Source organism: Candidatus Protochlamydia amoebophila UWE25 (assembly GCF_000011565.2).
Lineage (GTDB): Bacteria > Chlamydiota > Chlamydiia > Chlamydiales > Parachlamydiaceae > Protochlamydia > Protochlamydia amoebophila.
Genome location: NC_005861.2, coordinates 980414 through 1038084, shown reverse-complemented (window position 1 = coordinate 1038084; position 57671 = coordinate 980414). Strand labels below are relative to the sequence as shown.

Annotated in this window: 49 protein-coding genes, 2 tRNA genes and 3 pseudogenes (2 of these 54 running past the window's edge); 26 read left to right on the top strand and 28 right to left on the bottom strand. The window is 34.0% G+C overall.

Annotated features, from left to right (window positions below):
- Positions 1-128: the 5' portion of an ATP-binding cassette domain-containing protein gene (locus tag PC_RS10340; RefSeq protein WP_079890400.1), read on the bottom strand. Its footprint begins 85 nt before the window's first position; the window shows 128 of its 213 coding nt (coding positions 1-128); it begins with the start codon at positions 126-128; its stop codon lies beyond the left edge, outside the window.
- Positions 129-351: 223 nt separating this feature from the next.
- The gene (locus PC_RS04000; RefSeq protein WP_011175380.1) at positions 352-1047 is read right to left on the bottom strand and encodes a hypothetical protein; all 696 of its coding nucleotides are present in this window, start codon (positions 1045-1047) and stop codon (positions 352-354) included.
- Positions 1048-1560: 513 nt separating this feature from the next.
- Between PC_RS04000 and PC_RS03995 the strand changes: the two genes are divergently transcribed.
- Positions 1561-2871, top strand: coding sequence for a hypothetical protein (locus PC_RS03995; protein WP_011175379.1), 1311 nt, complete (start codon positions 1561-1563; stop codon positions 2869-2871).
- A 263-nt stretch (positions 2872-3134) separates the two neighbouring features.
- On the opposite strand, the gene PC_RS03990 is transcribed toward PC_RS03995, so the two are convergent.
- The 4 genes from PC_RS03990 to PC_RS03975 all read right to left on the bottom strand — a co-directional run bounded on the left by PC_RS03990 (position 3135) and on the right by PC_RS03975 (position 5690).
- A tRNA-Met gene (locus PC_RS03990) sits at positions 3135-3207 on the bottom strand.
- A 12-nt stretch (positions 3208-3219) separates the two neighbouring features.
- A tRNA-Met gene (locus PC_RS03985) sits at positions 3220-3292 on the bottom strand.
- Positions 3293-3395: 103 nt separating this feature from the next.
- Positions 3396-4718, bottom strand: coding sequence for a 3-deoxy-D-manno-octulosonic acid transferase (locus PC_RS03980; RefSeq protein ID WP_181679047.1), 1323 nt, complete (start codon positions 4716-4718; stop codon positions 3396-3398).
- Between the two features lie 21 nt (positions 4719-4739).
- A complete protein-coding gene (locus tag PC_RS03975) occupies positions 4740-5690 on the bottom strand; it encodes an MBL fold metallo-hydrolase (RefSeq protein ID WP_011175376.1) in 951 nt (316 codons plus the stop codon).
- A gap of 240 nt (positions 5691-5930) precedes the next feature.
- Between PC_RS03975 and kdsB the strand changes: the two genes are divergently transcribed.
- From kdsB to ruvX, 3 genes are read left to right on the top strand one after another with little or no spacing between them, the layout of a single operon-like run.
- Positions 5931-6695, top strand: a complete 765-nt coding sequence (gene kdsB / locus PC_RS03970) for a 3-deoxy-manno-octulosonate cytidylyltransferase (RefSeq protein ID WP_044044912.1) — start codon at positions 5931-5933, stop codon at positions 6693-6695.
- Positions 6671-8299, top strand: a complete 1629-nt coding sequence (locus PC_RS03965) for a CTP synthase (protein WP_044044911.1) — start codon at positions 6671-6673, stop codon at positions 8297-8299. The genes kdsB and PC_RS03965 overlap by 25 nt, the downstream gene beginning before the upstream one ends.
- On the top strand, positions 8289-8741 hold the full coding sequence (gene ruvX / locus PC_RS03960) for a Holliday junction resolvase RuvX (protein ID WP_039357864.1): 453 nt from the start codon (positions 8289-8291) through the stop codon (positions 8739-8741). Before PC_RS03965 ends, ruvX begins: the two co-directional genes overlap by 11 nt.
- 27 nt (positions 8742-8768) lie before the next feature.
- Here the strand turns inward: ruvX and PC_RS03955 are convergent, their stop codons facing one another.
- Positions 8769-11063, bottom strand: coding sequence for an amino acid permease (locus PC_RS03955; protein WP_011175372.1), 2295 nt, complete (start codon positions 11061-11063; stop codon positions 8769-8771).
- 1258 nt (positions 11064-12321) lie between these two features.
- On the opposite strand from PC_RS03955, the gene zwf reads away from it, so the two are divergent.
- The 7 genes from zwf (at position 12322) to PC_RS03915 (ending at position 20160) form a co-directional block, all read left to right on the top strand.
- Positions 12322-13872, top strand: coding sequence for a glucose-6-phosphate dehydrogenase (gene zwf, locus PC_RS03945; RefSeq protein WP_011175371.1), 1551 nt, complete (start codon positions 12322-12324; stop codon positions 13870-13872).
- Positions 13873-14104: 232 nt separating this feature from the next.
- Positions 14105-15181 carry a glucose-6-phosphate dehydrogenase assembly protein OpcA gene (locus tag PC_RS03940; protein ID WP_011175370.1) on the top strand — a complete coding sequence of 359 codons (1077 nt, stop codon included), beginning with the start codon at positions 14105-14107 and terminating at the stop codon, positions 15179-15181.
- Between the two features lies 1 nt (position 15182).
- A complete protein-coding gene (gene pgl, locus PC_RS03935) occupies positions 15183-15965 on the top strand; it encodes a 6-phosphogluconolactonase (protein ID WP_044044908.1) in 783 nt (260 codons plus the stop codon).
- Positions 15966-16009: 44 nt separating this feature from the next.
- Positions 16010-17041, top strand: coding sequence for a tRNA (adenosine(37)-N6)-threonylcarbamoyltransferase complex transferase subunit TsaD (gene tsaD, locus PC_RS03930; RefSeq protein WP_011175368.1), 1032 nt, complete (start codon positions 16010-16012; stop codon positions 17039-17041).
- Positions 17042-17159: 118 nt separating this feature from the next.
- Positions 17160-17315, top strand: a complete 156-nt coding sequence (rpmG, locus tag PC_RS03925; protein ID WP_011175367.1) for a 50S ribosomal protein L33 — start codon at positions 17160-17162, stop codon at positions 17313-17315.
- 25 nt (positions 17316-17340) lie between these two features.
- Entirely contained in the window at positions 17341-19473 is a 2133-nt protein-coding gene (locus PC_RS03920) for an ABC transporter permease (protein WP_011175366.1), read from the top strand.
- Positions 19474-20160, top strand: coding sequence for an ABC transporter ATP-binding protein (locus tag PC_RS03915; RefSeq protein WP_011175365.1), 687 nt, complete (start codon positions 19474-19476; stop codon positions 20158-20160).
- Here PC_RS03915 and PC_RS03910 read toward each other — a convergent pair.
- Positions 20146-20841, bottom strand: coding sequence for a hypothetical protein (locus PC_RS03910; protein WP_011175364.1), 696 nt, complete (start codon positions 20839-20841; stop codon positions 20146-20148). The genes PC_RS03915 and PC_RS03910 overlap by 15 nt on opposite strands.
- A gap of 178 nt (positions 20842-21019) precedes the next feature.
- Positions 21020-21850: a hypothetical protein gene (locus PC_RS03905; protein WP_011175363.1), complete on the bottom strand. Its 831-nt coding sequence runs from the start codon at positions 21848-21850 to the stop codon at positions 21020-21022.
- A 256-nt stretch (positions 21851-22106) separates the two neighbouring features.
- Here PC_RS03905 and PC_RS03900 point away from each other — a divergent pair, with 256 nt between their 5' ends.
- From PC_RS03900 to tdh, 3 genes are all read left to right on the top strand, one after another.
- Complete coding sequence (locus PC_RS03900) at positions 22107-23189, top strand: thioredoxin domain-containing protein (protein ID WP_011175362.1); 1083 nt, start codon at positions 22107-22109, stop codon at positions 23187-23189.
- 45 nt (positions 23190-23234) lie between these two features.
- Positions 23235-24425: a glycine C-acetyltransferase gene (locus PC_RS03895; RefSeq protein ID WP_011175361.1), complete on the top strand. Its 1191-nt coding sequence runs from the start codon at positions 23235-23237 to the stop codon at positions 24423-24425.
- A gap of 237 nt (positions 24426-24662) precedes the next feature.
- On the top strand, positions 24663-25691 hold the full coding sequence (gene tdh / locus PC_RS03890) for an L-threonine 3-dehydrogenase (RefSeq protein WP_011175360.1): 1029 nt from the start codon (positions 24663-24665) through the stop codon (positions 25689-25691).
- Between the two features lie 451 nt (positions 25692-26142).
- Here the strand turns inward: tdh and PC_RS03885 are convergent, their stop codons facing one another.
- Positions 26143-28530, bottom strand: coding sequence for a heavy metal translocating P-type ATPase (locus PC_RS03885; protein ID WP_044044905.1), 2388 nt, complete (start codon positions 28528-28530; stop codon positions 26143-26145).
- A 571-nt stretch (positions 28531-29101) separates the two neighbouring features.
- On the opposite strand from PC_RS03885, the pseudogene PC_RS11115 reads away from it, so the two are divergent.
- Positions 29102-29831: pseudogene (locus tag PC_RS11115) on the top strand (IS1 family transposase).
- Between the two features lie 275 nt (positions 29832-30106).
- Here the strand turns inward: PC_RS11115 and PC_RS09875 are convergent.
- From PC_RS09875 to PC_RS10320, 5 genes and pseudogenes are all read right to left on the bottom strand, one after another.
- A complete protein-coding gene (locus PC_RS09875) occupies positions 30107-30514 on the bottom strand; it encodes a hypothetical protein (protein ID WP_011175356.1) in 408 nt (135 codons plus the stop codon).
- Positions 30515-30559: 45 nt separating this feature from the next.
- Complete coding sequence (locus PC_RS03870; RefSeq protein WP_011175355.1) at positions 30560-32416, bottom strand: protein kinase family protein; 1857 nt, start codon at positions 32414-32416, stop codon at positions 30560-30562.
- 199 nt (positions 32417-32615) lie between these two features.
- Positions 32616-33326: pseudogene (locus tag PC_RS11110) on the bottom strand (IS1 family transposase).
- A 289-nt stretch (positions 33327-33615) separates the two neighbouring features.
- Positions 33616-33786 (bottom strand): transposase, encoded by a 171-nt coding sequence (locus tag PC_RS10325; RefSeq protein ID WP_079890399.1) that lies wholly within the window; start codon positions 33784-33786, stop codon positions 33616-33618.
- A gap of 9 nt (positions 33787-33795) precedes the next feature.
- Positions 33796-33921: an IS630 transposase-related protein gene (locus PC_RS10320; protein ID WP_079890398.1), complete on the bottom strand. Its 126-nt coding sequence runs from the start codon at positions 33919-33921 to the stop codon at positions 33796-33798.
- A gap of 318 nt (positions 33922-34239) precedes the next feature.
- On the opposite strand from PC_RS10320, the gene def reads away from it, so the two are divergent.
- On the top strand, positions 34240-34770 hold the full coding sequence (gene def, locus PC_RS03865) for a peptide deformylase (RefSeq protein ID WP_011175353.1): 531 nt from the start codon (positions 34240-34242) through the stop codon (positions 34768-34770).
- Between the two features lie 508 nt (positions 34771-35278).
- On the opposite strand, the gene secG is transcribed toward def, so the two are convergent.
- Positions 35279-35572: a preprotein translocase subunit SecG gene (gene secG, locus PC_RS03860; protein ID WP_011175352.1), complete on the bottom strand. Its 294-nt coding sequence runs from the start codon at positions 35570-35572 to the stop codon at positions 35279-35281.
- Positions 35569-36363 (bottom strand): triose-phosphate isomerase, encoded by a 795-nt coding sequence (gene tpiA, locus PC_RS03855; RefSeq protein ID WP_011175351.1) that lies wholly within the window; start codon positions 36361-36363, stop codon positions 35569-35571. Before tpiA ends, secG begins: the two co-directional genes overlap by 4 nt.
- Before the next feature lie 161 nt (positions 36364-36524).
- On the opposite strand from tpiA, the gene PC_RS03850 reads away from it, so the two are divergent.
- On the top strand, positions 36525-37466 hold the full coding sequence (locus PC_RS03850) for a C39 family peptidase (RefSeq protein ID WP_011175350.1): 942 nt from the start codon (positions 36525-36527) through the stop codon (positions 37464-37466).
- A 195-nt stretch (positions 37467-37661) separates the two neighbouring features.
- Here the strand turns inward: PC_RS03850 and PC_RS03845 are convergent, their stop codons facing one another.
- The 4 genes from PC_RS03845 to PC_RS03830 form a co-directional block, all read right to left on the bottom strand.
- Positions 37662-37904 (bottom strand): hypothetical protein, encoded by a 243-nt coding sequence (locus PC_RS03845; RefSeq protein WP_011175349.1) that lies wholly within the window; start codon positions 37902-37904, stop codon positions 37662-37664.
- Between the two features lie 598 nt (positions 37905-38502).
- On the bottom strand, positions 38503-38724 hold the full coding sequence (locus PC_RS03840; RefSeq protein WP_011175348.1) for an F-box-like domain-containing protein: 222 nt from the start codon (positions 38722-38724) through the stop codon (positions 38503-38505).
- 74 nt (positions 38725-38798) lie between these two features.
- A protein-coding gene (locus PC_RS11105) for an IS1-like element ISCpr1 family transposase (protein ID WP_181679045.1) occupies positions 38799-39529 on the bottom strand; the annotation gives its coding sequence in 2 pieces (ribosomal slippage) (positions 38799-39055 and positions 39055-39529; 732 coding nt in all).
- A 206-nt stretch (positions 39530-39735) separates the two neighbouring features.
- A complete protein-coding gene (locus tag PC_RS03830) occupies positions 39736-40434 on the bottom strand; it encodes an MIP/aquaporin family protein (RefSeq protein WP_011175346.1) in 699 nt (232 codons plus the stop codon).
- A 264-nt stretch (positions 40435-40698) separates the two neighbouring features.
- On the opposite strand from PC_RS03830, the gene PC_RS03825 reads away from it, so the two are divergent.
- From PC_RS03825 to PC_RS03800, 6 genes and pseudogenes are all read left to right on the top strand, one after another.
- A complete protein-coding gene (locus tag PC_RS03825) occupies positions 40699-41346 on the top strand; it encodes a queuosine precursor transporter (RefSeq protein WP_052236338.1) in 648 nt (215 codons plus the stop codon).
- Positions 41343-42473, top strand: a complete 1131-nt coding sequence (gene tgt, locus PC_RS03820; protein WP_039357799.1) for a tRNA guanosine(34) transglycosylase Tgt — start codon at positions 41343-41345, stop codon at positions 42471-42473. The genes PC_RS03825 and tgt overlap by 4 nt, the downstream gene beginning before the upstream one ends.
- Positions 42474-42893: 420 nt before the next feature.
- A pseudogene (mscL, locus tag PC_RS11100) lies at positions 42894-43339 on the top strand (large conductance mechanosensitive channel protein MscL).
- Positions 43326-44624: a DegT/DnrJ/EryC1/StrS family aminotransferase gene (locus tag PC_RS03810; protein ID WP_011175342.1), complete on the top strand. Its 1299-nt coding sequence runs from the start codon at positions 43326-43328 to the stop codon at positions 44622-44624. Before mscL ends, PC_RS03810 begins: the two are co-directional and overlap by 14 nt.
- Positions 44621-46072: a GMC oxidoreductase gene (locus PC_RS03805; RefSeq protein WP_011175341.1), complete on the top strand. Its 1452-nt coding sequence runs from the start codon at positions 44621-44623 to the stop codon at positions 46070-46072. The genes PC_RS03810 and PC_RS03805 overlap by 4 nt, the downstream gene beginning before the upstream one ends.
- Before the next feature lie 51 nt (positions 46073-46123).
- A complete protein-coding gene (locus PC_RS03800; protein WP_011175340.1) occupies positions 46124-46861 on the top strand; it encodes a hypothetical protein in 738 nt (245 codons plus the stop codon).
- Positions 46862-46912: 51 nt separating this feature from the next.
- Here PC_RS03800 and PC_RS03795 read toward each other — a convergent pair whose 3' ends face one another.
- Both PC_RS03795 and PC_RS03785 read right to left on the bottom strand, forming a co-directional pair.
- Positions 46913-47974, bottom strand: a complete 1062-nt coding sequence (locus PC_RS03795; protein ID WP_044044902.1) for an NAD(P)-dependent alcohol dehydrogenase — start codon at positions 47972-47974, stop codon at positions 46913-46915.
- 836 nt (positions 47975-48810) lie between these two features.
- Positions 48811-49311: a SycD/LcrH family type III secretion system chaperone gene (locus tag PC_RS03785; protein ID WP_011175337.1), complete on the bottom strand. Its 501-nt coding sequence runs from the start codon at positions 49309-49311 to the stop codon at positions 48811-48813.
- A gap of 466 nt (positions 49312-49777) precedes the next feature.
- Between PC_RS03785 and PC_RS03780 the strand changes: the two genes are divergently transcribed.
- Together PC_RS03780 and PC_RS03775 are read left to right on the top strand one after the other, a co-directional pair.
- Positions 49778-50095: a hypothetical protein gene (locus PC_RS03780; protein ID WP_011175336.1), complete on the top strand. Its 318-nt coding sequence runs from the start codon at positions 49778-49780 to the stop codon at positions 50093-50095.
- Between the two features lie 282 nt (positions 50096-50377).
- A complete protein-coding gene (locus PC_RS03775; protein WP_011175334.1) occupies positions 50378-50809 on the top strand; it encodes a hypothetical protein in 432 nt (143 codons plus the stop codon).
- A gap of 18 nt (positions 50810-50827) precedes the next feature.
- On the opposite strand, the gene xerD is transcribed toward PC_RS03775, so the two are convergent.
- The 3 genes from xerD to PC_RS03760 all read right to left on the bottom strand — a co-directional run bounded on the left by xerD (position 50828) and on the right by PC_RS03760 (position 53931).
- Positions 50828-51703 (bottom strand): site-specific tyrosine recombinase XerD, encoded by an 876-nt coding sequence (xerD, locus tag PC_RS03770; protein WP_011175333.1) that lies wholly within the window; start codon positions 51701-51703, stop codon positions 50828-50830.
- Positions 51700-52230 carry a hypothetical protein gene (locus PC_RS03765; RefSeq protein ID WP_044044898.1) on the bottom strand — a complete coding sequence of 177 codons (531 nt, stop codon included), beginning with the start codon at positions 52228-52230 and terminating at the stop codon, positions 51700-51702. The genes xerD and PC_RS03765 overlap by 4 nt, the downstream gene beginning before the upstream one ends.
- 99 nt (positions 52231-52329) lie before the next feature.
- Positions 52330-53931, bottom strand: a complete 1602-nt coding sequence (locus PC_RS03760) for a glucose-6-phosphate isomerase (protein ID WP_044044896.1) — start codon at positions 53929-53931, stop codon at positions 52330-52332.
- Positions 53932-54194: 263 nt separating this feature from the next.
- On the opposite strand from PC_RS03760, the gene PC_RS03755 reads away from it, so the two are divergent.
- A complete protein-coding gene (locus PC_RS03755) occupies positions 54195-55082 on the top strand; it encodes a methionyl aminopeptidase (RefSeq protein ID WP_011175330.1) in 888 nt (295 codons plus the stop codon).
- A gap of 157 nt (positions 55083-55239) precedes the next feature.
- Here the strand turns inward: PC_RS03755 and PC_RS03750 are convergent, their stop codons facing one another.
- Positions 55240-57207, bottom strand: a complete 1968-nt coding sequence (locus PC_RS03750; protein WP_011175329.1) for a coiled-coil domain-containing protein — start codon at positions 57205-57207, stop codon at positions 55240-55242.
- Between the two features lie 306 nt (positions 57208-57513).
- A protein-coding gene (locus PC_RS03745) for an exopolysaccharide biosynthesis protein (RefSeq protein WP_011175328.1) crosses the window boundary here: on the bottom strand, positions 57514-57671 show its 3' end. 469 nt of this gene lie beyond the right edge of the window; 158 of the gene's 627 nt are visible here — the last part of the coding sequence; its start codon lies off the right edge, out of view; the stop codon is at positions 57514-57516.

Genomic DNA, 57671 nt, shown 5'->3' with positions numbered 1-57671 from the left:
ACATCTATATATCCTGAAGAAGGATGCAAAATACCTGTCAGCATTTTAATTGTAGTAGATTTCCCTACACCATTTATTCCAATAAAGGCCACACACTCGCCTCGATTGAATTCAAATGATAGTTTTATTTGATGGCAGGAACGTCTTGTTTCTTAGCAAAAAAAGCCCTTTCAGGCTGCCTAAAATTCCTAGAAATGATTTTTCTATGATAAAATCTCTAGAATTTCTCTATTTTTGTGGCATGGCTCATAACTTTTTCTTTGAAAAAATATTTCTAATCTTTCAGCATCAGCTGATTTTGTCCTGCCAAATATAATAAAAATTTACCTTTTAATAAAAATAACAACCTTATTAACTAGGTAAAGTTTTTAAACTAAGGACTGAGGATTTTAAAAGGTCATAAATTGAATTACCTTGAGATTTATCCGTAATTTCAATTTCATAACTAACAAAAAAGTAGTTTCTAAGAGAATCTGGAGAGACTTTTTTACTAATAAATACTTCTTTATTTTTCTTTTGAACTTGGTCTTTAATGGTCAACGTATAAACACTTTCCAATAAATAAGGATATTTTACTTGTAAATCTTGGCAGTTAACTTTTGATAGTCGGCCTGTAAGGCTATGAGTAATTTGATCTTCTTGTTTTAATAGACATTCACCGCATAAGTGCCACCTAAAAACACTCAGGACTAGTGTTCGAATAACGCGTCCAATTAATTCAAACCGAGGCATTTTGAGTTGCTTAACATGTGAAGCTAATTCTTTAAGGGGCCTCGTTAAAATGATTTTGTCTTGAATTTGTAGTAGCCGTTGTGTTTCGAAACCACACATATTCAATTCGCTTAATTCTAATCGATCAATAACCACTCGATCAATAATAGGAATAAGAACTGAATCGCTTCTATTTAACCCAAAAAGTCTTTGTAAATTTGTAAACTTCTTAAAAGATAGACTATCCTTAATCTTAAAAGATAGACTATCCTTAATTTGGTTTAAATGATCATAAGGTGATCTAGTCTGAACAGTTTGATAAACAGTAGGAAACATCTTTCGGCCTTTTTTTTAAAGTTTTAGCTGATTATATATAAATAAAAATTATTAATAAATAAAACCTTTCCCTAAAATAACATGCATGCTAATAAAAGTAAATCTATCTAAATAAGGTTAAGTTGGAAATAAAAATTAAATTTAAAAAATGAATGAATTTTATAAAATAATTATTTTATCTATATAAACAAGGTAATTATTTAAATTTTAATATTACTCCCTGTAAATAAATTTAGTTTATTACTCAATTGGTTTAAATTTTAATAAATGTACTAAAAACACTAATTTATCAAGATTATTCATTGATGAGAATTGAATAGCTTTGTTACCTACAATGTATGAAAACTTCAAGATGTGCTAAAAATTCTGCAAATAATTGAAGGAATTAATTTAATTGATACTATAGCTGATTATGGATTAAAAAATTTATTTAATTTTCTATATATTGCAAAATAACTTATATTTATATACAATTTTTTCAACTAAATTAATATAATATATTAGATTAATATTATGAATGAATTACCTTTTTTTACAACTATTTGTTATGATAAAAATCCAGAATTTATTGGAAAGCGTCTGCTCGAAAAGGTCGACGCATATTTCTATCTAGGAGGCAAAAAAGCGTCAGTTATTCCAGGACATACTAAAGGTAATGTCGAAGGGGTAAAATTTATAAATAGTTCTTCTTCCTACTTAATTACTAGTCTAAAAGTGGCTTCGTACTGCACCATTCTAATTCCAGCAATCATGCTAGCCGCCAAAATGTTTTTGAGGTCTATTTATAAATTTTACCTTGTCAATCCAGAAACACCAATTGACAATCAAGAATTATTATCGGTCAATCAAAAGCAAATTATCGAATCATTCTGGAAAGAACATATTGCCTCCTTTAAAGTCTGCCATGGAACAACTTCCCTACTTCTTAAACATTTCACAGAATATGGAATAAGTTCAACCTATCCCCCAGCTCTCCATGACATGATCACTAAAGTTAGAGCGGTTTGGAAAAATCATGAATACGATATTCTACCACGTTCAGGCTATTTCAAAAACTTCGAAAGAAGATATGATGACGCACATCTAAAACAACAAATTGCTGTTTCGTTTACTGCGGATCCTTTTAGGCAAAAGGAATACACAGTAGGAGCAAGAGGATATGGCGGAGAATGGATTAGAGAATTAAATCAATTTATCTATGAAGCTAAGCAGGCAAATAGAAAAGATCTCCTTACCTCTGAAGAGAAACAAATCGTCATGGAAATGCAGTCTTTAATAGAAGTTATGCAGCGTATTGCACCTATGAAGGTTAAAGTGCCATATTATATGATATCTAGACAGAAAGAATTTTGTTCATTTCAAGAATTTGAAAGCAGAGTGAAAAGTGAGTGTTTAGAATGGCAAAGCCCGGAAAAACTCTCTGCATATCTACATACTGTGTCACTTCCTCAACTAAATGACCAAAAGAAGATAATAGAAAATAAATATGAGATAACTGTGTATAAAACAATACACCCGAAACATCTGGAATTTGAACTCATTGATTCTACAACCGCTTTCAATTATCCAATGCTAGATTTTAATAAGCCTGAAGAACTATCATCATCGCAAACCGGTAAACTTCGCATTCGGCTCGATACATTATGTAGTGAATTAGAAGAATACCAAGACTCAATATTTGAATGTACGCCGACAGACCGTCAAACATACATTGTTACAAGAAAAGAAAGATGGTTAAACGAAAAAGAGAAAAAATCTGTCGAATTATCTAAGAAAAAATTTGCTGCACATAAATTATGGTTACAAAAATTTAATTTGAGTTAACTTTAAAAGAATTTTTATCATCCTTACTAAACCTTCTGAACCAGTTAATCTAGCAAATATTTTTCCTAAAATAATACCTTTTGGTAGAATATAGAATTATTTATCTCTTCTTTAATAATTTGAATAATAATACTATATTGTTAGCATAAGCTTGTAAAAGGTGCTTAAAAGCCTGCGCCCGATTAGTGCTTCCACATTACAAGCAAAATCATTTTTAATCAGATTATAAATACTAAAAATATCAAAGAATAAGAGAACTGATGTAGCGGCAGCCGGACTTGAACCGACGACACACGGATTATGATTCCGTTGCTCTACCAACTGAGCTATACCGCCGTAAAGAAAAATTAGCGGGGGAAGGATTCGAACCTCCGACCTTTGGGTTATGAGCCCAACGAGCTAACCCCTGCTCCACCCCGCGTCAGATGCAAACTGGGTTTTAGTTTGCTAAAGAAACATTGACTATAGCAAATGCGTTATTTTCAAACAACTATAATTTCTATTATTTACAAAAATAAGCTTTACTAAGCCTTTAATGTATCTGTCGAAGGGAATTTAAATTTTTGGAAAAGATTTGTGATAGTTTGCAGTGTTCGTTTTGTTGACCCTCTCAAACTTTGGACAAGTGCTAATCCGTTCTGACCAATTTCTTCTCGGATAGAACTGTCAATTAATAAAATTTCTAAAACTTTTTGTAATTCTTGCTCTGAAACTTGAATCCCAGCTTCAGCTTGTTTAATAAGGTCAACAAGTTCTAATTGCGAATACATAGAAAGTCCAAAAATAACAGGTTTACCATACCAACAAGGCTCTAGGATGTTATGTCCACCTACCTTTAATGTAAAACTCCCCCCAACAATTGCAATATCCGAAAGTTGGTAACACATGCGAAGCATTCCCATCGCATCAATAAGAATAACTTGCTCTTTTCCAGTTCTCCTATTGATATCTGTAAAATTAATCCACTTGAGTCGTTCCTTTTCTAAAAAAGCAACCACTTCCTTAAATCTTTCAGGATGACGAGGCACTAAAATAGCTTTTAAATCAGGAATTTGATTCCAGAGTTCTTTAAGCATGCGAATAAGCATTTGTTCTTCTGGATAATGTGAAGAACCAATTGTTAAGACGGGTTGCTCCGGAGAAATTCCCAATTTTTCTCTCCATGCATACACCCCTTCTTTTGTCAGTTGTGGATACTCATCATCTAATTTAAGGTTTCCAGTCACATGTAATTTTTCTTCCTGTACACCAATATCAACAAAACGTTCTTTATATAAAGAATTTTGAACGCATAGAAGATCGAACAAACTAAAAAGTTTTTTAGAGAAAAAATTAAATACTTTAAAACGTGCCGCAGATTTTTGAGATAACTTACCATTAACTAAAACAAGTGCAGCTCCCTCTTGCTTAGTTAGTCTCATAAAATTCAACCAAAAGTCGGATTCACAAATAATCACGAGCTGGGGGGCCGTTTTTCGGACGATTTTTTTTATAATGAAATAAAAATCGAAGGGTAAATAAACATGATAATTGGCAAAAGGCAAACTCCTTTTTGCTTCAGCATGACCAGTTTCTGTCACCGAAGAAATAAGTAAGCGATGATGAGGATAAGTAAGTTTTAATTCTCGCGCTAAAGCGATAACGGCTTTCGTCTCTCCAAGAGATACAGCATGAATCCAAATCAAAGGGTGTTCTTGACTGATTTCAAACCCTTTAAATCCTAATCGATACCACAAGCTGTGTCGGTATTTCCCGTGAATAAAAAAATAATAAAGCATTTTGGGAGATGCTAAAATAGCTAATAGCCATAATGACATTTCATATAGGAGAAAGAAAAGACGCTTCACTCTGATCTCAAAAGTTTAAAATTAATAAATTTGCTTACATTCCCCAGGATTTAATACCCAAAATTGTTCGAATGGGATTTGCTTCGTTTGCATCTCTTGGCGAAGTATTTTAACGGGCTCTTTAATCCCTTCGTCTGTTAACTGAAAGGTTCCAAAGTGAATCGCTAAACTTTGCTTGGCGTTTAAATCTAGATGAGCTTGAAGAGCTTCGGCTGGAGATAGATGAATTGATTGCATTATCCACCTTGGTTCATAAGCCCCAATAGGTAAACAAGCTAATGTCGGAGCTCCTAACCGTGATCTTATTGCCTTAAAATGTGGCCCATAGCCAGAATCTCCGGCAAAGTAAACACTTTGATTAGATGTTTTAATCATAAAACCACCCCAGAGAGTTCGATTACGATCAAATAGGCCCCGTGCCGAAAAATGTTGAGCAGGAACAAAAATGAGCTGATTAGACGAATAGAGAGAAACTTCATCCCACCAATCCATTTCTAAAACTTTTTTTAACCCCTTACTACGCAAAAACCTTTGATTTCCCATGGGGACATAAAAAACAGGAGAATAATCTACCTGCAACTTTTGAAGTGTAGGCATGTCCATATGGTCATAATGGTTATGGCTGATAAGCACAAAGTCTATTGGAGGAAGATCCTTAAATTGAATACCTGGTAAAGAAACTCTTTTAGGCCCAATATAAGAGAAAGGACTCGCTCTTTCAGACCAAATCGGGTCTGTTAAAATATTTTTCCCATCAATCTGAATAAGAACTGTTGAATGGGTAACATAAGTGACCTCTAGCTCATCAGAGGAAACGCGTTCTTTTAACTTTTTTTGCTGATTAACAGAAACTGATTCTGGCCACTTAACAGGTTTTCTTGTTATCATCCATTTGAGGACTTGCCAAAATGAATGGGTAGAAAAATTGAAAGGATTAAAATAATAATTCCCATCAAAATGATTTGAAGACATGATTTTTCCTAATTTAATAGATTCCTTTTAAGGGATTAGAAATCAAATAAACGAAATGAAAAAGAAATCTACAAAATAGAATAACGGTCTAAAATTTATTGCGCAACCCAGAGCACATGTTTCTCTTTATTACTTCCGTAGAAAAACTCTAAAATCAATTTGTATATACAATCACTTGTTATTAATAATTAAATCTTCTAGTATCTTTGCGATATTAATTTACTTTTGAAACATGCAGAGATGACTGGACAAATTATCGGAATTATACCAGCCCGTTATGGTAGCACTCGTTTTCCAGGTAAACCCCTCGCCTCAATTCTCGGTAAAACTCTTCTTCAAAGAACTTATGAAAATAGCTTAAGGGCTAGCGCTCTCAGCGATCTTATTGTTGCCACAGATGATGAACGTATTTTTGAACATGTTCGCTCCTTTAATGGTAAAGTCGTAATGACTTCTGAACAATGCCCCACTGGAACGGATCGCTTAGCAGAAGTCCTTTCACTCTACCCAGAATGGATGCATGCAACTGCTATTGTTAACATTCAAGGAGATGAACCTTGTTTAAACCCTTTGACCATCAATTTAGCTGTTCAGGCACTTGTTAATGACCCTCAAGGACAAGTATCTACTATTGTGACTCCCTTATTGGATGAAGAAGAAGCTAAAAATTCTTCTATTGTCAAATGTGTGATGGATCAACAGGGAAACGCACTTTATTTTAGCCGTGCTTTAATCCCTTCCAACAAAACCAACTCTTTTAAAAATGGAGCTATTTATTTTCGTCATTTAGGGCTCTATGTCTATAGACCATCATTTATCATAAACTATCAGAAATTACCTTCTACACCCCTGCAGTTAGAAGAAGATTTAGAACAATTAAAAGTTTTAGAACACGGATATCGAATCAAAGTTGCGATCGTTGATCAGGCAAATATTGGAGTTGACACTCCTGAGGATATCCACAAAGTTGAGGAATGGCTATGCAAACAAAATACATTTTTATAACAGGCGGTGTCTGTTCCTCTTTGGGAAAAGGACTCACTTCTGCAGCAATTGGGTTATTACTCGAAAAAAAAGGGTTAAGAGTGTCAATGCTTAAATTAGATCCTTACTTGAATGTTGATCCAGGTACGATGAGCCCCTTTCAACATGGCGAGGTTTATGTGACAGATGATGGCGCTGAAACAGATTTAGATTTAGGTCATTACTACCGTTATACAAATTCTTTTTTATCAAAAGCTTCTAACGCTACTTCTGGTCAAATTTACAATACAGTAATTAAAAGAGAGCGACATGGCGACTATCTAGGAAAAACGGTTCAAGTTATTCCTCATATTACGAATGAGATTAAACAACGCATTGTGAACTGTGGAAAACAACAAGAAAATATTGATGTTGTTTTGGTCGAAATAGGAGGAACTGCCGGAGATATTGAATCACTTCCCTTTTTAGAAGCCATTCGCCAATTTACTTACGATCATCGCAATAATTGTTTAAATATACACTTGACATATGTTCCATATTTGAAAGCAGCAGGAGAGGTAAAAACTAAACCTTCTCAGCATTCCGTACAAGTTTTAAGAGGAATTGGGATTTTTCCAGATATTATTGTTTGCCGTTGCGAAGTGAATTTATCTGATGAAGTTAAAGATAAAATTAGCCTTTTTTGTAATGTCAACAGACGTGCTGTCATCGAAGAAAAAGATGTCGAACATAGTATTTATGAAGTCCCTTTAGATTTGCATAAGCAAGGAATTGATGCTTTAATTTGTGAACTTTTACATCTTCCTAATCCCTCAATCAATTTATCAGAATGGGAAAAAATACTTGAAACGATAAAAAATCCTAAAGGAACTGTAACTGTAGGCATCGTTGGAAAATATGTTCAACATCAAGATGCTTATAAATCGGTTTTCGAATCTTTGACGCATGGAGCATTAGCTGCAGGATATAAACTTCAAATTAAACGATTTGAAGCAGATAAACTTCCGTTAGATGATAACCAATTAGCTAAAACAATTGAAGGTTGTGATGGCTATTTAGTTCCTGGAGGATTTGGAGAAAGAGGGTGGCTTGGCAAAATTCACACAGCTAAATTATGTAGGGAGAAAAAAATTCCTTACTTTGGAATCTGCTTAGGAATGCAGGTCATGGCAGTCGAATTCGCTAGACATGTGGTCGGACTCAATGAAGCTAATTCAACAGAGTTTGATCCTGATACTATACATCCTGTGATTTCTTTATTAAGTGAGCAAAGAGGTTTACAAGACCTTGGAGGTACAATGCGTCTTGGAGCTTATATTTGTGATTTGAAACTTCACACAAAAGCTTATCAAGCTTATAAAAGTTCACAAATCAGCGAACGGCATCGACATCGTTATGAATTTAATAATACTTACAAAGAACAAATGGAAAAAGCTGGTTTTGTAGTTGCAGGAACGTTAAAAGGTGAGAATCTTTGCGAAATAGCTGAAGTCAAAGATCATCCTTGGATGATTGGAGTTCAATTTCACCCTGAATTTAAATCAAAACCAACAGACCCTCATCCACTTTTCCGTGACTTTATTCAAGCGATGATTATTTACCATAAGAGTCAGCATGGAAAATAAGCCAAAGCCCAGTAGAATTTTAGGCATCGATTTTGGGATGAGCCGAATAGGCTTGGCTCAATCCGACGAAAGAAAGATTATAGCCATGCCTCTTATCACTGTACATACTGAAAAAAAATCAGAACAAACAGTTATCAAATTATTAGAAACCATTTCACAGTTGTGCGAAACTCAAAAATGTGAAATTGAAGAAATTGTGATCGGGCTTCCTTTAATGATGAGTGGTAGAACTGGATTTTTAGCAGATGAAGTTAAACATTTTGCTCAACTTCTTCAACAATTGACACCCATTCCTATTCGTTTATGGGATGAACGTTTAACTACGGTACAAGCCGAACGCTCTTTGCGAGAAAGTCAATTAACACGTAAAAAGCGATCAAAAGTTGTTGATATTGTCAGCGCTTCCATCATCCTTCAAAGCTATCTAGATAGTCGATGCTGAATAGTTGATTCAGCATCGACTAGATATTTATAATTCTCCTTCAAGAACTTCTAATTGAAGCTTTAAAACTTCTTCTAAATTGGTCTGTTCAGCACTTAGAACTAAGGCAACAGGAGGAAAATCTGTTGCTTTTTGAGGAAGAGCTTGGAAATAAACTCCATATTCCTCTAATGTCTCCCCTTCCGCGGGAGCGCGCATGCCCATAAAAACCATCGCCGCTTGTGTAGAAAAAAAGCGCATTACTTGAATTTTTTCTTGTTCAGGATTGGAAGCCACTAAAACAGTTGTTTCAATATTTAATCGATTCTTCTTAATTAACTCCTGAAATTCTTGCATTCTCTGCTGACGGATTTGTTCATCAGAAACTAAGCTAACTAAGCAAATACGAGTTTTTTTCCAAGAAGGATTTTTTCGAAGCATGTAAGCAAACACCATCATTAATTCACAATTGCGTTGCGAATTATCATCCCACCAAATGTGGATATCTCCTTTGATAATAGGTTTCTTGAAAGGAAACTCAAAAGATTTTTGTTCATCGTTCAGAATAACTACATTTTTTCCTCGCTTGTGAGCCAATTTAATGACTTCAAGATAACTAATTAATGTTTCCTCTTGAGAAGTTCCACCACAAACAATTGTATTAGGTGTCAGAGGGCCAATTCCATAATGTGCAATCATTTGCTTCATTCCAGAAGACACGCTTTTTGCTTGATGAAGAGTGACTAAAGCTTGAATATCATGGTGTTTTAATAAAGTCTTAATTCTTTGATCTAGCTGGGTAATTTGAGCCTGACTAGCCTGTTCTGGGGAGAAAAATGAAGCCATGGTTAAAAAGCCTTTAGAATGAGCAATCGCATTTGAAAAGCTTAAAAGCTGATCAGAAACTAAAGAAGGTTTACCGGTAAACACTAAAAAGTTTGGTCGCCAAGAACGAGAGGATGGCATTTCGTTTGCTAAGCGATAAATAACGGCTCGGGAAAAAAACATGAAAATTCCATAACGGATGTCGTCCCAAGCAGTGTTAATTCTTTGTCTTTTTAAAGCTAGATAGATAACAAATACTAGTCCTAAAGCTAAAATTGCTGCTCCTGAGTTAATCATTAACATCGCTATAACGCAAAGTAGGGTCCCTGTTAAGGAGATAATCCATGGTAAGGGAAAAGTAGGGCGCCAACTTGGATTAGACATTAAATCTTCTAAACCTGTCGCTAAATTCAAAACTGCATAGCAAATTAAGCAAATCATTGTTAAGAGAGGAGCAATCACGTTAATACTTCCAAAACAAATTCCAATTAGTGCAATCGCAACGGTCAATGCGGTGGCTATACGGGGTTCGCAGTAAGGTCCATATTCCCTAGCAAATATGCGTGGAACAATTCCATCTTCCGCTAAAGCTTGCAATGTACGTGGCGCACCTAATAGACCACCAATGGCACTAGAAAGAGTTGCCCCCCAAATACCTAAAATGATCAGAGACTCAAACTTGGCAACATGTTGAATTACTAAAGGATCCATAACAAGCCTGTCTAAAGGAACCATTTCAAAAAGAAAAAGAGAAATTCCTATATAAATAACATATGCTGTTAATACTGCTGTAATTGTTCCTAAAGGTAAAGAACGGCTGGGATCTTTTAAATCTCCCGATAAAGAAGCACTGGATTCAATTCCTGTTAAGGCAGGAAAGAAAATAGCAAAAATAGCCCAAAAAGAGGAGGGAGAAGAATCATTTAAAGGAGTATAGGAATATAAATCTAAATTTGCTGGATTTCCTGTAAAAAGAGAGTATAGGGAAGCTATAATAATGACAAAAATAACCAGCTGAATTTTTAAAGCAAAATTCGTGGATACGTAAGCTAATAAAGTTAAAACACAAAGAGTTGCGATTCCAATGGCTACCGCAGAAAATTGCGGAAAAAGAGACTGAAAAGATTCTGTAAAGCCTACAATGCAAAATGATACGCTAATACTTTGCTTAAGGAATAAAGGGATGCCGATTGAACTACCAACTTCTAAGCCAAGCGCTCGCGAGATAATATAGTAAGCTCCCCCTTTCCCGACTTTAATATTGGTAGCGGCGGCAGACATGGAAAGAATTGTAATTAGGGTGATAACACTCGCTAAAGTAATAATAAAAAGAGTGGAATAGAGTCCAGCGCTTCCTACAATCCATCCCAATCGAAGAAAAATGATGACTCCAAACATCATCAGAATGCTGGGAACATAAATTCCAAAAAATGTTCCAAATTTAGGCCTTTGCTCAATTGTTACTTGATCAGCCAGTGAGGTTTGAAAAGATGTTGTTTGACCCACTGTATAACTCATAAGCGCCTTCCTTTTTTAAACGAATAGAGATAATTTTTGAAAAAATTTTCTTTCATTTTTGAAACGTTACAAATGGAGAAAATTTTTATTGAAAACTTACCTTTAATTCTTTCAGCCGATTTTTTGGGTTTTTATTCTTCTACTCACTTGTATTTCAATAATTTCTTTTTCAAATTAAAAATCGGTAAATCAATCAATTATGAATTATTAATTTAACGTGATAAAATTTATTCTCATCCAATCAATACTAGTTTAATCTAAATTTTTAATCAAGAACACAGGGCTATTTATAAAAAAGAATGAACTACAAAAAGTAAATGTTTATAAAAAATGCCTAAAAAGAAATATGATATTAATTTTTAAAGATGTTAATTATTGAGTCTAGGTAAGTGGGCAATTTTTAAAAGTTCATTCCTACTCTTAAAAAATATTAGATTTAAAATAATATTTTTATTTTAATTGGGATATAAATTTATTAAAAGCATTAAAAAATTTTTATATAGCTGATTGATTTTCCATTCTATAAAAGACAGGATTGCTAGCTAAATCTTTTTTTTGGAGGAATAAAAGTTTCCGCAAAAATGGTGAGTCCTGTTAACGTCATGCGTTTTCGCTTTAGCAATAATGTTATATAAATTTTTCGCTATAATTATAAGCTTCAAATAATTTAAATGTGGATCATTAATCATTTTCTTTCACTCCTACATTTATCTTTTGCAGCAGTTACCCTCCAAAAAGTCGATACCATAAACCTGGCAAAGGATTTAAAATAATTTCAAAGCTTTTCTTATTATTCATGTGATTTTACTTACATCTATCACGAAAATGCAAATTCTCTGATAAAAAGTTGAGATTAGGAAATAAATTTCCATGATTCATATCTTACGAAAAGTCAAAATAATTTCCTTTGTTTACATCCTATGCGTTAAGCGGAAAATAGAAATTGCGGATGGTGATTGCATTAACATAATCGTCTAGAATAAAGCTTTAAAGAGCTTTTTTCATTTTGCATTTTTTAGAAAGGACTGAAATTATTTATAATTTTTCTCAAATAAAATAAATAAAAACTTAACAAACAGAGCAATTAACGCATTAAAAATAAAATAAATATAAATTTAATGAAAAAGACAAATTCAAAAAAAAATTTAACTGACTGTTGACGAAAATTTCTTAAATAAGCCTAATCAATTTACAAATCACGTAGCGATGGAAATGCTAATTCGCTATGCTGCGATTAAATTATTAGGTGGTTTTAACTATGCATAACTCGCATTATTTTGTTAATCCTTTGAACGAACCGAATCGGCCCATAAAAATTCCAGAATCTTGTATTTTAGTCATTTTTGGAGCGACCGGTGATTTAACAGCTCGTAAACTAATTCCAGCTTTGTATAACTTAGCGAGAGACGGCCAACTTCCTGGTCATTTTGCCTGTGTAGGCTTTGCTAGAAGGGCAAAAACACATGATGAGTTTCGGGAAGAAATGTTAGAAGCAGTTAACAAATTTTCAAGATCGAAACCAGTTGAACAAGGACTCTGGAAACGCTTTCGTGAACAATTGTTTTATCATCAATCAGAATTTGATGATGATGAAGGGTATAAAAGCTTAAACCAATTTTTAGAAAAACTCGACACACAAATGGGAACTAAAGGTAACCGAGTTTTTTATTTATCTATCCAGCCTAGCTATTTTCCTCTCGTTGTTGAAAAGCTTAGCCAACACCAATTGACATATCCAGTTAAACAAGTCAAAGACAAATGGAGTCGTGTCATTATAGAAAAGCCTTTTGGAAGAGATATTGAATCAGCAAAACAACTTCAACAAGATCTTGTGCAACACCTAGATGAAAGTCAAATTTATCGAATTGATCATTATTTGGGAAAAGAAACTGTACAAAATTTATTAGTTTTTAGATTTGGTAATCCCATCTTTGAATCAGTTTGGAATAACCATCATATTGATAATATTCAAATTACTGTTGGTGAAGAAATTGGAATTGGTTCTCGCGGTCGATTTTGGGAAGAAGCAGGAATGTTGCGAGATATTGTCCAAAATCATGTGATGCAACTCCTTTCTCTTGTTGCGATGGAACCCCCGACGAGTCTCCAAGCCAACTCAGTCCGCGGCGAAAAAGTTAAAGTCATTGAAGCTATTAGACCTATCCCCTTCGATTCAATGGAACAATGCGTTATCCGGGGCCAATATGGATCTGGATTCATTAACGGGGAACCCGTTAAAGGATATCGAGACGAGGAAAATGTAGACTCTAAATCTTTTGTTGAAACCTACGTTGCCTTGCAACTTTCTATCGATAACTGGCGTTGGGCTGGAGTTCCCTTCTATTTACGTGCTGGTAAACGCCTACCCAAACGAGCTACTGAAATTGCGATTACTTTCAAAAAAGCCCCCGGATATCTATTTGAAGGAACTTCAGCTTTGATTGACTCAAACGTTTTAGTGATTCGTATTCAACCGGATGAAGGAATTTCATTGAGAATTAATTGCAAAGTCCCTGCATTAAACACAGTCATTCAACCGGTGAAAATGGATTTTCGTTACGGATCTTACTTTGGTGCCATTCCTCCCGAAGCTTATGAAAGATTAATTTGTGATTGCATGGCCGGGGATAATACTTTATTTGCTAGAGATGACGAAGTCATTATGTCTTGGAAGTTGCTCACACCTATTTTAGAACATTGGCAAGAAACATCCCCGACAGATTTTCCAAATTATGCCGCGGGAACTTGGGGGCCAGACCGAGCCGAAGAAATGCTAAAACGCCAAGGACGTCATTGGAGACTTATTTAACCATATCAAATATCAAAAGGTAATTTATAAACCATCGATAAAGCATAATTTTGTGAATTGACTTAAATTTATGTGTTTATTTTTGATATTTGGTATAGCCTGAATTTTGAACTTTTCTTTCTGATAATCAGAGGCTTTAATTGATAATTAAAAAAAATTTATCTACCAAGTATCTGAAACTTAAATAAAAATTCTTCAAATTCAGGTTAAAATATAAAATGGATTATTTGATATGGAAGTAGAAAAAAAAGAAATTGTTCCTGATCTACAAACAGAATTTAATAAATTAGCTAATACCCAGCAATCAAAAACAAAAGCCTGTTTATTTAATCTTATTATTTATACTCAAGAAAAATCCCGTTCGGATTACTTTACCAGTATGGTAAAAATGATTGCCAAGCAATTTCCATGTCGAATTATTTTCGTTCAAGGTGATCGAACAACAAAAGATTCTTATCTGCGAGTAAATGTTTCGACTGAGATCGGAAAAGAGACTAAAGGATTTACCTGTGATCAAATTCTTATCGAAGCGGCAGGTAAAGAGCTTTCTAAAGTTCCTTTTTTGATTTTACCTGTATTCGTTCCAAGTTTACCCATTTACCTAGTTTGGGGGGAAGACCCAACAACAGAAAATACGATTCTTCCTCATCTACAAAAATTTGCCACAAGGTTGATTTTTGATTCCGAATGCACAAAGGATCTTCAACATTTTAGTCGAACCATGCAGCAAAAAATTCAATCGTCCTCTATTCAAATTGTGGACATGAATTGGGCTCGTATTGGAGGCTGGAGAGAAATTGTAGCACAAACTTTTGATAGTAAAGAAAGATTTGGACAATTAGCCACTGCCCAATCGATTAAAATCACTTACAATAATTTACCTTCTCCGTTTTTTACCCATCCTGATACACAAGCCATTTATTTACAAGCTTGGTTAGCTTCAAGACTTGGATGGAAATTTATTAAACGAAAAATCGAACAAGCCGTTCACATCCTTTATTATAAAGGGAATAAAGAAACTGTTAAAATCCAACTGATTGGCGTTACAGATAAAGAATTATCTTCAGAAGATATTATTGCTATTGATGTATCCGATGACATTGATTATGTATGTCACCTAAAAAGACAAGGAAATAACCAAGTATCTGTTCAAGCCTGTAATCAATATCAATGCGAACTTCCTTTTACATTATGGCTACCAACCATCCGTACAGGCCGTAGTTTTATGCAAGAAATATTTTACCAGAAAGTCAGTCATCACTATTTAGATATGCTACATTTGATCAGTCAAGCTAATTGGAGTTTATGATATGCAAACAGCTCATTGGAAAACATCTATTCGATCGTTTGATGAAAGGCGTAATTTTATCGTTGTTGGAAATGCAGAAGAAACAATTCAATTTTGCGTAAAACAATTCATAGAAATTGCGCAAGAGGCAATTGAAAAACGGGGTTTGTTTACAGTGGCTTTATCAGGAGGACAAACCCCTAATGCTATTTTTAAAGAATTGAGTCAACAAGACTATTTAAAGCAATTGGACTGGACTAAAGTGTTCTGTTTTTGGAGTGATGAAAGGAGCGTTCCTCCGACAGATACGGAGAGCAATTATGCCATGGCTATGGAATCTGGCCTCGCTAAACTTCCTTTAAAAAGAGAACATATTTTTCGCATGAAAGCAGAAAGTGACATTGAAGAGAACGCTCTCGAGTACGAAGCCATCATACGTGAAAAAGTCTCTTCTAATAGCTTTGATTTATTAATGCTAGGAATGGGAGATGATGGTCATACAGCATCACTTTTTCCTCATACGCAAGGCTTACACGCAAAAGATCGTCTAGTCATTGCTAATTACGTTCCCCAAAAACATACTTGGCGCATGTCTTTGACCTATGAATGTATTCATTTGGCTAAAACGATTTGTATTTACGCCATGGGAAAGAAAAAAGCCAATATGGTTGCTCAAGCATTAACAAAAAGCTATGATCCAGATAACCTTCCCATCCAACGTATTGGTACAACACATCATAAAGCTCTATGGATTTTAGATCATGAAGCTGGTGAAAAACTCTTGCAAATTTTCCAAAGACGGTAAACACTTAAGACAAAAATCCACAAAAATGAAATAGTTTAGACCTTATGTTAGTTTTGGGAATAGAAAGTACTTGTGATGAAACAGCGTGTGCCATCGTTCGTGATGGAAAAGATATTTTGTCAAACATTGTCGCTTCACAAATTGATTTACACAAAGAATACGGAGGCGTTGTTCCTGAACTGGCTTGTCGAAGGCATATTGATTTAATTATTCCAGTCATTGATCAAGCTCTTAATCAAGCAAAATTAACACTTGAACAAATTGATTTAATTGCGGTTGCAAATGGCCCAGGGTTAATTGGAGCTTTACTGATTGGTTTAAATACTGCTAAAGCACTCGCTTTAGCCCTTCGAAAACCTTTTATTGGCATTAATCACGTGGAAGCTCATTTATATGCAGCAATTATGTCACACCCTCAAGATTTTCAATTTCCTTGTTTAGGCGTCGTTCTGTCTGGCGGTCATACTGCTCTTGTTTTAATTAAACAAATTGGTCAATACGAACTTATCGGGCAAACTGTGGATGATGCAGTCGGAGAAGCTTTTGATAAAGTCGCTAAGATGCTTAATCTTCCCTATCCTGGTGGACCAGAAATAGAAAATTTAGCAAGGCACGGCCGTTCTGTTAAATTTAATTTTAAAGCTGGACAAGTGAAAGGTCGCCCTTTGGATTTTTCTTTCAGCGGACTAAAAACAGCAGTCCTTTATGCTATTAAAGATCCTAAAGCGCTTAAAGAGATGGTTCTTTTATCCTCCGAAATGACTCAAGATATCGCAGCAAGTTTCCAAGAAGCCGCTTGCAGTGATATTGTGAAAAAATCTCTATTGGCTGCAAAACAATATGGTGTCAATACTCTCTTATTTGGGGGGGGTGTAACGAATAATTGTTACTTAAGAAAATTATTTTCTGTGGCCAATTCAAACTTAAACTATATATGGCCTTCTGCCGGTTTAAGTTTGGATAATGCTGCCATGATCGCAGGTCTTGGATACTACCGTTATCAATTACAAAACAAAAGTGATTCCATGGATTTAGAACCATTAACACGAACCCCTTTACAATCCGTAAAAGAATAGATTTCGCGCATAAACAAACTGAAAAGTTACAAATATTCTTATTTCGACTATTGAATTTAAACATTTATTAAGTTAAGATTAATAATCTTAAGAAAAACCCCATGGATGGAGCTAATCAATGGCCAGCAAACGTGAAAACATTAAAATGAAAAGTTCAAAAAGTCACTATCATTACTACACATCAAAAAATAAAACTTCAACTCCAGGACGTCTAACATTAGTTAAATATGATCCAGTCGTACGTGAGAGAGTAGAATTTAAAGAAACAAAGTAATTTTTTTACTTTTGGTGCATAAAACATGTTTGAGCTTTCTGTCGCCTGCAAATATCTTATTCCCCGCCGGCGACAGCTCTCTGTTTCCATTATAAGTATCATCTCTGTTTTAGTCATTAGCCTAGTTGTCTGGTTAATCATTGTTTTTTTCTCCGTTACCAATGGCCTAGAAAAAAATTGGATTTATAAACTCACTACTTTAACCGCACCTGTTCGAATTACCCCTACCGATGCTTATTACCACTCTTACTATTATCAAATTGATAGTTTAAGCGAAAATTCCGGTTATAGTCACAAAACAATACGGGAAAAGAACGAATCACAGTTCACAGATCCTTACGATAAAGATTATGATGAAGAAATTCCTTCTCACTGGCAAACTCCAGATCGTCAACCTGATGGATCTCTAAAAGACCTTGTTAAATTAGCTTTCAATTCGATTCAGAATCTGAAGAAAATACCTGGCTTATATGCTCAAGACTTTGAATTAACAGCTAGCCATATTAAACTTCGCCTTCAAAGAGACATGTCCGTTTTGCATGCACACAATTTTTATGGAGGTGCAACGCAATCATATTTAGCTTATCCAACCTACTTAGGTAACTTTGAAGCAAATAACTCCAAAATTGGCCAAACTTTTTTACCTATCGAATCAAAAGATCTCAATAATTATTTACAATTGATTCCTTTTGCAGAGAATCATGAAGATAATCCAGATGAAAAAATTCCTTTTCCTCAAACGATACTGCAAAAAAGATTAAGAATTTTTTTTGATCATGTCATGATCAATCAACTACAAGCTAAATCATTTGGTTGGACAATTCCGAAAACTTTATTTCCTTTAAAAGCCCATTGGCAAGGATGTGCTGTTACTAAAGAGAACCATATTTTACGAATTGTTGTTCCTGCCCAATCCGAAAAATGCATGCAAATTCAAAAGTCTCTTGAAGACCAAGGTTTAGAAACGATTTTGGGACAATTGCATCTTGATGAAGGAAAAGCAATATTTTATGGAAAAAATCAAACTGTTTTTAATGATCTAACGAAAATTCCTATCACTTACGCTAGTGGGAATTCTTTTGAAGCTCATTTAATCTCCTCTTCAATCGAACGAGCCAAAAGATTAGATGATCTTACTTTTGAGATAACCGTGCCTATCCAAGGTGATATTTTAAAAGGAAATGTCCCTTATCGAGGACTAGAAATTGCCTCTGCGGAATTAAAACCCACCAATAAAAATTTTGGCAACCCCTTCTGGGTTTATCAATCATCCGCAAATTCAAATTTTATTCTTCCCTCGGATTCGGATATAGGCGGAGGGATAATTTTACCTAAAAGTTTCAGAGAAGCTGGGGTTTTGATTGGCGATCGGGGACACTTAAGCTATTTTGCTGCGACTGCAAGCCTTTTGCAAGAACAGCGTCTTCCAATTTATGTTGCAGGATTTTATGATCCAGGAATTATTCCAATTGGTAATAAATTTGTTTTAGCCAATCCAGAAATCACCTCTATTATTCGAGCATCTCATAATCAAGATGATAAATCTAGTTTAACGAATGGAATTAATATTCGTTTCGATCATTTAAGCCAAGCAGATGAAGTGAAAGACGCCTTATTAAAGGCTTTTCAAAAAAATGGGATCAGTCGTTACTGGGATATACAAACTTATAAAGAATACGAATTTACAAAAGAAATTATTCAAGAGCTTCAGAGTCAAAAAAATATTTTTATGTTGATTGCCGTGGTTATTATTCTCGTGGCCTGTTCTAATATTATTTCTATGCTCGTTATTTTGGTAAATGATAAAAAAGTTGAGATCGGAATTCTTCGTTCAATGGGAGCTTCTTCAAAAAGTATTGCCCTTATATTTGGATTTGCAGGTGGAGTAATTGGTATCCTAGGAAGTTTAATTGGAATTGGAGCAGCTATACTGACTTTAAGTTATTTAAGCACTCTTATTGCCTTTTTAAGTCGTTTGCAAGGACATGATATGCTTAACGCTTCTTTTTATGGACAAATGTTAACACATGAAATTAGTTATGAAGCGTTATTTTTTGTTTTAGGAGCGACTTGTATGATTTCTTTACTAGCAGGTATTGTACCTGCTGTCAAGGCTTGTCTTTTAAAACCCTCTCAAATTCTAAGATCTGGGAGTTAAATGCATTCTCATTCAACCTTAATTCTTGAAGCTCATGATATTCAAAAAAACTTCTATCATCCTGTGCAAGTAAAAATTCTACAAAGCGTTTCTCTTCAAGTTCAAATGGGAGAATCGGTGGCGATTATAGGAAGATCAGGAGAAGGAAAAAGTACATTATTACAAATTTTAGGTACACTCGAACAGCCTTGTTCAGGAACTTTAACAATTGATAATCAGTTAATCTCCTCTTCAAATAAATCTCAAATACGAAACGAATTAATTGGGTTTGTTTTTCAATCGTTTCACTTACTTGAAGATTATACAGCCTTAGAAAATGTTTTGATGCCTGCACGCATTGGAAGAAAATCTGTCGCAAAAGGAAGTTTGACAGAACAACGAGGAATGGAACTTCTTCATCAAGTTGGACTTCAAGAACGTGCTCATTTTCATACAAAACTTTTGTCTGGCGGTGAAAAACAACGAATTGCATTAGCTAGAGCTATGTGCAATGATCCTAAAATAATCTTTGCAGATGAACCTTCAGGTAATCTCGACAGACAAACTGCTCATCTCATGCATGAGATTTTACTAAAATTTATTCATGGGCAACAAAAAGCTCTTGTTTTAGTTACTCATGATCCAGAATTAGCCAAACTTTGTTCGTCTCAATATGAGCTTATTAACGGTTGCTTATATCGCCGGTAATTGGCGCTTGAAAATGGCGGCTCTTTCGGAAGGCGTGGAAAATAAATTTACATCTAAATCAAGATGGTTACAAAAATCCATATATTTATAGATCAAAGGAACTAGAATAATATTCTGAATAATCGTTTCAATAGCTAAAAAAATTGGAATCGATGTATGCATTGGCAAAGCAAATCCTAAATGATGCGTCACAACTCTTGCAATAGCAAAACTTGCATTATCAATTATCGTAGATTTAAATACATTCCAGACACGAAAACGACACATCTCAAGAAAGGAAGCATCCTGTACATTTTCTTGTGTTACTAAATGACAACATCGAATAGAAAAAACATAGGAAAAGCATAAATCGATTTTGCTCAACAAAATATCTTTAAGGTAAGTTCCAATTCGATAATAATAACGTGTTTGTTTAATAAAATTGCTTTCAAGTATCTCTGGCGAAAATTTAGCATTTAAAGTTTGAAGTGCTTGCAATTCCCACTGCTCAAAGACTTTTTTTATCTGAAAAGCAACAATAAACCAGACAGCGTAATTAATAGGATTAATTCCAGTTTTAGGGAAAATCTTCCGACCAACTAAACCATACGTCCCTCCAGCCACGGCGGCTAATCCGACAGTTTCGACTTGGTTATATAAATAGCTAGGAGTTGTAATAACTCGGTTAATAGAATCAATCATAAATGATTTTTTTACTAAAATTTTTTGTGCTGTTAACTTACTTGAGAATATTTTTTTTTGCAATCTTAGAATTTTTTATTCAAGAAAAATTTTACAATAAAATTTTTGAGCACTATAAATTAAGTAAAAAATTTTAAACTATGAATTTAGCGATTGATATAAAATTTTAAACAATAAGCTAAACTGCTTGCTCCAGTTCTATATGCTGACTGTTCGCTACTATAACTTGTTCTTTTATAGAGTCGGATTGCCCACAAGTCTGAGATGCTTGTCTAGCTAATTCTTCTTCTTCTTCTGCTCGTATTTTGTTATAAACAGCCGTAAATTTATCTACTAAGCCATGGACAAATTGTAAAATGTGCATACTTAAAATGAGTTCGCCACCGACAAAAATATAGCCACATTTTTTTACTAATCCTATTCCCAACTCTTGAGGAATTGAGGTAACGAAAGATTCTTTAACTTGTTCAATCAATGCGCGGCGAAAAATTTCTAAAAAAACTAAATCGTTATCTTTTATGTGGCAATCCAAAATTTGTTGCTTCGTCCGAATTTTTAACGCATAAGAAAAAACTTCGTCTATTTTTTTTTCTACGTTTTCCCCAAAACGAACAACTGACCACGAATACTTTCTTAATTTATCTACAAGGTTAGATTTCCTTTCAGGCAAATTTTCATAAATTGTACGCTCTCCAATTAATTTTAAAGCAACGAGATGTGTTAAGTTTGCAGATTCAATAATGGCAGCGCTTGCTATTCCAGACAAAACATAAGGAAAGCAAGTCACGGGTTGACTATATTCAACAAATTTAATCCAGACGAGAACGCGCTCCATTCCGTACGCCAAAAAACCAGCTACACCACCCTTAGCTAAATTTAAAGGAATCCTTAATACATAAGGAACTTGCACATCAGATGTTTGCTGTGCTTCTGTATGTATTTCACTATTTTCTAATAGTCGTGTGCCATTTCCAGTAGGAACGATGCTTAAATTGGCAGGAATTGACATGTTAACTCCCTTTTAAAAAATTAATAAATAAGTGTAACATTAAAATAATTGTTTAACAAGATCTTTTACGACATAAATATTAAACAAAAGTTGTTATTTTTTTTAAATTTTATATAAAAAACTAATTAACTTGTTTCCAAAAAAATTCTTGACAGATGTTGCGTGATTACTAATAATGATAAAGTTTAAGTTTAAAATTATAAAATCACTGTATACGAAATACAAGTACCAATCTAATTTTTAGTAGGTTAATGCAATGCATACACAATTAACGTCGACTTCAAATTCATTTAGCCAGCGAAATTTTTGGATTGTAAGCTTGTCTTTAATTTCCGGCCTTATTTTATCTATTTTATCTTGGCTTGAGCTATGCGTTGAACATTGTTCTGCTAATCAGGAATATCGACTTTTTGGAATGCCATTCGCGTTAGCAGGAATGGCTTTTTTTCCTGTTATGCTAGCGATTCATTTTTTCTCTAAAAAATTTCCTAGTCTTTCAAAATTAACAAGTTGGTCTCTAGCTGCTGCATTTGGCGCTGAAATCATGTTTATTTTGATTCAAAAATATGAGATAAGACATTGGTGCCCAGTTTGCCTAGGCATTGCACTTACGGTAACTATCGCTTGCATCGCAAGAGCCCTCCCTTACTTTAAAACTTTTTACTCTGCTATTCAGCAAGGGGAATTTATGACTAAAATCAAACAAGGTTTGCTCTCTTTATCATTTATCATTTTAGGATTTCTCATGGCATTTGTAGGGATCTCAAAAGTTGATGCGGCAGAAGATGCTATTGCGGATATGAAAAATCGCTTAATGTTTGGCTCTAAAACAAGCCCCGTTGAAGTTTATTTTGTCACCGATTGGTTTTGCCCTTCATGCAAAAAAATCGAAACGCAAATAGAAAAAATTTTGCCAGACATCCAAAATCAAGCTGCCTTATTTTTCGTGGATTACCCAATTCATAATAAAAGTATGAATTATACTCCCTATAACTTAGCTTTTTTAGTAAATGCTAAATCCAATTATTTAAAAGCCAGAGAAGTTCTCTCTCAGCTAACTGAAAAAACAGAAACTCCTCATGACAATGATGTTGTTAAGGCTGTTAAAGCTTATCACATTCCCTTTAAAGAATTGAGTTTCTTAGATGTTAAAGCTGGAATGGAATTTTTTGATAAGGTTGTTAAAAAATATGACCTTTCCGCTACACCAACGATTATTGTTACTAACACAAAAACGAATCAAGTCATCAAATTCGAAGGAACTGATGAAATTAGTGATCAGAACGTGTTAAATGCTATTCAGACTTTAAGCCAAAGTCATGAAGAAACTAGTAAATAAATATGATTAACAATTTAATAAAAAAGCTACTGAAATAAAACAGCTATGGATGAAAATTTTTTATCACATATTGAAGCCCAACTTGAAGATTTAAAAACACAGGGTTTATATAAACAAGAGCAAGAAATCACTTCACCTCAAGATGCTAAAATTACTATTGCTGGCGGAAAAGAGGTTTTAAATTTTTGTTCTAATAATTATTTAGGTCTTGCAAATCACCCCGAAATTATTCAAGCAGCTGAAAAAAGCTATTCAGACTATGGTTTTGGGCTCTCCTCTGTGAGATTTATCTGCGGAACCCAAACTGTACACAAACAGCTAGAAAGGCGCCTTTCTCAATTTTTAGAAACAGATGATACAATCCTTTATTGCTCTTGTTTTGATGCTAATGGGGGTCTTTTCGAAACACTTCTTAGTGCTGAAGATGCCGTAATTAGTGATGCTCTAAATCATGCTAGTATTATTGATGGAATTCGATTATCCAAAGCAAAACGTTTGCGTTACGACACGAATGACATGGCTAGCTTAGAGCAACAACTGAAAGTAGCTAAAGACTCACGCTTCCGTTTGATTGCAACAGATGGTGTCTTTTCAATGGATGGAACAATTGCGAATTTAAGAGCCATCTGCGATTTAGCGGATGAATATCAAGCCCTTGTCATGGTGGATGACTGTCATGCAGTTGGCTTCATGGGAGTAAAAGGAAAAGGAACTTCTGAGTTTTGTGATGTCATGGGTCGCGTCGATTTGATCACAGGAACCCTTGGAAAAGCTCTTGGAGGAGCACTTGGTGGATATACTTCGGGCCGCAAACCTTTAATTGATTGGTTAAGACAGCGCTCGAGACCTTACCTATTTTCTAACACCCTAGCTCCTAGCATTGCTGCTGCTTCTTTAACTGTATTAGATTTGATTGAAAAGTCTGATGATCGACGAGAAAAACTAAAGGCTAATGCGCTCTACTTTCGAGAAAAAATGACTGCTCTTGGCTTTGACCTTATTCCTGGCTCTCATCCTATTATTCCTATTATGCTAGGAGATGCTAAACTTGCCCAAAATTTTGCGGCTAAAATGTTAGAACAAGGAGTTTACGTGATTGGATTTGCTTATCCAGTTGTTCCCCAAGGTAAAGCTCGTATTCGCACACAAATGTGTGCCAATCATACGCGAGAAAATTTAAATCAAGCCATTCAAGCTTTTGAAAAAGTAGGAAAAGAACTGAAGATCATTTCTTAATAACCGAAACTATAGCCTAAATCAAACTATACTTCACTAACCTAGAGTTTGAAATTTTATCCCAACTCTAGCAGTGATATCTTTTGCTTCACTCCAATCCTATCATCCTCCTTTTGACCTCCTCATTTTGCAAGTAAGATATTTTAATTTCTGATTGCAAAGTGAAATGAATTTGTAATCATTTCGTATGCTGACTATAATGGTCCCTCCTCAAAAAATCACATTGAAGGTCTTTTTATGAAAGGTTTAGTCAAGAAAATATCAGCTCCCGGTCTTTGGATGGAAAATCTGCCAATACCGTCGCATGTGAAAGATGATGAAGTTCTGATTAAAACAATTAAAACATCCATCTGTGGCACCGATGTTCATATTTATAAATGGGATGCTTGGGCGCAGAAAAATGTTCCTGTGCCTTTGGTGATTGGTCATGAATTTATCGGTGAAATAGCAGAATTTGGAAAAAATGTTAAAGGATTTAAAATTGGAGAACGAGTATGCGGGGAAGGACATATCGTTTGTAATCAATGCCCAAATTGCCGCATGGGTCGTAAGCATGTCTGCATGCACACGAAAGGGCTAGGTTATCATATTTCTGGCTGCTTTGCTGAATATTTTGTTCTTCCTGCAGAAAATGTTTTTTCTCTACCCCCTTCCATTTCTGATGATTTAGGCGCCATCTTCGACCCTTACGGAAATGCTGTCCATACTACGCTCGCCTTTAATCTTATTGGTGAAGATGTTCTTATTACAGGTGCTGGCCCAATTGGAATCATGGCAGCCGCCATTGCTAAACAAGCTGGTGCAAGACATATTGTCATCACAGATGTAAACGATTATCGTCTAGACCTTGCAAGAACTATGGGTGTCTCGCATGCTATTAATGTTAATCGAGAATCTTTAGATAATTTTATGCAATCTCTAGGAATCAAATATGGCTTTACAGTTGGACTTGAGATGTCTGGCCATCCTGACGGACTAAAAACTTTAACGGAAAAAATTCGACATGGAGGAAACATCGCATTACTTGGCATTCTCCCACCAGCTACTTCTATTGACTGGAATTTAGTTATTTTTAAAATGTTAACTTTAAAAGGGATTTATGGAAGAGAAATTTTCTCAACCTGGTATCAGATGGTTCACCTTCTGGAAATTGGCTTAAATTTAGCTCCTATCATTACCCATCATTTTTCAGTTGATAATTTTGAAAAAGGATTTGAAGTGATGTTATCAGGCCAATCAGGTAAAGTGATTCTTGATTGGGTTTAACCTTTTCCCCTGCATAAAATTTTTGATGCAGTTTACAAAATAATTATTAATAATTAAAAAATTATTGTGTCCAAAAACGGATGAAAAAAACATCGAATTTTTTGAAAAATGTTGTCTGTATCAAAGCAATTCCAACAAATCTTTTATCTAATTCATAAATAAAATAATATTTTTTTAACAAGCTTAACAATAATTTAATTTTGTTAATCAAAAATCAAATAAATTGGTAATAGCTAAGTTTATATCCATATTTGCTTTTTAAGGAACAAATTCGTGACAATTTCAGGACATTGCTTTTGACTTTCTACATCTCTTGTATTAGGCAAATCTTCTACCGCATTTACTGAAAAAGACGAAATGAACATAAACTGCCTTAAACAATTAAATTTAATTCTTTTGTAATTTTAATTGATAAGAATCAATCATCTTAATGGAAGAATTTAATGAATATCTATTTATTTAAATAGACTCTTTTAGAATTAATTAAAACAAGTAAGCTGCTCATCACCATGGCAAAAGCCGCAAATAGTGGGGTTAACGATCCGTAAACTGCTAATCCTAAACCAATGCAATTGTAAAAAAAAGCCCAAAATAAATTTTGCTTAATAATTTTATGTCCTTTTTTAGCCAAGTGATGCATTTTTTGTAATATTTGTAAACGATTGGTTGTTAAAAGAATATCAGAAACCTGAATCGAAATATCAGTCGCCGACATAACGGCAACGCCTATATGAGAAGCTGTCAAAGCCGGAGCGTCATTGATTCCATCACCAATCATCATCACAATTTCTCCCTGTTTTTTTAGCTTTTCTATCAATTCTCTTTTTTGAAGTGGATGATATTCTGCAAACCATTCCTGAAATCCGCACAATCGAGCCACGGCTTCAACAGCTAATGAAGAGTCTCCTGACAATAGCAATGTTTTTATCCCTTTTAAAGATTGAATCAACGTTTGTACTTCTGGTTGAATACGATCTCCCAAATGAATAGCAGCTAAACAAATATTTTGCTTAGCAAAAAAGACTGTCGTTTGAGCCTCCATATTTTTTCTCAAATGAATTAAAGGAGTTGATATCCCCTGTTGTTGTAAAAAAATGGCTGATCCAAAATAATAGGGGATTTTTCCTTGATACCCCCTAATTCCTCTTCCGATAATCTCTTCGATTTTTTCAATGTTGCTCTCTTCAAAATCAATAATAGCTTGATCAACTGATCGAGCGATGGGGTGATTCGAATGAGAAACTAACGCTTTTAAAACACTTTTTTCTTCTAAAGAAAGCTTTTCATAGCCACTTAAAACAGTATATTTTCCTTCTGTAACAGTTCCTGTTTTATCACAAACTAAAATTGTTTCTTTACCGAGTAAAGCTAAACAAGCTCGATTGCGAATAATGACTCCGAGCTTAGCAAATGCATTTAGTAATTGAGATTCTACTAAAGGAACAGCAATTCCAATAGCACATGGACATGAAATCAGTAAAACTGATACAGCACGAATAATTCCGGATTGTAAAGAGGTTTGATCAAAATCTTGTTGATTAAATAGTAAGCAGTAAACAAAAACCCCAATCGCTAAACATAAAACAAACGGAACAAACCATTTGACAATCGAATCAATGGTTCGTACATACTGAGCTTTATGACCAATATCTTGCTCTACCATTTCAACGATTTGAAAGAGGGCAGTTTGCTCAGAAGTAGCAGTCACTTTAATAACCAAAGATCCCTGTTGCAAAATCGTTCCAGCTAAAACATCCATCCCAACATTTTTAGGTACTGGTAAAGCCTCTCCTGTCATTAAAGATTCATTGCAAATCCCCTCTCCTTCTTCAACAATTCCATCCAGTACAATTTTCTCACCACTCAAAACAACCAGCAAATCGCCTATGTGGATCTCTTTTAAAGAAACAAACTCATTTTTTGTTGCAGAGATTTTTTTTCTCCCGCGTCTTGGTAGCGCTCTTGTCAATTGAACAAGAGAATCTTTAGCAGAAAATTTGGCTTTCGACTCAATCATTTTTCCTAACAAGACGAAAACAATGATAACTGTCATCGAATCAAAATAAACATACGAACTCCCCCTCCACATTTCATAAATAGATAGCCCTGTTGCTGCAGCTACACCTAAAACAACTAAAGCCTCCATTCCCCATAACCCTACTTTCGCACCAGTATAAAATCTTTTCCATATTGGCCAAGCACTATAGGTTAAAACTGGTAGTGCTCCTATCAAAGAAAGCCAAGCAAATAATTGGGCATATCCTTCTGCTTGTTCATTAAAAAAACTGACATAAATTGGATAAGCAAACATCATAATATTCATTGAGAAAAATGCTGCGATAACAAAACGAAGGGATAAAGTTCGACTCAACACTTGTTGGCGAGGATCCTGCAAAAAATTTGGACGATATCCCAAATTTGAGATGAGTTTTAAAATTCTTTCTTTTGTGATATGAACAGGAGCATATTCGATCGTAGCCGAATCTGTTGTATAATCAACGTAGCAATAAGCAATCCCCCATTCTTTCAAAAGAGTCAGCTTGATAACTTCTGCACAAGATGGACACCACATATCGTGAATTTCTAAATGTAGCTTTTCAAGCGTCTCTTTCTCTCCTATTTTCTGACTATTAATTTCTTCCAAAAGGCGCGGATTGGCGATCAAACCTGATTTCAAAGCTTGCTTAAACAAAGGATGTTCACTAACATTATTTAACGCTTGTTGAGTGGCAAGAATTTGATGCACAGTTTGACACCCTGCGCAGCAAAATGTTTTTTCTCCATCTTTATAGAAGACAAGGTTAACAGGGCTTTGACAAAGTAAACATTCAGATGTCATAGAGTTTTGTTAAAATAGTTATTCATTTAAAAAATTAATTTAAACACTAACACACACTTCATTTGTTGACCGCATCATTTCATTTACAAGAAATATAGTATTTTAAATTGAAATTTACATGTTACTTAACGATTCTCTTCATTAATCATTTTATTTTGAGAATCTAAGACAAACTAGCGTCTAAAGTTAAGAGATGGATGATTCTACTTTCCGTTATGAATATGGCCACTTTTTTTGATTATCGTCGAGCTGCAACTTGGGCATGTTAATGTTGTTTTAGATCTCCGTATGATGAAAACCTTATAAGAAAGCCATTTACATTAGAAAAATCAAATAAAAATTTTTAGTTGGCATGGCATGTTTAGGACTATTTAATTGTTAATAATAGCAAATACTTAAAAATTGTTGATATAAAAATAAGAAGTTTTGAAACGCATATCTAATGTATAGTTAGTTGCATTTAATTGTGCACTTATGTGTGCATATTTGGTAGTGCTAAATAGGTAAGGCTATTTCAATAAACTGATCTAATTTGATAGATTAATTATTCTAATTCAAGCGGAGAAGAGCAATGAGATGGACGCACTGCGGCTCAGATTTGGTAAAAAAGAATAGTTATACAAGACATGAAAAGCAAAATTTTCGCTGTTTAGAGTGTGGCAAACAGTGGAGCGAAAACAATGAAGCTAAAATCATTAACGAACAAACAAAGGAACTTGTCAGAAAAACTCTTCTAAAAAGGGTATCTCTTCATGGAATTTGTAGAATTTTTGATGTAAGGATGCCATGGCTGCTAGATTTTATTAATTTCATTATCAATGATTTGCCTGAGGATTTAAATGTACAAGTCACTTGTCATGAGAAAGACGAGTTGAAAGTGGCTACACTTGAAGTAGATGATCTATGGAGTTTTGTAGGAAACAAGAAAAATGATTAGTAGTTATGGCTCGTCTTACATAAAAAAGTCGCCAAGTGCTCGCTAGGCAAGTGGGTCCTCGAGATAAAAAAACCGCTGAGCTTCTTTTTGCAAAATGACCCGAATCATTAAAAAAAAGCCCTCTATTTCACTGATAAATTTAATGTCTATTATGAAACCATTCCTTGGATCCAGCATCAAGCAGTTAGCAAGCAATCTGGTGAGACAAGCGACATTGAAAAATTTAATTTTACTCTTAAGACATAGGTATGCAAGATTTGTAAGGAAAACACTTTCATTTTCTAAAAAGCTAACTAATCACATTGAGTTAATAAAATATTTTATTTGTGATTACAATAGACAATTGGGAGCCTTACCTATTTAGCACTACCCCTAGAGTTCAAAAAAGAAATAAAGAAAATCCATATTTGACATAGGCTTTAAACAAGGCATAAATGATTGAATAGAAAAAATGGTAATAGGAGAACATAAAAATATCATCATTAATCTACTTGATGAGGTCAAAATTAAAGTTTATTTAGAGAATTTTGCCGCATTCCTGTAATACTGATTCAAGTAGAGCCTCGAAAAGCTCTACTTTTCTCATTTTTATAAATAATTAAAAAAAATTGAGACTAGATTCAATTAATTTTTATTTACTTAATCATAAGTCAGCTCGCAATTTTTAAGATGGGCTTCCCTTAAATCATAAATTTTATCTTTTGATCTTTGAGTTTTCATATGAATATCGATGATATGTAGAGCCAATTCTTTTGAATCGAGTTTTTCTAACTCTAGTCTTTCGAGAGCCTCAGGCCCTTCCCACCGATAGTTTTGTTGCTGCAGGCCATGCACGAAATAAAATAATTTAAACGCTTTTGCAAAAACAACTTTGCCATCTTTTGGATAAACCTGCCAATTAGTTTGATATTTATTTTTAAAAGTTTTATCCACTGTAATACCTGATAATTCTAGCCGCTCTTTCATTTTTGGATCTAAAATTTCAATCTCCTGGTCAGGAATTAACTTGGCTACCGGTCTGTAACTAGGATTTACTAAAACAAACATAAAGTTTTCTCCTTTAATTATTCAAATTTTATTTTATTCGATATTTTAATAAAAGTTAAGCCTATTTTGCCATTCGCTCTTAATAGTTCGAATAAGTTGGATAGGAGTTTCGCCATTTTCTAAAGCCAAACGGGATTCTTTTATTACAAACTTCATCCATTCTATTGCATGACAAGGAACCATTTCCTGCTCGTTTTCATCTTCTATTTCCTGCTCGTTTTCAACTTCTATTTCCTCTTGCTCTTCAAAGTATGGGTCCCCTTCATATGCATTTAAAGATTTCATTTTCTGCTCATATATTTTTTCTGCTTCTGAAGATATTAAATCTGCTATTCCAGGTAAAAAACTGCTTTTTAATTGGGGTAGATTGTCATAACAAAGTAATAAAGGTCGACTAAGTGAGGATGCAAAGCATTGATCATGGTCAATTGCAAAAAGACGGTAAAAATCGCCTTTCCGCTGGAAAAGCAAATTACCCTCGTTGCGATCTGTATTTCCAATTAAAAGGTCTAAAATAACCATTTTTTGTAAATCTAGTAAATGAATACGATCTAACCCAAAATTTTCGTTTTCTTGTACATTTCCATATTTTACACAATCAGGGACAAACAATTGTGCTGATCCTACAGCTCCTTCTCCCAGATCGATTAATACTGTCAAGGGGACTCGAAATTGGTTGTGATAATTTATGCATGATGCCATTTGTTCATTCTTGCATATTGTAGGATTATTCTTAAAATTATTTGCTGGTTTAAATATCCATTGAGGTTTTCCTTCGTCCGTTAAAGTATAAACTTCATTTACATTGCCACCTCCAAAAAGCTGAGATGATTCAATGATAGGAAATTTTTGGAGCTGCGTTCGATACTGAACCTTATCATCTACATATTTTTCATAAGCATCGGCAACAATACCCCCTTTTTCTCCCATACCCCTTAGTATTTCTAAAAAAGCTGGTATTCCTTCTTCTGTGTTATTATTTATAATGGCTTTTACACCTCCTTCAGGTTTTGGTTCACTCAAACTAAACTCTTTTACTTCCTCTATCGAGGAGGTATACCCCCCTCTATTTTCAATAGATTCCAAACAATTCAATAAACTTTTACATACAAAAGCAGGAGCTGGATTAATAACATTTATAGGCAGGGTTGCTTCTTGTTCACTTAAATCAGCAAGCAAAGGAGAAAATAATATTGAGTGCATATCTCTAATTTCTTGCTCTGTAATTGGAGCTTCTTCTCTAAAACGTGCGCTTAAACGCTCGTTGTAAACAGCAAGTAAATTGGCAGTGTTTAAATTTCCTTTTGCTGAGATAAGCCTTTGTAAATCTTCATTTGAGATTTTAAGATTTTGAGCAACCCGTACACACAAATTTTCGAGCCTTTCTAAAGCTGTTGAATTTGAAACGGTTTGTTTTAACGATAGTTTAACTTGCTGATCCTCTTCCGCATCTGAACTCGTTTTTACTGATTTTTTTTGTTGTTCAAATTCAGACTTACCTTCATTTGATTTTCTTGTTCGTTTATTTGCTAGCGGTAGATCGATAAAATGTGAAAATTGATTAGATTGAGATTCCTGAATGCCAAAAGTATTTATTTCTATTTGTTCAATCCGTCTATCTAAGCTTTCAATAGGTGAACGAGTATCTGGACTTCCAATACGAATGCTTGAAGTCGTTTGCGAACGAAAAGATATTTTACTTGAACCTTCAACTACATTGATTGTTTTAGTAGCCGTTAACTCAACGGGATTATTTTCATTAGAATTGGGGGGTGTTAATGTCTGGTATGACCGCCCTCCAACTGGATGTTCTTTGTTTGATTCTTTTGACTCAAAATTATTTTCAGAAACAAAACTTTGAGAAGAACTAATAGGTTTAGGAAATGGATTGGGATCATTCATAAAAAACCTAAAACTTGAATTATTAAATTAATTTTTTGCAAAAGCAATTTACAAAAATATTAACAAATAACTAAATTAATTTAAATAGTTATTTTCATTTTATTAAAAAATTGATCTAATAAAATTTAATTTTAAATTTATCTCAATATTTATTGATAAAAAAATTTAGAAATTTATTCATATAGAAATGAAAGAAACCTTAAACAGGAGATGAAAGTAAGCAATTATTATAATCAAAGATAAAATGCTTAATGATTTCAATATGATTTGTAAGTTTTTTAGAAAATAGTAGTGTTTTTCTAACAAGCCTTAAAGCCTAATTAAATCTTTCAATGTCATTTGTCTTCTCTGACTTGTTTGCTACATGGCTTATGCTGGCTAAAAAGGATAAGACTTCGAAGTAAACATTGAATTTATCTGTGTAAAATTCAGCTTTTTTTTTAAATCTTCTGGTAGTTTTGCAAGAAGAGCCATGGTCGATTTCTTATCCTGTTTTCCTACATGAAAAGCCAAAATCTTGTTTTTCTATGCTTTATCAGCCAAAGCCATTGTTCGTTTGCTTTTCAACCAACAAAGCTGTGAAGTTCATCTAGCTCTAATGCCCCAATCTCTAATTCTTCAATTTCCTCTAATATGACAGCATTTAAATGATCAAGCAGATTTTCAAATACTTGCTTTATAAAGTCTAAAATCCAAAGCATACTAACTTTAAATATGCGGCAAATTCCTTCAAGAGAAAGTTTTTTCAGCAAGGCTTTATAAATTCTTTCTCTGTCTTTTTCAGAAATCTTCTTTTTTTCGACGCTTCAACAAATTGCCTATTGCGGCTTAAACATTTGCGATTTTGCTTGTCATTTTTTCTCCGTCCATTTTTAACAATCACTTGACAACCACAATCGGGACACTTCATAGATCATCATCCTAAAAAAAAGAATTTTTTTACTTTATTGCCTTTTTTATCATCAGCTGTTTAAGCCTACCAAAAAAAGTTTATAACTGAATATATAGTTTGTTTCATATTGTTAATGTACTACTTAGGATATGTTAAAAAGACTTACTAAATGTAACAATTGAAACATTATCGTGGTAAAATGAATAACCTAAAAAGTATGATTAGGCAATTATCAGGTAAGTGCGTAAAGACTTTATACGAAACAGCAAATTGGATATTGGCCTTAGTATAGTGGAATAAATAAAAATTACAGACTTTGTTGCACACATGCTAAGAATAAATAATCAATTGATTGCTTCAAATAACGAAGTAAATTTTTTAGATTTTCTCTAAGAATTCTCTTTAAATTATCCCAGAATAATTTTATTGGATTCAAATCTGGTGAATAGAGAGGCAAAAAAAGGCATTTGACACCCAGCGAATTAAACTAAACCTTTTGTTTTTGAGATGGATGAAATACAATTTTTTTTAAAAATGATTTTTGTCGTTTACAAGCATAAAAAATGGCTTGTACAGTGACGCCGAAATGAGCGACAATTTCTTTTATAAACATCTGAGTAAGACTTGATAAATTTTAATAAAAATTTTATCCTTTATTTTTACTAGAATAAGCTGCCTTATTTTCGGCGTCAGACTTCCTACTTTTTTCTTTTAGGCCCACTTCCAAATTGTTTTAAGACTTAAACCGAAAATTGTTGCAGCTGTCACTTTTGCTCCCCGCCTTTATATAGCGCACAACATATTCTCTTAAGTCAGTTAAGTAAGCTATGAAAATAGTTTACAAAAAATAGCATGTAAATTTCAGTTTAAAATACTATAAATTCGAATTTTATGTTACGATGAAACTAATATTAAACGAGAGAAATAAATTATGAAGCTTCCTTTAGCTTATTATGGTGATTCAGTTTTGCGTAAAAAAGGGTCACAAATTGCAGAAATTAATGACACAATTAAACAGCTTGTTCAAGACATGATAGAAACAATGGAAGCAAATGACGGGTGTGGTTTAGCTGCTCCTCAAGTCCATCAATCTCTCTCATTATTTATCACTTGTATTCCTCAATACCTTGAAAACGACCAAGTTATTCCCGGTCAAGTAAGAGTGTTTATTAATCCCAAAATCCTTTCTTACAGCCAAGAAGTTTGGGCATGTCAAGAAGCTTGTCTTTCCATTCCAGGTATGAGGGAAACTGTTTCCCGCCCTTTAAAAGTGACAATTCAAGCCACAGATTTAAATGGACATACTTTTACAGAAGAATTTGCAGGTTTTGATGCCCATGTGATTATGCACGAAAATGATCATGTCAATGGAGTTTTATACATAGATCGTTTACCCTCTAAACGCAAAAAAGGCATTGAAAAATTCTTAAGAGAAATCAAAAAGAAATATAGTAAAAATTAAACTTTTAATCTTTCTAAAAGTTTTAATTTATTCGAAAATAAATTTATCATTAAATCATTAAATGAACATTCCGTGAATGAATGATATCTTAGCTCAAAACAGGGGGATTCCAAGTATGTAAATTTTTGCTTGAAAACTCTGTTAAAGATTCCTTGTAAAATTACCTATATAGGTAAAAATTTTCTCCTGCACAACAAGAAGCGATTCATCACATGGATGACTCAAGGCTTTTTTCTGAAATGGTAGATACGGATTACAATATAACCTAGCATTTGAATGAGATGGCGATATCATTATTTAATGATGGTTGGGACATAGCTGTTGATGAGATTAACGATAGCTATTTTGGAAATAATTTTACTTCTCAGCATGTTCCAATTAATAACTAAGAAAATCATAGTAATAATAATGGAATAGAATTAAAAGGGACATTAGTTCAACGACTTATCATAAGCGATAACTATAACCCAGACTCACTCAATAGATAAGCAAGTCTGGAGTCGACAATTTATTGAGATTCGATACGTTCCATTGTAAAGGCAGGAGCATTATTTTGTGAACGGCCAAGAGCAGTCGTCCATAAAGACAAAAGAATACAAGCAGTAAGAAAAATAACAGCTAACCATGCCGTGACCTTTTTCAAAACATCCGCTGTCGACGTTCCAAATAAAGATTCGCTAGAATCTCCACCAAAGGAAGCTCCGAGCCCAGAACTTTTGCTTTCTTGCATCAAAATAACTGCACAAAGTAATGCGCAAATAATCAAAAAGAGCGTAATAGTAAAAAAATATAGGAACGTCATAGTAATTTTGCCTTCAGATTGAATATTGACCCACCATCATTCACAATTTCAACAAAAGTTTCAAGAGAAAGTGATGCGCCTCCGATTAAAAGACCATCGATATCGGGTTGTTTAAGTAATGAGATTGCGTTAGAAGGATTCACCGATCCGCCATATTGAATGACAATCTGTTCGGCTAACTCTTCAGAAAAAATTTCTTTAATGATTTTTCGACAAAACTGATGAATTTCTTGTGCCCCTTCAGGTTTTGCGTTTTGACCATTCCCAATAGCCCAAACAGGTTCGTAAGCAATTATTAAGGTCTTTAAGTCTTCAGCTGTTAATCCAGCTAAACATTCTTGTATTTGAGTACGAATGATTTGTTGTGTTTCACCGGATTTTCGTTCTTCGAATGTTTCACCAACACAAAGCACAGGAGTGAGGCCAATTTCTAAAGCTTTCTTCACTTTTCGATTAATAAAAGCATTATCTTCTTTATAAAGATGGCGACGTTCAGAGTGCCCTAATAAAACAAAGGAAGCACCTGCTTCTTTAACCATTTTACCTGCGATTTCGCCTGTAAAAGCCCCTTCAGAGGCATCGTTCATATTTTGCGCACCAATTACTAATCGCGAATTTCGAATCTCTTGTTTAACAGGATAAATGGCTGTAAAAGGAACAGCAATCCATACTTGAATAGGGCTTACTTCAACCACTGGAAGTAAGGCTTTTGCAAAAGTGCAAGCCTCTTTAACGGTTTTATACATTTTCCAATTGCCTGTAATGACAACAGGGCGATGCGATGGACTCATCCGACGCTCTCCTTTTAATCTCAAATTCTTAAGAAAATATTTATATGTTATCCTAATCTAGGAAGAGATGAAACTCAAGAAATTTCATTTTTATTCAAGCTTTCTATAAATTAGAAAAAGATTTTTTAAAACAAATTTTAATACAATTTAGTTGGATTATTTTGGCTTTTTCTTCATCAACAATAACTCATCATGAGTTACAAATAAAAGACCCTTTTCAAAAAACTTATGAATGGGAATTAGAAGATATTCCCTTTTTCAACGAGTTAATTGTTTCTTGGAATGCTTTCCGTCCGTCACAAGGATTTTATCTCATTTCTACCTCTCTTTATACAACGCAATGGTCTGCATGGCTTCCTTATGCAGCTTGGCATAAAGACAAACAAAAAAGCTTTAACGTAACAGATAACGCATCAAATATTTGTTCTTTTCAAGATATTGTGGTTTGCCCAAATGTTTCCAAAGCTAAAAAATTGAGAATACGCATTGAAGCTATAGATCATGCTACCTTAAAAGATTTTTTTTGCTTACACGCTTGCACAACCTTAGGAACGCCCACTTTTAATAAAGAGGCTTCTCCTATGAGAGTGAATCCCCTTAATATTTCCCCTTTATCTCAAATGACTCTTGATCATCCTCGTTTTGCAGATCTTTGTTCTCCGACTTCAACAACTGCCACTATCCGATATTTAACACAAACGAATACTCTTCAAGCGACTCATTTTGCTCAACATGTCTACGATCATGCATTTGATATTTATGGCAACTGGTCATTCAGCGTAGCACAAGCTTTTGTAGAATTAGGAAAAGCATGGAGAGGGTGGGTGGCAAGATTTACTTCTTTTTATCAAATTATTGCTCAATTAAAAAATAATTGCCCCATCGTTGTGAGTTTGAAAGGCCCTTTAAAAGGAAGTGCTCAAACTTACCAATCAGGGCATCTTGTTGTCATTAGAGGTTATCATGCTCACAATCGGGAAATTCTTTGCATGGATCCTGCTTTTTCTTTAGATTCAGACGCTCTTATAGCATATGAAGAAGAAAATTTTTTACAGGCTTGGGAGAGGAGAGGTTTTGTTGGATATTGTTTTGCACGTCATTAAAATCAAATAAAAAAGTTTATTGGATCCATTTAATTGCTAAAAATAAACTTCACTTTCCCAAATTAGAAAAAAGCCAATCTTTGCAATTTAAAATTGCGCGATTCATCCCCTAACCCTATAAAGTTAGGCTTTTCCAGTTTTGAATAAATAAGAATATAAAACATTCTAGTTTATGGGATTTGATTCTTTTTTAAATTAGAAAAAATCAAAGTTAAACATTCTCTTAAAAGCCATTAAAACTATATTCAGGAGCCTGAAGTTAGTCTTCTTCAAATCCTCTTTATATTCCATATTATCAGAAGTTGTAGATAAAACACCTACATCTAACCAGGCTTGAGAAACTATACAATCCATTCCAAACTCAGTCGCCTTTTCTATAGTTCTATTAGCAAATGTTTCAAAAATTTCATTGCTCTCTAATGTTCTATCTTTAAGCAATAATTCTCCAAATTATATCACCATTTTTAGAATGCTCCTAAAATTGCTAACCAATGTCGGATCGGATATTAAGATAAATTTACCACTACCTTAATGCTATTCATTTTAACAGCTTATTTCATTATCTCTTAGCTTCTATTAGGAAAATCATTTAGAAAATGTCTGGAAGAGTTAAATTTATTCCAATCGATAGAGAATGGAAAATAATAGGAAAGGAAATTTTCCATTTTCAATAAAAATAAAACTGCCTTTTTAATATAATTTATTACAATGCAGCTGTAATGTACTCACTAGTTTATTTCAAAATTTTATAAGTATAAAATAGCCCCTTTATTCAAGGGGCAAAAATCACTCATGTTATTAAGCATTTTTTTTTGTAAACAGTTATTTTGCGATTACCAAGTGAACCTATTTGCCCAGTTGGAGAATAATGCGTGCTCAGATTAGGCGTCGCAAATCCAAATAGTGCTGAAGCTGCACTATTTGTGCGAAATTGAAGATCATTCGTTGTTGTTTTTTTTATTTGCGTCTGAATGATCTGTTCTGTACTTTCTTCACGAGTTGTTTTGCTAACTTTAAGCTCTTCATAAGTTTGCTTTCAACTCTTATGGGGTTGTTTCGCTCCTTTAGCTACCAATTCCCCAAATTCAATTTCAGTTTTGGGTTTCCATATTTGAAAATCCTTTGATAAATTTTCAAATATTTTGCATGTGCAGGCAATTGCTTGTAGGTCTCTTTTTCCTAAAAATGAAAGGATTTGTAAATTGACTTCAACTGGAATAATTTTTTGAAGTGGTGACGTACTATTAACTGGACCCATGAATACCCATTTATATTAAATTTTAAAAACATAAATATATATTATTATGAATAAAATAAAACTTTTAGGTAGTACTAAATAGGTAAGGCTCTCAATTGCCTATTGTAATCACAAATAAAGTATTTTATTAACCCAATGTGATTAGTTAGTTTTTTAGAAAATGAAAGTGTTTTCCTTACAAGTCTTGCACATCTTTGTCTGAGAGTATAATTAAATCTTTCAATGTAGCTTGTCTGACCAGATTGCTTGCTAACTGGTTGATGTTGACTCCAAGGAATGGTTTCATAATAGACATTAAACTTATCAGTGAAATAGAGGGCTTTTTTTTTAATGATTCGGGTAGTTTTGCAAAAAGAAGCTCAGCGGTTTTTTTATCTCGAGGACCCACTTGCATAGCAAGCACTTGACGACTTTTTTTATGCAAGATGAGCCATAACCACTGATCATTTTTCTTATTTCCTACAAAATTCCATAGCTCATCTACTTCAAGTTTAGCCACTTCCAATTCATCTTTCTCACAACATGTGACTTGTGCATTTAAATCCTCAGGCAAATCATTGATAATGAAATTAATAAAATCTAGCAGCCATGGCATGCTTACATCAAAAATTCTACAAATTCCATTCAAAGATACCTTTTCTAAAAGAGCTTTTCTGACAAGTTCCTTTGTTTGTTCGTTAATGATTTTAGCTTCCTTATTTTCGCTCCACTGTTTGCCACACTCTAAACAGCGAAAATTTTGCTTTTCATGTCTTGTATAACCATTCTTCTTTACCAAATCTGAGCCACAGTGCGTACATCTCATTGCTCTTCTCCGCTTGAATTAGAATAATTAATCTATCAAATTAGATCAGTTTATTGAAATAGCCTTACCTATTTAGCACTACCAACTTTTAATATTTAAATTAAATTCCAAACAAAATTGACTTTTATTAAATTTCATTTAATATTTAGGAATTTTTTAATAATTAAAAAAAAGACTGAATAATTAGAGATTCAGTCTCCAATAAATTAAACGGAAGGAGTAGATAAAGTTGTTAAATCTTTTAACATCAATTTGCTATAAAGTAAACCAGCTAACAATCCACCAAGAATTGGACCAATCCAATAAACAATTTGATCTATCCATTCTCCGCTTACAAGAGCAGGTCCAAATGCGCGAGCAGGATTCATGGCTGCACCTGTTAATCCACCACCTACAAGTATATCAAAGATAATTACACCACCAATAGTAAAACCAGCAATTGATTTAAAAGCCCCTTTCGGATCAACTGCAGCGGCGTAAACGGTAAATACTAAGAGAAATGTTAAAATTGCCTCAGCCATAATACCTATTCCCATAGAAACTCCATCTGCTAAAACAGGCGTTCCTAATTTTGTCACTTCTGTGACATCCGTTGGAAAGATTATTTTAAGGCATAGTGCTGCAAATACAGCACCTGCTAACTGAGCAAAAATTTCTGCCACTGTTGTTTTCCAGTCCGACCTTCCACCGATTAAGACTCCTATAGAAACAGCTGGATTAAGTTTTCCCCCTGAAATATGGCCAACGTTAGATACCATCACAGCAATGGCAAGTCCATGTGCAAGAGCAATTCCGACAAGCCCCACACTGCCAGGATTCATCTCATTTAAACAAATTGCGCCTACCCCGATAAAAATCAACGTAAAAGTTCCAATAAATTCAGCTAATAACCATGCAAGATTCATAAAACCTCGTATTAATTGTGATATCAAAAAAACAAAACTGTAAAATTTAAAAGCAGAATTTTACAGGCTCATCTAATTTTTTGATTTTACTAACTTAGAAGTTTCTCATTTCAATCGACCAAAATGATTTCCAAATCAAAAAATTTATATTCATTTTAAAAATAACATATTAGCAAAAAGAATATTTTAATGAGTCAATTTTTGCAGGGATTAAATTTAACAAATCTACCTTCAAAAGCTTAAATATGATATAATATTTTGGTTATGAACGAGATTTTATTTTTTATTCAAACAATATTGATTATTAGCTTTGCTTTGATAGCTAAACGCTTAGGAAAGACTGCCTTGATTGCTTGGGTCGCTGTCCAAGCTCTGATCGCCAATCTATTTGTCCTCAAGCAAATTGTTTTGCTCGGGCTTGAAGTCACAGCAAGTGATGCATTTGCCATAGGCAGTTTACTAGGACTTAATTTTTTACAAGAATATCACGAAAAAGAAGACGCAAACCAAGCGACATGGATTTGTTTTTTCTTTATGATTTTTTTCGTTTTCGTTTCCCAAATCCATTTGCTTTATGAACCCAGCTTGAATGATACTTCACAACCTGCATTTTTAATGATTTTATCTGTCACCCCTCGTTTACTCCTTGCTTCGATGAGCGTCTTTTTTATTGTTCAGCAAATTGACATCCGTTTTTTTACATTCTTAAAAAGAAAGCTTCCGAATATAAGTTTTGCCTTTCGAGCAGCAATAGCGCTTATTTTATCTCAATTTTTAGATACATTTTTATTTAGCTTTGCTGGTTTATATGGAATTGTCTCTTCAGTGACAGACATTATTGTTGTCAGTTTTATGGTTAAATTAATTGTAATTTTTTGTTTTACTCCTTTTGTAAAGTGGGCCAATACATGACGTATTTTAAATTCGAACTTATCCATCGCTCTAAAAAATCACGCGCTCGCGTTGGTCGCATTCATACCCCTCACGGAATAATTGATACTCCCAATTTTGTTGCCGTCGGAACTAATGGAACAGTTAAAGCTTTGAACAACACCATGTTACATGACATCGGATTACAACTGATGTTTTGTAATACTTATCATATGATGCTTCAACCTGGAACTGATATTGTCAGACAAGCAGGCGGTTTACATTCTTTTATCCAACGAAAACTTCCGATCATTACCGATTCAGGAGGTTTCCAAGTATTTAGTCTAGCTTATGGCTCTGTCGCTGATGAATTAAAGAGTAGGGGAACCAAAAAGCAAGGGGGATGTGTTCTTAAAATTACGGAAGAAGGGGTCTTATTTCGTTCTTATCGAGACGGCTCTAAGGTTTTATTAACTCCCGAAAGTTCAATTAAAGCTCAAAAAGACTTGGGAGCTGACATTATCATTCCTTTTGATGAGCTCCCCCCTTATCATATAGCCCGCGATGCCTTAAAAAAATCTTTAGATCGAACTCATCGTTGGGAAAAACGATCTTTAGAGGCTCACTTAAAAAATCCTCAAGAGCAAGCCATGTACGCCGTGGTTCACGGAGGAATTGATCCAGATTTACGAAAAGAAAGCTGTGCTATTCTAACAGAACTTCCTTTTGATGGATTTGCAGTCGGGGGAAGCATGGGTAAAACCAAAGACGAAATGCATACACTTCTGTCTCTCACCCTCCCTCTTCTGCCTGAAGATAAACCAAATCACCTTTTAGGAATTGGAGACCTTCCATCTATCGAGCGAAGCGTTCCGCTTGGAATTGATACATTTGATAGCTCATACCCAACAAGAGCTGCTAGACATGGCATTTTATTGACTAAGCAAGGTCCATTAAATATCACCAAATCTGAGTATGCGACAAACTTTAATTCCATTGAAAAAGGATGCCTCTGCCCTGCCTGCCATCATTTTTCTCTCGCTTATATTCATCATCTTTTCAAAGCTCGAGAACTAACATGTATGAGTTTAGCCACAGTCCATAACCTTTATTTTATGGTTCAACTCATGGAAAAGTACCGGAAACAAATTCAAGAAGATTTGATTTAGCAGAAGGTAAATTTATGCTAAAATATAAAAAAATTATATGACGATTGTTTAATTTGACAATGAAGCAATGTTTTTTCACTAAAAAGTCATTAGCTTCATAATGTTGTTACCTTTAAAAAAAGAAAACCTTAAGAAATAAAAAAAGAATTTGAAATCTTTGCAATGGTTATTTTGATTAGTATTAAGAGTTGAGCTAATAACCAGGAAAAGTGTTTTAGAAAATATTTATCTATAATTCTAACTTGATTTATGCACAGAGCTGACTGCCAAAGAAAAATTAAATAAATTAACTTATCACACCCAAAAGTAGACCTAAAAGCTTTATTTTTTTCTCCTTTTATTAATACATCAATCCAACTTCATTGACATAATTCCCCTTTTTTAAGCATATAAAGTTAATTGCTTAATTAGGAGATTATGATGACTTGGTTAAAAGAGTTTAAAGAATTCGCCCTTCGTGGCAATAGGGTGGATTTAGCTATTGGAATCATCATCGGTGGGGTATTTAGCAAAGCCGTTAATTCTTTAGTCACCGATGTCATTATGCCTTTAATTGGTCTTCTATTAGGAGGCGCTGATTTTAGTGCTCTATCCTTAAAATTACATTTACCAGAAAGTGCTGCAGCTCCAGTTGCAGTAAAATATGGAATTTTCGTCAACACTTTGGTTGACCTACTGATTCTTTCTTCTGTAATCTTTATTGTGATCAAAGGAATGAACCGATTATATGAGAAAAGAAGTAAAGCTTCTTGTACAAGAGAATGTCCAGAATGTTTAATGACTATACCAATTCAAGCTAAAAATGTGGACATTGCACTCTAGACCTCGCTCAAAAAAAAGATTATTTAACTCATGTATTCAACTGAATTAGCTATTTTGGGTGGGCCAAAAGCTTTTAAAAAAGCTTTTGAAGAAAAATGGCAACGACCCAAAGATAAAGAAAAAAAACTCATTAATACATTAATTGATCGGGATGAATTATCAGGATCTGGATTTGGAATCAGTCTAGATTTTGAACAAGCTTTCGCTTCTTATATTGGATGTCAGTATTGCTTATCATTCAGTCATGGGACAGCTGCATTAATGGCCGCTTATTTTGCAGCTGGAATAGGGCCAGGAGATGAAGTTTTAACACCGGCTGTTGGTTATATCGCGAGTTACTCAGGGGCGATTCATATGGGGGCCCGCCCAATTTTCTGTGATATTGACCCCTCGTCCTTATTAATTAATCCTCAAGAAATTCAAAAAAAAATTTCTCTGCGTACCAAAGCTATCAATATTACAGATCTAAATGGACGTATTTGCGACCTTGATAAGATCCTTTCTCTTGCTAACCATAAAGGAATTCCTGTTGTTGAAGATGCCTCTCATGCTCATGGAGGATATTGGAATAAAAAAAAGATCGGTAATTTTTCGCATGCAACTTGCTTCAGTTTGCAAGGTGTCAATCCAATGGGTAAAGCTGTTGCTGGAGGCGAAGGGGGTGTTGTGTGTACAAATGATCAAGACATTTACCAAGCTATGCTGGCATACTGCCAATTGCATCGAAAAAATATCAAGCAAGAATTACACAATAGCCCTTTTGAAGTATTAGATAGTGAGGTGCTTGGGCTTAAGTGGAGAGCGCATCCCCTAGCCTTAGCGATTGCCCTAGTTTCATTAGAAAGTTTAGATTTCAGAAATCAGTGTCGAACAGACAATGCATGCTTAACTCAAAACGCTCTCAAAGACTTTTCATTTATCTCTTTTCCCCTTCTTAAAACAGAAGCTAAAGTCGGAGGCTTCTATGGAGGATTAAAAGTCATTTACAATCCTTCTCAATTAAATAATCTACCTTTTTCTACATTTATCCAAAGTTTAATCGAAGAAGGGGTGCCTATTATCAGTGTTGGGGTCGGTTCTTGTGAATACCGACGCACGCTTGCTCATACTGGATTTGATTTATGGGGAGAAGGAAGAGGGCCTTTAGGTCCTGCTTGGCAAGGATTAGAACCTTATCGACAGCTTGATAAGAAAAATTTTCCTATCGCAGAAGAAATGGATCAGCGAGTTTTTACGTTACCAAGTTTTATTCATGTCGAAAATGAATATTATGATTCTTTAAAAAGAGCATTTGAAAAAATACACTCTTATTATCAAAAGATCATATGATTACTTTCATTCAAGACTATATAGATTCTTCTATTCCAAAAGCAAAAGCTTGTATTATTGGAGCAGGAGCAGCTGGGATTGAAATAGCTACTCAGCTAGCTTCTTCATTTGGCTCCATTTTGCTTTTAGAAGCAGGTTTAGAAGAGTTTGATTTCGAAACACAAAAATTAACTTATTTTAAGCAGCAAGGAAAAAAAATTAGGTCCTTAGACCCACAAAATCCTTTTACTTTTGAAATGAGTAAAAAAGGTCAAACGCATTTAAAGCAGTATGGGGGGACATTAAATATTTGGGGAGGAAAATGGAAAACTCTTGATCCAATTGATTTTGAATCGAGGTTTGACTTGTCAGAAACAGCTTGGCCCATCACTTATCAAGATTTATATTCTTATTATGCTTCTATCGCGCAAGATTATCAAATATTAGATCTTACTTGGGCTAATGCTCATAACGCTGACCTCCCCTTTACAATTTCTCAATTACCTGGTTTTTCTCCGAGCTTAGATTTACTAGAAAAACATCCAACAAATAGTAAACATAAATTTCAAAAACAGCTCGCGTCCTCTTCAATCCAAGTAATTTTAGGAGCTCATGTTGTTAATATTGCGCTTTCAGAGAATTTAGATTCGGTTAAACATCTACATGTACGCTCCTTACGAGGACAGGATTGGCACGTTGAAGCACAATTTTACATTTTAGCGGCCGGATCAATAGAAAATGCCAAACTTCTTCTTAATTCTCGTTCTCAGTTAAAAAAAGGTGTAGGTAACCATAGTGATTGGGTAGGAAGAAATTTGCTCGACCATCCTAAAGGTTTTGGAGGATTACTTTTTCCTTATGATCAAAATGACATTATTGAAGGTCGTACTTTTTCTGACAAAAATAAAACTTTAGAAATAGGTATCTCTTTAAATCAGGAATTACTTAAAAAAGAGCGATTACCCAATCATTGTATAAACATCTTTCCTCGTATTGACCAAAATCAAATAGTTTATGCTACCAAATTTTATCTCGAACAGCTTCCAAATGCAAATAGCCATCTATTTTTAACAAATGAAAAAGATGCATTGAATCAGAATATTGTTTCTTTAGATTGGAAGTTTAGAAAAGAAGATTTAATTTGCTTTGAAAATTATCTCAAGATTTTTGCTAATCTTTTAAAAAAGCACCAAGTCGGAGAACTAAATATGAAAGCTGATGCTTTAACAATGGAAATTTTTAGAGATGCAAGTCACCAACTGGGAACGACTCGAATGGCTTTAAAAGCTCAAGATGGAGTTGTTGACTCAAATTGTCAAGTTTTTGGAGTAAATAATTTATTTATTGCTGGAAGTTCCATTTTTCCCACTGCCGGACATGCCAATCCGACATTGACAATCTTAGCCTTAGCTCGCAGACTTGCTGATCATTTAAAGCGAACTTATGGCAATATTTTTTTTAATTCTTGATAAATGATATAATAAAGAGAAAAAAATTAAAAATTCCTTCATTGGAGGTTTATGAAAAATGTTTACCACATCATTTTTATGGGGATAATGGGATTTGCTTTGCTTTCCTTCTCTTTGATTCAAGCACAAGTCGCTTATCCGTATACAAGCGGGCAAGCAGTTTTTGTTCAATCTCCTTACAATTCTTCTCTGTATACAAATTATGATTATAATTCGCGCCAAGGAACCGCTAATAGGCTTCCTGCGTACACGACAAACCAAGCTGTATTCGTGCAAAAACCTTATGTCTCGCAGCAAACAGTGACAGCCTTCCCTTCGACAGACTATTCTAATCTACCTAGCACAGAAAGCCGTTATACCTCTCCGAGTGCTTTTCCTTCTACTGTAGCTCCTCCTTATCCTTATACAAGTTCGGCTACATCTATCAGTGGCCGTTATACAACGACGACACAAAACCCGACTTACAATTACCCTTATCCTACTTCAAGCTATACCTCTACGAGCAGTTATCCCTATACTTCAACAACTCCGATAACGAACTATCCTTCCACAACTATTCAACAACAGCCTGTTAATTCCTCCACAAATTCACAAATTCCCATAAACAGTGGGCAATATTACCAAACCATTCCTAGCGCTCAAAAGACAGGGGTAAAGCAGCCCATTAATGCATCTTCAGTCATTTACAATAATGCCTATCCTGTTACCACCGTTTCGCAATACCCTTATCCTACAACAACAACCGCGACTCCTGAAACTATTATTCAATCTACCTCGCAAAAAAAATAATCATTCAACCTGCTACCAATGAGTTTACTTACACATTGGTAGCTTGCATCCCTACTTTTTCAAAGATACGCTGTCTATGACAAAGCGGTATTTAACATCACCCTTTAGCATGCGCTCATAAGCGTCATTGATTTTCTCGATCGGGATGACTTCCACATCGGCCGTAATTCGACGCTTCGCGCAGAAGTCGAGCATTTCTTGCGTTTCTTGAATTCCTCCAATTAAAGATCCTGCAATTTGCCTACGTTTAAAAATAAGTTGGCTGACAGTAGGAGAAGGATGAGGAAATTCAGGAGCACCCACCAAACATAAAGTTCCCTCTCTTTTTAATAAAGCAATCAAAGGATCTAAATTATGGGAAGCGGCCACTGTATCGAGGATAAAATCAAAAGTAGCGTTATGTTTTTTAACATCTTCTTCATTTTTTGAAATAACAACCTCATCAGCTCCTAATCTTTTCGCATCCTGTTCTTTATTTTTTGATGTAGTAAAAAGGACAACATGAGCTTCCATTGCATGGGCTAATTTGATGGCCATGTGCCCAAGACCTCCGAGACCAACGACGCCTACTTTACTTCCCTTTCCAACATTCCAATGCTTCAAAGGTGAGTAAGTCGTAATTCCTGCACAAAGTAAAGGAGCTACACCTGGATAATCTTTTTCTTTAAATTCTTTTGGAACATGAAGAACAAATTGATGGTCTACAACGATTTGGGTTGAATAGCCTCCTTGTGTAATGGATTGATCATACTTATCATAGCTATTATAGGTAAAAACTGGTCCATTTTCACAATATTGCTCTAAATGTTCTTTACAACTAGAGCAAGTTCGACAAGAATCGACCATACATCCAACAGCAACTACGTCATCTTTTTTAAAATCTTTAACATCTTTACCAACTTCTAAAACTCTTCCCACAATCTCATGACCAGGAACAAAAGGATAAATTGTACTTTTCCATTCATTGCGCGCTGTATGTAAATCGGAATGGCAAACCCCACAATATAGAATTTCTATTTGCACATCCTCTGATCTTAATTCGCGTCGATCAAATGTGAATGGAGTTAAAGGTGTTGTCGCTTGCTGAGCGGCATATCCTGAAACTTTAACCATAGTTAGCTCCTTTAACGTTTTTAAACAGATTAAACCAATTAAAACTCTTATATATTGAAATAACAAAATACATCATGTCTTGATTTCTAGATAATCATCTTGCAGATGTCAATCTTTTTTTAAGAAGCTGAATAATTGAGGATGGGTAACCTCAGAATTCTTTCTTAATAAAGAAAAAAGTCGGTAATAAATTGAATTTATCTAGCTTAAAATGAAGACAGTGAACCTTAGAATTTTCTGAGGAAATGGAATTATTATGGTTTAATAAAACAGCAGTCATGGCTTTATTAACACAAACAGCTTGCTGATTTAATCGCGCAAGCTCTAGCTGTTTTAGATAAAAAAAATTAAAAAGAAAATCGCAGAATTTAGCAGAATTTATTTGTATAAAAAGGGGTGCACAATTAATTGGCAACAAAAGTTTTTACAATTATCTTCCTGAATCGAAAAGTTAACAAAGAAAACCAATACCTTCATGTTAAAACACCTGCAAAATTTTTTCTTTGATAATTCTTACCAAGTCAAAAGCTATTTGCACTGGTTTTCTTCCACATCAAAAACGCTTTACAAAACTAACTATTGAATTTGAGATTTTAATTTTTTTCTTCCCATTTGGTGACTTCTGACGCAGCCACTCAATTAATAAAAAATTATCTTAATGATGAAGCCCCCCCTCTTCCTGTAAAATACGTGTATTTTGATAAACGTAATAGTAAAGGTTTCTTCTTACTCCATCTTTTTTGATTCGAATGCATAAGTAAGGATTGCAAAATTTTATCTAACAGTGACAGCTTCTTTCAAATCAGTGTAGAGAGGCAAAGATCACGAGTTTAAAATTAATCGTTTAATAAAATACGTTTTGCCTCTTCAGCTTGTTTTTTCAAATCTGTATATTCTTCAGATTCTCCCGCTGTTTCAATAGCTAAATCTAAAGCTTGCAAAGCACTTTCGCGATCATGGATGGCAAATAAGCATTTTGCTAAATAAAAATAGGGTACAGGGCTGTTGATATCACAAAAAGCTGCTAGTTCGTAAGCATCAATAGCAGCTTCGTAATTTTGACACATTTGAGTAGCCATCCCCAAACCCAGCCAATAATCGTGAATATAGGGATTTAAAGTCGCTAAAAATAAAAAGGCGTGTGCGGCATCTTCATAGCGTTTATGCTCAAATAAATAATAAGCTGCTCCATAAAACTTTGCCATCGTGGAATCTTGAAGTTCCATGATCTGTTGAGCAGTTTTACCTTCTGCCAACTCTTTTTTGAGAAGTTTTTTATTCTTTAATTTTTCTTTAGCTTTTTCTGATAACTGAAACTCACTTACATCATCTTTCATAATCTTTTTCCAAATGTATTGTCGGAGAATTCGAAAGTTTAAAATTTTATTACTCAAAAAATATCTAGACATTCTGACTCAAAGCCGTCAAATTTGTTAACCTATTAGAAATCTTTTAACATGTCAAATTTTTCTTTGTTGCTTCAATAAATATTTAGCTCGCTAAAGCTTGGGTTTTTTCACTTGAAAGTTGAAATATTTATAAATAAAATAATTTATATTTTAAATTTATTAGATTTGGTCTTTTTTTTATATTAGTTCTATTAATAAAATAATTATCATTTTATTCTTGTCAAAATAGAAGTCATGGATTAAAGTCAGACCCTATTATCATTTATCTATGTGTTAAATTTAAGCTTTTTCAGATTGACCAGAGAAATGATTTCTGCAAATGATAAGGTTAAAAGAACACAGAATGAATAAAAAATTTTAGCAATCACCCATTTTTAAAGGACGGTGTATATTTATGAGCCAAGATTTCATTCAATTGCCAGAATTATCCGAAATTAAAGAAGATTTAGTTTTAGCGAGACAAGATATCAGTTCAGCTGTTCAAGAAGATGACTCTTTAGAACCTATTGGTAAATTTGTTGAAGAAGTGATCACAATTATTGAAAATAAAGCCTCTTCTCTTTCAGCTGGTAAGCCATTAGATACAAAAACTAAAGTAGATATTGCTGCTCACTTAACCTTACTAAATAGTTTAATGGACGAAATTTTTTTGAGTAATTTAGAAGATGAATTTACTGAAGAAGAAGAAGTTGAAAGCGAAGACGATCGCTAATATTTTTTTATTTGAAATGAATCTGAGTATGGGAATCTGCATTCCCTACTCTTATCCTTACATTTCCTACCTAACCGCACAATTTTACATTTATTTATATGATAATCTTTGTAAAGGCTTAAGCTCAATTAAATACCTATTGTCAAAAAAATTAAAAACTATATATTATAATGTCCTTATAATTCATCGAATTTAACGCGATTTTATTATTGAATAATGAAAATTTAAACTTTAGCTAAGATAATTTGAGCTCTTAAATCATTTTCTAACTAGGAAATATTCATGCTTGATAGAATTCAATATTATACCAATCATACTTTAGTTGGCTCAACGATAGATGCAGCTGAAATTTTAACCGACATCACAACGAAAATTGCTCATCGTGTAGCCCTAGACGTTATCATTCAATCTATTAGCGTTGTTTGTCTCCTTTACCTTCATCCTAATCTATTTCTAATGGGTTTTACTATAGGGGTTGTTCTTGAACGTCATGTACGCGAAATTGTAGAAAAAGTTAATATAATTTACTCTGCTCAAAAATCCTTTGCTGAACAGATCGCTTTTTGGGGTATAGGAACATTCGTTGCTGTTTATACTCTACCAACATCAATTGTCATCGCGACGCTTTATTATTCAGCGAAATGTGGAACATATCTTTTCCATCGCTGCAAGCAACGTCAACAACCTAATTCAGCGAATGCAGTTGTACCTTAACAACAAATTTAAATTTCTTCAATTTCTCGGATGAAAAGCTTGAAAAGCTTGTTGTAAGCGTATTTGACTAACATGAGTATATCGATCTGTGCTATTGATGCTTGCGTGTCCAAGCATATCTTGAATAACCCTTAAGTCTGCCCCATGATCTAATAAATGAGTCGCAAACGTATGCCGAAAAGTATGAGGAGAAATGGATTTGAAGATAGATGCTTGACGGGCATAAAATTTGACAAGTTTCCAAACAAGAGCACGAGTAAGCGGTTTACTTTTTTTCGTGATAAAAAGGAATTCATTTCTGGAATTTTCTCCCCCTTCTCTAAAAGACAAATAACCATCGATGGCTGCAATTGCCTGTTGCCCGATGGGAACAATTCTTTCTTTTCCACCTTTTCCTAAAACTCGCACAAAAGTATCGTCCACATCATAAATTTTCAATTGGCAAAGTTCTGATACTCGTAATCCACAAGCATATAAAGTTTCTAAAATTGCTTTATCTCGTGCTCCTCTCCATGTTTGAATGTTAGGTATGGCTAATATACGATCTATTTCTTCTAAAGAAAGAACATCTGGAATTAATTGCCAAAGTTTAGGGGTTTCCATCAGAAGAAGAATATTTGTCGTAATCATTCCTTCTCGTTTTAAAAAGCGAAATAAAACTTTAATGGCGATAAGAGCTCGACAAATAGAAGCTGAGGCGTAATGTTGTTGTTGTTTTAAAGCTAAATAATCAATTATAGCTTGCAAATGAATCTGTGACCAATTATTTACTGAACGTTGTTTCAAAAAGGTTGCAAAAGAGAAAAGGTCTCTTCGATAAGCCTCTAAAGTATTTTGAGCTAATCCTTTTTCTGAAGCTAAATAAATAAAAAAATCTTCTAAGTCTCTAATCATAAGTGTTGAGACTTAATTTTTTGGCCATCACCTAACTTTTCGGCTAATTTTTTTTGTACTTTTTCTGTTTCTAAAGTGGTAAGAGGGAAAATTTTAATTGTCAAAAATTCATCTTGATGGGCAATTTCGTATAATCCCCATTGACTTCCTTCTTTTTCAAATTCTTGTCTTAATATTAATTTTTTTGAATGAGAAAGAAATACACTTAAAATAAAAATTTCTTCCTCATTTTGAGAGGGGTGTTCAAGTAGCTCTTTTAAAAGATGTAAAGCGCGATCGAAACGTAAAGAAGGCACTTCATTTTTTTTATGCTCAATTTTTGATTTCCAAAAACCCTTTTTTTTCAAAAATAGCTCCGATTTAAGTGCATGAGGCCAACAAGCAGCACAAAAATCTTGTCGAATCACTTGTTGATCTTCCCCTTCAACAATTAACGAATAATATTCCATGCCTGCTTGAAGTCTTTCCGCGTGACCAGAACATAATCCATTGCGTTTAGGAATCTCAATTTGAAATAAAGAATTCATTTCCATCCACTTATTTTTCACTCATAGCTCGCATAAACAAAACAATAAGTTTAATACTTAAATGATGCCCAAGCCATAAACCCGAGATTTAGATCTATATTAGCTAAAATGATCTAAATGTTTCAAGTAAGCTTCACCAATTGCAAAAGAAGAAGGTTTTGTTTTTTTTCTTTGATTAGCAAACTCATTTATTAAACGATTAGCTAAAACTTTGCCTAATTGAACCCCTTCTTGATCAAATGAATTAATTCCCCAAATAAATCCTTGAAAAGCCACTTTATTTTCAAAAAAAGAAAGGAGAGCCCCTAAAGTATAAGGAGTAAGTTTTTTAGCCAATAAAATATTTGTCGGTCTATTTCCTAAAAATGTTTTGTTTGGGTTCTCTGAGATTTGCCCTGTTGCTAAAGCAAGACTTTGAGCAAAAAGATTTGATAATAACTTTTCTTGAGAAGTTGTACCTTGAAATTCTAGATCCTCTCCGTAAAGATTTTCTTTGAAGGCAATAATACTCACGGGAACCGTCGCTGTTCCTTGATGAATTAATTGAAAGAAAGAATGTTGCGAGTTCGTCCCGGGTTCACCCCAAATAATTGGTCCAGTGTGAAAGTTAGTCATGATCCCTTGCTGATCAATATGCTTTCCATTAGATTCCATGTCTACTTGTTGAATATGAGCAGTGTATCGCAATAATGCTTGAGAGTAGGGAATTAAAGCCACAGTAGGGTAATCTAAAAAATTGCGATTCCAAATCCCTAAAAGGGCAGCTAATAAAGGTAAATTTTTATTCAAATTGGTTTCTAAAGCAATTCTATCCATTTCATGCGCACCTTTAAGAAATTCCCAAAAGGTATTGATTCCAAAGGCAAAAGATAACATTAAAGCTCCGCACATGGAAGTTGTTGAGTAACGTCCTCCTATCCAATCCCACATATAAAAAGTTTTGAGATATTGTTCTTGGTTATCCATTGGTGTTCCAGGCATTGTGATTGAAACAAAATGTTTTTTAGGATCTAGACCCGCCTGTCTAAATTTTTCGCGCACCAATTCTTCATTAGTTGCTGTTTCAAGCGTTGTGCCAGATTTTGAAACAACAGCAACAAGCGTTCTCTTTAAATCAGGAATTTTTCTAAAAACACCTGCTACATCATCAGGATCTACATTGGAAATAAAATGAACATGATGACCGGGTTTTAAAAGGTGCTCCAGAGCATGATAATGAGCTCGTGGCCCTAAATCAGACCCTCCAATGGCAACTGTAACAAGATCTGTAAAATGATAATTCTGATCATTTTTTTCTAAAAATTGACGAAGTTTTTCAAGCTCAGCTTTCGCCAATTGAGCCGCTTCTTGAGCTTTTTTAGCGGTCCTAGGATAGTCAAATAAATCTCTTGTTGCTGTGTGCAATGCCGGTCGATTTTCTGAAGGAAACCTCTCTATAAAATTCATTACCTCCCCATCTTGCATGCGATTCATTTTATCTAAAGCATGAGATTCTTCAGACAATTGTTTTAACGCGGCCAAAACATCATTTGTTACTCTTTCTGTTCCGTAAAGTAGTTTAAATCCACCAGCTTCCGCGACATATTGTGTTACTCTTTCTGGAGTAAGTTCTTTAGTTAAATCAAGAGGATGCTTAGCTAATTCTTGAAGCTTTTTACTAGCAGAATAATTAAAAAAATGAGATGGGGACGTTTTTGACATGCGAAACTCCAAATAAGAAAAAGGGGTTGCTATCTAACTTTTCTTAAGCATTCATTGAGAAAGCTTTTTTCATTTTATGCCTAAGAAGAATTCTCTAATGTTTTATGCAACTTAATGAATTTATTAAAAATATGCAATCATTTGTCTGAAACATATACTCATTTTTTGCAAACTTTGTTTAGCATATGAAGGTTGCTTAAAAGATAATTTTTTAGATATCCTTATTTTAAATAAGGATTATTGAATGCAGAAAGGAATTTTTTATGATCGGTAGAAACGATATATGTTGGTGTGGAAGTGGTCAAAAATGGAAAAAATGTCATTATCCAAATGAAAGCTCTCCACAAAGAAAATCTAAAGAAAGCACCCGTGAAGAATACTTACGCCAACATCGCATCATTATTAAAGATCAAAAACAAATTGATGGAATCCGAGCATCTTGTCATCTAGCAAGTCGTATCTTAGAAGCAGCATGCGCTAAAGCAAAAGTGGGTGTCACAACACAAGAGCTCAATGATTACGCTCATAAACTGCATGATGCTGCAGGTGCGATTCCAGCTCCTTTAAATTATGGGCATCCTCCCTTTCCCAAAAGTATTTGTACCTCTTTAAATGATGTTATTTGCCATGGCATTCCAAATGAAATTCCTCTTAAAGAGGGTGATATTTTAAATATTGACGTGACATGCATTTTAAATGGTTATTATGGCGACTGCAGTGCCATGGTGATGATTGGCGAAGTTGACACAGAAAAACGACTCGTTGTTGACGTCTCTTATAATTGTTTAATGTGTGCGATAGAGATAATAAAACCAGGGATTGCCATTTCAGCAATTGGAGAGGTAATAGAAAATTATGCTCATTCAAAGAACTGTTCAGTTGTTTATCAATTTGTTGGGCATGGTGTCGGTATCAATTTTCATGAAGGACCTCAAATTTCTCATCATCGCAATTATAATTCTATTCTTCTCGTTCCTGGGATGACATTTACAATTGAACCGATGATCAATGCTGGTTCAAGAGAAGCAATTATTGATCCTATTGACCAGTGGACGGCAAGAACAAAAGACGGGAAAGCAAGTGCACAGTGGGAACACACGCTTTTAGTCACAGAAGATGGTCATGAAATTTTGACAAATTGGAAAAGATAGTTTTTGTAAGTTTATTCGAATTTCAATAGTTATTTCTTGCTTTTATAGCTAAATTTTTGATTCAGTCTCAAATCAACCTCTCACTATTTGGTGTAAAGCTGCTGATAGTTTATAGGGATTCTAAATGAATAAACCAACCCCAAGTTTTGAGATAAATCTAGCATTGTTTCAATAAAATGGAGATCAAATCTGACATTTCGTCTATTTCATCCTTATAATCTGAAATGGCTTTCTCATACTCTACCGATAAAATATGTAAATCTTTTTGTAAAAACCTTTCATTTTCGGAAAAATCAAAAATCTGTTCTTCTTCGATAGACTTGTATAAGCTAGTCATTTTTTCTTGAGTCAAAAAGAGCTCTTGTCGTGTTTTGTCAAGGACCATTGATTTTTCTTGAAATTGCTTTCTAAGTTGAAGATAAAGGCCTTCCATTTTGCGAAATTGAATTTCCGTAAAATTTTTATGCTGTTCAGATAATTGAAAAGAGCTTGTTTTTTCTTGTAACTCTAAAAATTCTTTTTTAAGTTGATCGACAGTTTTTTCTAGCAACTGATTATTTTCTGTCATTAAAATCAATTGGTTTTCTACAGTTTTTAACTGATCTACTTCTTGTTGACTCTGTTTCAATTGCTCAGTGATCAGACCTAATTCTTGTTCTAATCCGAGCTTACTTTGTTTTAATAAATCTATTTCGATCAGATGCTGATTGCTTTCATCTAGCTCTTGTTTGTAAGTTAAAAGCTTTTTACGAAGCTCCTCTAAATCTTGCTCTAATTCTTGATTTAATTCTTGAGACAACTGAAGCTGCACTTGAATTTTTTGAATTTTCTCGCCTTGAGCCTGGTAATTTAAGGTTTGACTATTTAAATCATCAATTTCTTGCATTAATTGATTTAACTGCCCCCGTAGTTGGTTTTGTTGAAATAGGTGCTGTTGTTCAAGTGTGTCTTTTTCTTGATCATGTTGAGTTTGAAGCTGCTCTAACTTGTACTTTAAATCTTCCCCATGTTTTTTTAAAATTTCTTCTCCAACAAGTTGATTTTGCAATGAAATCTTTGTTTCTGCATGCAACTGAATTTCAGTTTCTCTTTGCTCCAACAATTGTTCCAATTGTTGAATTTTATGGGTTTGTATTTGAATAAATGATTCATTTTGCTGAATAAGAAAAGTTGTTCGCTCCAATTGAGTTTGCACAGATATTAGATGGGATTGAATATCATTTTTCTCATTTTCTAAACATTGGTATTGATCATGAAAATTTTTAATTAAAATCTGGTGGCTTTCGATTTCTTTTTGAGAATCTTCACACTGTTTTAAGTATTCTTTTTCATTCTGCTGGCTTTTATAAAAAACTTCCAATAAGTGCTCATGATCTTTTTTGAGTTCTTGAAATTGCGAATCAATGAGTTCTTTTTCTTCTTCTAAGTTAGAGATATTTTGTTTAAGTTTAGAAATTGTACTTGCTGAATCCGTATTGATATATTCTTGTAAATGCATTTCTGAATCATGCAATTTTTCATTCAACTGAGCAATTGACTGCTTTTTGTAAAATAGTTCCTGTAAAAGTTTGTCATGTTCACTTTTGAAGTGAGAAAGTTCATCTTTAGAAAGTAAAGCGAGCTTATAAAATGTCTGTTTTTCATCTTGAATTTGCGTAAGATCATTTGTAAGAGATATAACCTGGCCTTGAATGGATTCCTTTTCTACAAACCAGGTATGTTCCATTGTCTTTAGCTTTTCTTCTAAACGTAAAAAATTGTCTAAACGGCTTTGAGACTCAAGTTGTAATTTATCAACCAACCCCTCAACCTCTTCTAAAGACAGGGTCAAAACAATGAAAGAAAAGGCCATTGCTAAAGCCATTCCAACGTGCCAAAATTGCTCATCCAAATCAATCGAAAGATAGCCTACAACAGAAAAAGATAACAGACAGCCAAGTGCAGCTGCCATGCCCTTTATTTTCCATTTGACACATAGAGGAATTCCAATTAAAGCACTTAAAGGAAAATACCAATGTGAAGAGACCTTAAAAAGTAAAACAGCTATCGAGAGAAGAATTAAAAATGGACCTAAAAGTGACCAAAATTGAACTTGATTTTCCACTCTCTTTTCTAAAACATTCACAATGAGATTCCTTCATTTCATTAACTGCTAATTGCGTACGCATAAAATTAAAACTTTAATCTAAAATAATTTGAAGCTGTAGTTCTATTGAATCAAACTAAGAAAGCCTTTTTCAACTGATTTAAATTAAAAGATTTAATTCTACTTTTTTATATGCATAAAATAAATAATAAGAGAAAACATGCACATTTTTCTGATTATTATATAAAAAAGAAAGAAAAAACAGAACAGAGTTCTTGTAAAACTTGTTTTATGTATAAAAAACTATGAGAATGAGGAAGGGAATATGTAAAGGCTTGTATGTTTTTATCTATAAACATAAAAATCAAAAAAACTAGAGGCTCCTTCTTTTCCTAACCAGATTAAACCCGCAAGTATTGTGAAACATACTAGGCTTAATCCATAGGCAATAAGAATTGCCGCACCATCGTCTTCTAAAATCGCTAATCCGAAAATAAGTAGAG

Coding starts and splice junctions, on each gene's coding strand:
- PC_RS03755 (WP_011175330.1), top strand. CDS start 54,195: ATGATCGGTAGAAACGATATATGTTGGTGTGGAAGTGGTCAAAAATGG.
- xerD (WP_011175333.1), bottom strand. CDS start 51,703: ATGATTAGAGACTTAGAAGATTTTTTTATTTATTTAGCTTCAGAAAAA.
- PC_RS03965 (WP_044044911.1), top strand. CDS start 6,671: ATGCAAACAAAATACATTTTTATAACAGGCGGTGTCTGTTCCTCTTTG.
- PC_RS03825 (WP_052236338.1), top strand. CDS start 40,699: ATGAACGAGATTTTATTTTTTATTCAAACAATATTGATTATTAGCTTT.
- PC_RS04000 (WP_011175380.1), bottom strand. CDS start 1,047: ATGTTTCCTACTGTTTATCAAACTGTTCAGACTAGATCACCTTATGAT.
- PC_RS03920 (WP_011175366.1), top strand. CDS start 17,341: ATGTTTGAGCTTTCTGTCGCCTGCAAATATCTTATTCCCCGCCGGCGA.
- PC_RS03895 (WP_011175361.1), top strand. CDS start 23,235: ATGGATGAAAATTTTTTATCACATATTGAAGCCCAACTTGAAGATTTA.
- PC_RS03780 (WP_011175336.1), top strand. CDS start 49,778: ATGAGCCAAGATTTCATTCAATTGCCAGAATTATCCGAAATTAAAGAA.
- PC_RS03830 (WP_011175346.1), bottom strand. CDS start 40,434: ATGAATCTTGCATGGTTATTAGCTGAATTTATTGGAACTTTTACGTTG.
- PC_RS03885 (WP_044044905.1), bottom strand. CDS start 28,530: ATGACATCTGAATGTTTACTTTGTCAAAGCCCTGTTAACCTTGTCTTC.
- PC_RS03775 (WP_011175334.1), top strand. CDS start 50,378: ATGCTTGATAGAATTCAATATTATACCAATCATACTTTAGTTGGCTCA.
- tgt (WP_039357799.1), top strand. CDS start 41,343: ATGACGTATTTTAAATTCGAACTTATCCATCGCTCTAAAAAATCACGC.
- PC_RS03905 (WP_011175363.1), bottom strand. CDS start 21,850: ATGTCAATTCCTGCCAATTTAAGCATCGTTCCTACTGGAAATGGCACA.
- PC_RS10320 (WP_079890398.1), bottom strand. CDS start 33,921: ATGTTTATAAAAGAAATTGTCGCTCATTTCGGCGTCACTGTACAAGCC.
- tsaD (WP_011175368.1), top strand. CDS start 16,010: ATGTTAGTTTTGGGAATAGAAAGTACTTGTGATGAAACAGCGTGTGCC.
- tpiA (WP_011175351.1), bottom strand. CDS start 36,363: ATGAGTCCATCGCATCGCCCTGTTGTCATTACAGGCAATTGGAAAATG.
- def (WP_011175353.1), top strand. CDS start 34,240: ATGAAGCTTCCTTTAGCTTATTATGGTGATTCAGTTTTGCGTAAAAAA.
- ruvX (WP_039357864.1), top strand. CDS start 8,289: ATGGAAAATAAGCCAAAGCCCAGTAGAATTTTAGGCATCGATTTTGGG.
- tdh (WP_011175360.1), top strand. CDS start 24,663: ATGAAAGGTTTAGTCAAGAAAATATCAGCTCCCGGTCTTTGGATGGAA.
- secG (WP_011175352.1), bottom strand. CDS start 35,572: ATGACGTTCCTATATTTTTTTACTATTACGCTCTTTTTGATTATTTGC.
- PC_RS03900 (WP_011175362.1), top strand. CDS start 22,107: ATGCATACACAATTAACGTCGACTTCAAATTCATTTAGCCAGCGAAAT.
- PC_RS03795 (WP_044044902.1), bottom strand. CDS start 47,974: ATGGTTAAAGTTTCAGGATATGCCGCTCAGCAAGCGACAACACCTTTA.
- kdsB (WP_044044912.1), top strand. CDS start 5,931: ATGACTGGACAAATTATCGGAATTATACCAGCCCGTTATGGTAGCACT.
- PC_RS03955 (WP_011175372.1), bottom strand. CDS start 11,063: ATGAGTTATACAGTGGGTCAAACAACATCTTTTCAAACCTCACTGGCT.
- pgl (WP_044044908.1), top strand. CDS start 15,183: ATGCAAACAGCTCATTGGAAAACATCTATTCGATCGTTTGATGAAAGG.
- PC_RS03975 (WP_011175376.1), bottom strand. CDS start 5,690: ATGTCTTCAAATCATTTTGATGGGAATTATTATTTTAATCCTTTCAAT.
- PC_RS03870 (WP_011175355.1), bottom strand. CDS start 32,416: ATGAATGATCCCAATCCATTTCCTAAACCTATTAGTTCTTCTCAAAGT.
- PC_RS03785 (WP_011175337.1), bottom strand. CDS start 49,311: ATGAAAGATGATGTAAGTGAGTTTCAGTTATCAGAAAAAGCTAAAGAA.
- PC_RS03840 (WP_011175348.1), bottom strand. CDS start 38,724: ATGGGTCCAGTTAATAGTACGTCACCACTTCAAAAAATTATTCCAGTT.
- rpmG (WP_011175367.1), top strand. CDS start 17,160: ATGGCCAGCAAACGTGAAAACATTAAAATGAAAAGTTCAAAAAGTCAC.
- PC_RS03800 (WP_011175340.1), top strand. CDS start 46,124: ATGAAAAATGTTTACCACATCATTTTTATGGGGATAATGGGATTTGCT.
- PC_RS03805 (WP_011175341.1), top strand. CDS start 44,621: ATGATTACTTTCATTCAAGACTATATAGATTCTTCTATTCCAAAAGCA.
- PC_RS03910 (WP_011175364.1), bottom strand. CDS start 20,841: ATGATTGATTCTATTAACCGAGTTATTACAACTCCTAGCTATTTATAT.
- PC_RS03765 (WP_044044898.1), bottom strand. CDS start 52,230: ATGAATTCTTTATTTCAAATTGAGATTCCTAAACGCAATGGATTATGT.
- PC_RS09875 (WP_011175356.1), bottom strand. CDS start 30,514: ATGTTTGTTTTAGTAAATCCTAGTTACAGACCGGTAGCCAAGTTAATT.
- PC_RS03810 (WP_011175342.1), top strand. CDS start 43,326: ATGTATTCAACTGAATTAGCTATTTTGGGTGGGCCAAAAGCTTTTAAA.
- PC_RS03760 (WP_044044896.1), bottom strand. CDS start 53,931: ATGTCAAAAACGTCCCCATCTCATTTTTTTAATTATTCTGCTAGTAAA.
- PC_RS03995 (WP_011175379.1), top strand. CDS start 1,561: ATGAATGAATTACCTTTTTTTACAACTATTTGTTATGATAAAAATCCA.
- PC_RS03915 (WP_011175365.1), top strand. CDS start 19,474: ATGCATTCTCATTCAACCTTAATTCTTGAAGCTCATGATATTCAAAAA.
- PC_RS03940 (WP_011175370.1), top strand. CDS start 14,105: ATGGAAGTAGAAAAAAAAGAAATTGTTCCTGATCTACAAACAGAATTT.
- zwf (WP_011175371.1), top strand. CDS start 12,322: ATGCATAACTCGCATTATTTTGTTAATCCTTTGAACGAACCGAATCGG.